The organism is Cupriavidus basilensis (assembly GCF_000876015.1).
Taxonomy (GTDB): Bacteria; Pseudomonadota; Gammaproteobacteria; order Burkholderiales; family Burkholderiaceae; genus Cupriavidus; species Cupriavidus basilensis_B.
The window spans coordinates 224,643-281,408 of record NZ_BBQM01000014.1 but is presented as its reverse complement, the minus strand read 5'-3'; the positions used below and the strand labels follow the sequence as shown (position 1 = coordinate 281,408).

General features: G+C 71.1%; 49 protein-coding genes and 1 pseudogene (2 of these 50 running past the window's edge). 15 read left to right on the top strand and 35 right to left on the bottom strand.

From position 1 onward, the window contains the following. The 3 genes from KF708C_RS13865 to KF708C_RS13855 form a co-directional block, all read left to right on the top strand. Positions 1 to 474: the end of a CaiB/BaiF CoA transferase family protein gene (locus KF708C_RS13865; RefSeq protein WP_059412261.1), read on the top strand. The gene continues 690 nt to the left of window position 1, outside the view; only the last 474 of its 1,164 coding nucleotides appear in the window; its start codon lies off the left edge, out of view; it ends in the stop codon at positions 472 to 474. A gap of 102 nt (positions 475 to 576) precedes the next feature. Next, a complete protein-coding gene (locus KF708C_RS13860) occupies positions 577 to 1,545 on the top strand; it encodes a Bug family tripartite tricarboxylate transporter substrate binding protein (RefSeq protein ID WP_059412258.1) in 969 nt (322 codons plus the stop codon). A gap of 9 nt (positions 1,546 to 1,554) precedes the next feature. Further along, a complete protein-coding gene (locus KF708C_RS13855; protein WP_059412256.1) occupies positions 1,555 to 2,343 on the top strand; it encodes an enoyl-CoA hydratase in 789 nt (262 codons plus the stop codon). A 77-nt stretch (positions 2,344 to 2,420) separates the two neighbouring features. Here the strand turns inward: KF708C_RS13855 and KF708C_RS13850 are convergent, their stop codons facing one another. Beyond that, positions 2,421 to 3,941: a glucan biosynthesis protein G gene (locus tag KF708C_RS13850; RefSeq protein ID WP_020205065.1), complete on the bottom strand. Its 1,521-nt coding sequence runs from the start codon at positions 3,939 to 3,941 to the stop codon at positions 2,421 to 2,423. A 283-nt stretch (positions 3,942 to 4,224) separates the two neighbouring features. Here KF708C_RS13850 and bglX point away from each other — a divergent pair, with 283 nt between their 5' ends. After that, a complete protein-coding gene (gene bglX, locus KF708C_RS13845) occupies positions 4,225 to 6,513 on the top strand; it encodes a beta-glucosidase BglX (RefSeq protein WP_156173826.1) in 2,289 nt (762 codons plus the stop codon). Positions 6,514 to 6,526: 13 nt separating this feature from the next. On the opposite strand, the gene KF708C_RS13840 is transcribed toward bglX, so the two are convergent. The 10 genes from KF708C_RS13840 to KF708C_RS13795 form a co-directional block, all read right to left on the bottom strand. Further along, positions 6,527 to 7,609, bottom strand: coding sequence for an FUSC family protein (locus KF708C_RS13840; protein WP_059412252.1), 1,083 nt, complete (start codon positions 7,607 to 7,609; stop codon positions 6,527 to 6,529). A gap of 179 nt (positions 7,610 to 7,788) precedes the next feature. Continuing rightward, the gene (locus KF708C_RS13835; RefSeq protein WP_059412250.1) at positions 7,789 to 9,933 is read right to left on the bottom strand and encodes a 3-hydroxyacyl-CoA dehydrogenase NAD-binding domain-containing protein; all 2,145 of its coding nucleotides are present in this window, start codon (positions 9,931 to 9,933) and stop codon (positions 7,789 to 7,791) included. A gap of 28 nt (positions 9,934 to 9,961) precedes the next feature. Beyond that, positions 9,962 to 11,131 carry a thiolase gene (locus KF708C_RS13830; protein ID WP_059412249.1) on the bottom strand — a complete coding sequence of 390 codons (1,170 nt, stop codon included), beginning with the start codon at positions 11,129 to 11,131 and terminating at the stop codon, positions 9,962 to 9,964. Continuing rightward, entirely contained in the window at positions 11,128 to 11,529 is a 402-nt protein-coding gene (locus tag KF708C_RS13825; RefSeq protein ID WP_059412247.1) for a Zn-ribbon domain-containing OB-fold protein, read from the bottom strand. The genes KF708C_RS13830 and KF708C_RS13825 overlap by 4 nt, the downstream gene beginning before the upstream one ends. Before the next feature lie 50 nt (positions 11,530 to 11,579). Beyond that, positions 11,580 to 12,584 carry a tripartite tricarboxylate transporter substrate binding protein gene (locus KF708C_RS13820; RefSeq protein WP_020205059.1) on the bottom strand — a complete coding sequence of 335 codons (1,005 nt, stop codon included), beginning with the start codon at positions 12,582 to 12,584 and terminating at the stop codon, positions 11,580 to 11,582. A gap of 232 nt (positions 12,585 to 12,816) precedes the next feature. Further along, a complete protein-coding gene (locus tag KF708C_RS13815) occupies positions 12,817 to 13,221 on the bottom strand; it encodes a CzcE family metal-binding protein (protein WP_059412243.1) in 405 nt (134 codons plus the stop codon). A gap of 109 nt (positions 13,222 to 13,330) precedes the next feature. After that, positions 13,331 to 14,266 carry a LysR family transcriptional regulator gene (locus KF708C_RS13810; protein WP_059412302.1) on the bottom strand — a complete coding sequence of 312 codons (936 nt, stop codon included), beginning with the start codon at positions 14,264 to 14,266 and terminating at the stop codon, positions 13,331 to 13,333. A 127-nt stretch (positions 14,267 to 14,393) separates the two neighbouring features. Continuing rightward, on the bottom strand, positions 14,394 to 14,819 hold the full coding sequence (locus KF708C_RS13805) for an organic hydroperoxide resistance protein (protein ID WP_059412241.1): 426 nt from the start codon (positions 14,817 to 14,819) through the stop codon (positions 14,394 to 14,396). Between the two features lie 234 nt (positions 14,820 to 15,053). Continuing rightward, positions 15,054 to 15,548: a MarR family winged helix-turn-helix transcriptional regulator gene (locus tag KF708C_RS13800; RefSeq protein WP_020205055.1), complete on the bottom strand. Its 495-nt coding sequence runs from the start codon at positions 15,546 to 15,548 to the stop codon at positions 15,054 to 15,056. Positions 15,549 to 15,632: 84 nt separating this feature from the next. Beyond that, a complete protein-coding gene (locus tag KF708C_RS13795) occupies positions 15,633 to 16,565 on the bottom strand; it encodes a hypothetical protein (protein ID WP_059412239.1) in 933 nt (310 codons plus the stop codon). A 163-nt stretch (positions 16,566 to 16,728) separates the two neighbouring features. Here KF708C_RS13795 and KF708C_RS13790 point away from each other — a divergent pair, with 163 nt between their 5' ends. Then, positions 16,729 to 17,313, top strand: a complete 585-nt coding sequence (locus tag KF708C_RS13790; protein ID WP_059412237.1) for a gamma carbonic anhydrase family protein — start codon at positions 16,729 to 16,731, stop codon at positions 17,311 to 17,313. Between the two features lie 10 nt (positions 17,314 to 17,323). On the opposite strand, the gene KF708C_RS13785 is transcribed toward KF708C_RS13790, so the two are convergent. From KF708C_RS13785 to KF708C_RS13775, 3 genes are all read right to left on the bottom strand, one after another. After that, on the bottom strand, positions 17,324 to 18,688 hold the full coding sequence (locus tag KF708C_RS13785; protein WP_059412236.1) for a DUF1501 domain-containing protein: 1,365 nt from the start codon (positions 18,686 to 18,688) through the stop codon (positions 17,324 to 17,326). 20 nt (positions 18,689 to 18,708) lie between these two features. Continuing rightward, the gene (locus tag KF708C_RS13780) at positions 18,709 to 20,286 is read right to left on the bottom strand and encodes a DUF1800 domain-containing protein (RefSeq protein WP_059412234.1); all 1,578 of its coding nucleotides are present in this window, start codon (positions 20,284 to 20,286) and stop codon (positions 18,709 to 18,711) included. A 180-nt stretch (positions 20,287 to 20,466) separates the two neighbouring features. Then, positions 20,467 to 21,702 (bottom strand): MFS transporter, encoded by a 1,236-nt coding sequence (locus KF708C_RS13775; protein WP_020205050.1) that lies wholly within the window; start codon positions 21,700 to 21,702, stop codon positions 20,467 to 20,469. 280 nt (positions 21,703 to 21,982) lie between these two features. Between KF708C_RS13775 and KF708C_RS13770 the strand changes: the two genes are divergently transcribed. The 6 genes from KF708C_RS13770 to KF708C_RS13745 all read left to right on the top strand — a co-directional run bounded on the left by KF708C_RS13770 (position 21,983) and on the right by KF708C_RS13745 (position 27,337). After that, positions 21,983 to 22,294 carry an ArsR/SmtB family transcription factor gene (locus tag KF708C_RS13770; RefSeq protein ID WP_020205049.1) on the top strand — a complete coding sequence of 104 codons (312 nt, stop codon included), beginning with the start codon at positions 21,983 to 21,985 and terminating at the stop codon, positions 22,292 to 22,294. An 84-nt stretch (positions 22,295 to 22,378) separates the two neighbouring features. After that, a complete protein-coding gene (locus KF708C_RS13765) occupies positions 22,379 to 23,434 on the top strand; it encodes an alkene reductase (RefSeq protein WP_020205048.1) in 1,056 nt (351 codons plus the stop codon). 481 nt (positions 23,435 to 23,915) lie between these two features. Beyond that, the gene (locus KF708C_RS13760) at positions 23,916 to 24,656 is read left to right on the top strand and encodes an SDR family oxidoreductase (RefSeq protein ID WP_020205047.1); all 741 of its coding nucleotides are present in this window, start codon (positions 23,916 to 23,918) and stop codon (positions 24,654 to 24,656) included. A 17-nt stretch (positions 24,657 to 24,673) separates the two neighbouring features. Beyond that, a complete protein-coding gene (locus tag KF708C_RS13755; protein WP_082079548.1) occupies positions 24,674 to 25,234 on the top strand; it encodes a hypothetical protein in 561 nt (186 codons plus the stop codon). 137 nt (positions 25,235 to 25,371) lie between these two features. Then, positions 25,372 to 26,271, top strand: a complete 900-nt coding sequence (locus tag KF708C_RS13750; RefSeq protein ID WP_020205045.1) for an SDR family oxidoreductase — start codon at positions 25,372 to 25,374, stop codon at positions 26,269 to 26,271. Positions 26,272 to 26,521: 250 nt separating this feature from the next. After that, a complete protein-coding gene (locus KF708C_RS13745) occupies positions 26,522 to 27,337 on the top strand; it encodes a class II aldolase/adducin family protein (protein WP_059412232.1) in 816 nt (271 codons plus the stop codon). A 127-nt stretch (positions 27,338 to 27,464) separates the two neighbouring features. On the opposite strand, the gene KF708C_RS13740 is transcribed toward KF708C_RS13745, so the two are convergent. The 14 genes and pseudogenes from KF708C_RS13740 to KF708C_RS13675 form a co-directional block, all read right to left on the bottom strand. Further along, entirely contained in the window at positions 27,465 to 28,121 is a 657-nt protein-coding gene (locus KF708C_RS13740) for a methionine ABC transporter permease (protein ID WP_029044034.1), read from the bottom strand. Further along, positions 28,102 to 29,019 carry a methionine ABC transporter ATP-binding protein gene (locus KF708C_RS13735; RefSeq protein WP_059412230.1) on the bottom strand — a complete coding sequence of 306 codons (918 nt, stop codon included), beginning with the start codon at positions 29,017 to 29,019 and terminating at the stop codon, positions 28,102 to 28,104. Before KF708C_RS13735 ends, KF708C_RS13740 begins: the two co-directional genes overlap by 20 nt. Positions 29,020 to 29,063: 44 nt before the next feature. After that, a complete protein-coding gene (locus tag KF708C_RS13730; RefSeq protein ID WP_020205041.1) occupies positions 29,064 to 29,876 on the bottom strand; it encodes a MetQ/NlpA family ABC transporter substrate-binding protein in 813 nt (270 codons plus the stop codon). 198 nt (positions 29,877 to 30,074) lie between these two features. Beyond that, positions 30,075 to 32,069: a hypothetical protein gene (locus KF708C_RS36675; RefSeq protein ID WP_231586480.1), complete on the bottom strand. Its 1,995-nt coding sequence runs from the start codon at positions 32,067 to 32,069 to the stop codon at positions 30,075 to 30,077. Between the two features lie 259 nt (positions 32,070 to 32,328). After that, a complete protein-coding gene (locus KF708C_RS36670; RefSeq protein WP_231586478.1) occupies positions 32,329 to 34,338 on the bottom strand; it encodes a hypothetical protein in 2,010 nt (669 codons plus the stop codon). A gap of 257 nt (positions 34,339 to 34,595) precedes the next feature. Then, complete coding sequence (locus KF708C_RS13715; protein WP_082079547.1) at positions 34,596 to 35,267, bottom strand: MlaC/ttg2D family ABC transporter substrate-binding protein; 672 nt, start codon at positions 35,265 to 35,267, stop codon at positions 34,596 to 34,598. Positions 35,268 to 35,413: 146 nt separating this feature from the next. Continuing rightward, positions 35,414 to 36,478 (bottom strand): 2-aminoethylphosphonate aminotransferase, encoded by a 1,065-nt coding sequence (locus KF708C_RS13710; RefSeq protein ID WP_059412224.1) that lies wholly within the window; start codon positions 36,476 to 36,478, stop codon positions 35,414 to 35,416. Next, positions 36,479 to 37,679 (bottom strand): annotated as a pseudogene (aepY, locus tag KF708C_RS13705) (phosphonopyruvate decarboxylase). Then, positions 37,676 to 39,382, bottom strand: coding sequence for a phosphoenolpyruvate mutase (gene aepX / locus KF708C_RS36900; protein WP_020202800.1), 1,707 nt, complete (start codon positions 39,380 to 39,382; stop codon positions 37,676 to 37,678). The pseudogene aepY and the gene aepX overlap by 4 nt, the downstream one beginning before the upstream one ends. Next, entirely contained in the window at positions 39,379 to 40,143 is a 765-nt protein-coding gene (locus KF708C_RS13695) for a phosphocholine cytidylyltransferase family protein (protein WP_029043562.1), read from the bottom strand. Before KF708C_RS13695 ends, aepX begins: the two co-directional genes overlap by 4 nt. A gap of 31 nt (positions 40,144 to 40,174) precedes the next feature. Further along, a complete protein-coding gene (locus KF708C_RS13690) occupies positions 40,175 to 41,200 on the bottom strand; it encodes an HpnL family protein (RefSeq protein ID WP_020202798.1) in 1,026 nt (341 codons plus the stop codon). Beyond that, entirely contained in the window at positions 41,197 to 42,027 is an 831-nt protein-coding gene (locus KF708C_RS13685; protein WP_020202797.1) for a HalD/BesD family halogenase, read from the bottom strand. The genes KF708C_RS13690 and KF708C_RS13685 overlap by 4 nt, the downstream gene beginning before the upstream one ends. Beyond that, positions 42,024 to 42,698, bottom strand: coding sequence for a CDP-alcohol phosphatidyltransferase family protein (locus KF708C_RS13680; RefSeq protein WP_029043561.1), 675 nt, complete (start codon positions 42,696 to 42,698; stop codon positions 42,024 to 42,026). The genes KF708C_RS13685 and KF708C_RS13680 overlap by 4 nt, the downstream gene beginning before the upstream one ends. Positions 42,699 to 43,039: 341 nt before the next feature. Continuing rightward, positions 43,040 to 43,933, bottom strand: coding sequence for a LysR family transcriptional regulator (locus KF708C_RS13675; RefSeq protein ID WP_020202795.1), 894 nt, complete (start codon positions 43,931 to 43,933; stop codon positions 43,040 to 43,042). Positions 43,934 to 44,073: 140 nt separating this feature from the next. On the opposite strand from KF708C_RS13675, the gene KF708C_RS13670 reads away from it, so the two are divergent. Next, the gene (locus KF708C_RS13670) at positions 44,074 to 44,967 is read left to right on the top strand and encodes an alpha/beta fold hydrolase (protein WP_059412222.1); all 894 of its coding nucleotides are present in this window, start codon (positions 44,074 to 44,076) and stop codon (positions 44,965 to 44,967) included. A 235-nt stretch (positions 44,968 to 45,202) separates the two neighbouring features. Here the strand turns inward: KF708C_RS13670 and KF708C_RS13665 are convergent, their stop codons facing one another. From KF708C_RS13665 to KF708C_RS13650, 4 genes are all read right to left on the bottom strand, one after another. After that, positions 45,203 to 47,647, bottom strand: coding sequence for a penicillin-binding protein 1A (locus tag KF708C_RS13665; RefSeq protein ID WP_059412220.1), 2,445 nt, complete (start codon positions 47,645 to 47,647; stop codon positions 45,203 to 45,205). A 114-nt stretch (positions 47,648 to 47,761) separates the two neighbouring features. Next, positions 47,762 to 49,066 carry a S1 family peptidase gene (locus tag KF708C_RS13660; protein WP_020202790.1) on the bottom strand — a complete coding sequence of 435 codons (1,305 nt, stop codon included), beginning with the start codon at positions 49,064 to 49,066 and terminating at the stop codon, positions 47,762 to 47,764. A gap of 53 nt (positions 49,067 to 49,119) precedes the next feature. Then, entirely contained in the window at positions 49,120 to 49,809 is a 690-nt protein-coding gene (locus KF708C_RS36405) for a DUF2846 domain-containing protein (protein WP_196812867.1), read from the bottom strand. Positions 49,810 to 49,912: 103 nt separating this feature from the next. Beyond that, entirely contained in the window at positions 49,913 to 50,542 is a 630-nt protein-coding gene (locus tag KF708C_RS13650) for a DUF2239 family protein (protein WP_059412218.1), read from the bottom strand. A 272-nt stretch (positions 50,543 to 50,814) separates the two neighbouring features. Here KF708C_RS13650 and KF708C_RS13645 point away from each other — a divergent pair, with 272 nt between their 5' ends. Next, the gene (locus tag KF708C_RS13645) at positions 50,815 to 51,435 is read left to right on the top strand and encodes a flavodoxin family protein (protein WP_020202787.1); all 621 of its coding nucleotides are present in this window, start codon (positions 50,815 to 50,817) and stop codon (positions 51,433 to 51,435) included. Between the two features lie 111 nt (positions 51,436 to 51,546). Here KF708C_RS13645 and KF708C_RS13640 read toward each other — a convergent pair whose 3' ends face one another. Beyond that, positions 51,547 to 53,166, bottom strand: coding sequence for an inorganic phosphate transporter (locus KF708C_RS13640; RefSeq protein ID WP_059412216.1), 1,620 nt, complete (start codon positions 53,164 to 53,166; stop codon positions 51,547 to 51,549). Positions 53,167 to 53,322: 156 nt separating this feature from the next. Further along, positions 53,323 to 53,724: a winged helix-turn-helix domain-containing protein gene (locus tag KF708C_RS13635; RefSeq protein WP_231586475.1), complete on the bottom strand. Its 402-nt coding sequence runs from the start codon at positions 53,722 to 53,724 to the stop codon at positions 53,323 to 53,325. A gap of 193 nt (positions 53,725 to 53,917) precedes the next feature. On the opposite strand from KF708C_RS13635, the gene KF708C_RS34530 reads away from it, so the two are divergent. Further along, a complete protein-coding gene (locus tag KF708C_RS34530) occupies positions 53,918 to 54,919 on the top strand; it encodes a molybdopterin-dependent oxidoreductase (protein WP_059412213.1) in 1,002 nt (333 codons plus the stop codon). Between the two features lie 13 nt (positions 54,920 to 54,932). Here KF708C_RS34530 and KF708C_RS13625 read toward each other — a convergent pair whose 3' ends face one another. Beyond that, complete coding sequence (locus KF708C_RS13625) at positions 54,933 to 55,361, bottom strand: TOBE domain-containing protein (protein WP_020202783.1); 429 nt, start codon at positions 55,359 to 55,361, stop codon at positions 54,933 to 54,935. Between the two features lie 261 nt (positions 55,362 to 55,622). On the opposite strand from KF708C_RS13625, the gene KF708C_RS13620 reads away from it, so the two are divergent. Next, positions 55,623 to 56,766 carry the 5' portion of a DUF2325 domain-containing protein gene (locus KF708C_RS13620; protein WP_059412204.1) on the top strand. It continues 203 nt past the right edge of the window, so 1,144 of the gene's 1,347 nt are visible here — the first part of the coding sequence; it begins with the start codon at positions 55,623 to 55,625; its stop codon lies off the right edge, out of view.

The window sequence follows — 56,766 nt, the reverse complement described above, 5'->3', positions numbered from 1 at the left end:
CGCGCGCCGCAGCGCAGCGGCAACGCCCATCCCAACTGCGCGCCCTACGAAGTGTTCCGCTGCGCCGACGGCCACCTGATCCTGGCCATCGGCAACGACGCGCAGTTCGCCCGCTTCTGCGAAGTGGCCGGCCTCGCCGCGCTGGCAACGGACGCGCGCTACGCCACCAACTCGGCGCGCATCGACAACCTGCCGGCGCTGCGCGCGCTCCTCGCCGAGGTGTTCCCCACGCGCGCGCGGCAGGCATGGACCGACGCCTTCGACGCGGCCGGCGTGCCGTGGGGGCCGATCAACTCGATGGACGAAGTCTTCGCCCATCCGCAGGTGCGGCACCGCCAACTCGTGCAGAGCGCCGAGCATCCCACGCTCGGGCGCGTGCCGATGATCCGCAACCCGATGCTGGCCGCCGCCGGCGCGCCGCCGTGCGCCGCGCCGCCGCTGCTGGGCGAGCACGACGCGCCGGCGCGCGCCTGACGCCGGCGCCCGGCCGACCTGACGGCGCGCGCGGCATCGCGCATGCCGGCGCGCACGACATCGCGCGCAACACGAAAACACATCCATCACCGGAGACACCGCTTGCACAACCGCATCCTCGCCATCCCCCTTCTCGCCGGCCTCGGTCTTTGCGCCGGCGCCCACGCCGCCTACCCCGACAAGCCGGTCAAGCTGATCGTGCCCTACGCCGCGGGCGGCACCACCGACATCATCGCGCGCATCGTCGGCACGCGCCTGGGCGCCGTGCTCAGGCAGCCGGTGGTGGTGGAGAACCGCCCCGGCGCCGGCGGCGCGGTCGGCAGCGCCTATGCCGCCAAGCAGCCCGCGGACGGCTACACGCTGGTGATGGAGGTGGAAAGCTCGCACGCGGTCAATCCCAACGTGTACGCCAAGACCGCCTACGACCCGGTCAAGGACTTCGACCCCATCAGCAACCTGGCCGACGTGCCCAACGTGCTGGTGGTCAACCCGGCCTTCCCGGCCTCCGACCTGCCCGCCTTCATCAAGCTGCTCAAGGCCGAGCCCGGCAAGTATTCGTTCGGCTCGTCCGGCAACGGCGGCCTGAGCCACATGAACGGCGAGCTGTTCATGAGCGAGACCGGCACGAAGATGCTGCACGTGCCCTACAAGGGCCTGGGCCCGGCGCTGAACGACGCGGTGGCGGGACAGATCCAGGTGGTGTTCGACAACATCCCGTCGTCTTCCGGCCTGATCCAGGGCGGGCGCCTGCGCCCGCTCGCGGTGGCGGCCAGGCAGCGCCTCAAGGTGCTGCCCAACGTGCCCACCTACGCCGAGGCCGGCCTGCCGGCGATGAACAATCCTTCGTGGTTCGGCCTCGGCGCGCCCGCCGGCACGCCGGCCGCCATCCTCGACCAGCTCAACGACGCGGTGCGCCGCGTGCTGGCCGAGCCCGAGGTGGTGGCCGCCATCGAGAAGCAGGGCGCCATTCCCAGCCCGATGTCGCGCAAGGCCTTCGCCGACCTGATCCGCGGCCAGAACGCGCACTGGAAGCAGGTCGTCGAAGACATCCATTTCACCAGACTGCAGTAAGGCGCGACCATGACACCGACAGACACCACGCCGAACCACGCCGGCGTCGAGATCGACGGGCGCGGCGTCGCCACGCTCACCATCCGCGAGGCCGGCTCGCTCAACATCCTCGGCACGCCGGTGATCGCCGCGCTCACCGCGGCCGTGCGGGAGCTGGCCGGGCGCGACGGCGTGCGCGTGCTGATCGTGCGCGGCGCCGGCGAGAAGGGTTTCGTCGGCGGCGCCGACATCAAGGAAATGGCCGCGCTGACGCGCGCCAGCGGCGAAGCGTTCATCAGCGGCCTGCGCGGCCTGTGCGACGCGCTGCGGCACTTCCCCGCGCCGGTGATCGCGCGCATGCCGGGCTGGTGCCTCGGCGGCGGGCTGGAGCTGGCGCTGGCCTGCGACATCCGCATCGCCGCCGACAACGCCCAGCTCGGCATGCCCGAAGTGAAGGTCGGCATTCCCTCGGTGATCCACGCCGCGCTGATGCCGCGCCTGGTCGGCAACGCGCGCGCCACGTGGATGCTGCTGACCGGCGAGCTCGCCGACGCGCGCGAAGCGCTGGCATGGGGCCTGGTCAGCAAGGTGGTGCCGCTGGCCGGGCTCGACGCCGAGGTGGAGCGCGTCGCCGCCCTGCTGGCGGGCTTCGGCCCGGCCGTGGTGCGCCAGCAGAAGCGCCTGCTGCGCGAGTGGGAAGACGCGCCGCTGGACGTGTCCATCGCCAACAGCGTGAAGGAATTCGGCAGCGCCTTCGAGACCGGCGAGCCGCAGCGCTACATGAGCGAGTTCCTGCGGCGCAAGCGGCAGGAACGGTAGAAGCGGCCGGGGCGGCCGGGGCCGCCGCCGACGCGGCGATCCGGCCCCGCCGCTCCGTCCCGCAGGTCTTCAATGCCTCAGCCGCCCACCGAGCGCGGCGGCAACTGGTAGCTCCACGTCTCGCTCAGCGGCTTGCCGCCGGCCACCAGCGCCGCGCGCATCTCCACCACCTTGCCGGGGTCCTTGACCTTGACGCGCAGGCTCAGGCGCCAGCCCCCGGTGACGGGGTTGGGCTCCAGCACCTTGTCCAGGATCTCCGCGTTGTCGCTCACGCTGACCTGCGAGCCGACCTGCGTGCCGGCGGGCAGACTGGCCAGCACCGGGCCTTCGAAATCGACCAGCAGCCCGGTGCTGCCGTCGAGATGGCGGATCAGGTTGGCCTGGGTGATTTCCCCGGCCGAGCGCAGCGTCTGCTTGACCCAGGCCACGTCCTTGCCGAGCAGCGCGCTCTCGTTCATGGTCCAGTGCATGGTGTAGTCGGCGCGCAGCGGCTGGCCTCGCGGCGGCAGCACGTCCGGCTTCCAGAACGCGACGATGTTGTCGTTGGTCTCGTCGGGCGTGGGGATCTCCACCAGTTGCACGTGGCCCTTGCCCCAGTCGCCCTGCGGCTCGATCCACGCGCTCGGGCGCAGGTCGTAGCGGTCCTTGAGGTCTTCGTAGGCGGAGAACTCGCGCCCGCGCTGGAGCAGCCCGAAGCCGCGCGGGTTGGTGACTTCGAAGCTGCTGATGGCGAGATCGCGCGGGTTGTTCAGCGGCCGCCACAGCCATTCGCCGTTGCCGGCATGGATGGCGAGGCCGTTGGAGTCGTGCAGCGCGGGGCGGAAGTTGTACTGGTCGCGCTGCTGGTTCGGCCCGAACAGGAACATGCTGGTCAGCGGCGCCACGCCGAGGTTGAGCGCCTTGCCGCGCAGGAACACGCGCGCCTGCACCTTGAGCACGGTGTCCTCGCCGGGGTAGAGGTCGAAGCGGTAGGCGCCGGTGGCGCGCTGCGAATCGAGCAGCGCGTAGAACACCACGTGCTTGTCGCCGGGCGCGGGCCGCGCGATCCAGAATTCGCGGAAGGCCGGGAATTCCTCGGCCACCGGCAGCCCGGTGTCGATGGCCAGGCCGCGGCTGGACAGGCCGTAGACCTGGTTCTTGCCGATCACGCGGAAATAGCTGGCGCCGAGCACGCTCATGACCTCGTCGAGCTTGTCGGCGCGGTTGATCGGGTAGAGTACGCGGAAACCGGCATAACCGAGCTTGCTGGTCGCGTCCTTGTCGAGCTTGAGGTCGCCGAAGTCGAAGCGCGCCGGGTCGTACCTGACCTCGCTGACCGCGTTGCCGACGATCTCGTTGATGCGCACCGGCGCGCTGAACTGCATGCCCTGGTGGTAGAAGCCGAGGCGGAACGGCGTGTCCTGGTCTTTCCATTCCAGCTGGTCGCGGCGCGGCTGGATCTTGATGTAGTCGGCGAACTGCATCTGGCTGAACGCGGGCGGCAGGTTGCTGGCCGGCGCGGCATACGGCTTGTCCGCCAGGGCCTTGGCGCGGGCGGTCACGTCGTCCAGCGAGAAGGCCCAGGCCGGGGCGCCGCACAGCAAGGTCAGGGTGGCCATGAGCGCCGGCGCGGCGGCTCGCATCTTGGGACGTAACGACGCGGCAATGACTGCGAAAAACACGAATCTCTCCAGGAAAGGCACGTTGGAACAGGCTGGCGCGGTATGCGCGCGGCGAAAGTTGCTAGTGTAGTGGCGGTAAACTGCGGGCGCAGCGCAAAAAGACAACGAATTTTGCCTCGTGTGCCTGTTCTGGCACGCGCGGACAGCCGGCAGGACGGCCAGCGCGCACTATCGCGGTGCGCCGGACCTGCCGCGCCACTTGGATGACAATCAGATGAGAATGCTTGTTTCGCTGGCCCTGTCGGCCAGTCTTGTTTGCTCGCCGGTGCTTGCCGGTCCCGCCCCCGGCCACGCCGGCGACAAGAACGCATTCATCGCGGACCTGATGAAACGCATGACGCTGGACGAGAAGATCGGCCAGCTGCGCCTGATCAGCATCGGCGCGGACATGCCCCAGCCGCGGCTGCTCGAGGAGATCGCCGCGGGCCGCGTGGGCGGCACCTTCAATTCGGTGACGCCCGCGGAGAACCGGCCGCTGCAGGACGCCGCGGTCCGGCGCAGCCGCCTGAAGATTCCCATCTTCTTCGCCTACGACGTGGTGCACGGCCACCGCACCATCTTCCCGATCAGCCTCGGGCTCGCCTCGAGCTGGGACCTCGCCACGGTGACGCAGAGCGCGCGCATCGCCGCCATCGAGGCCAGCGCCGACGGCCTCGACGCGACCTTCGCGCCGATGGTCGACATCGCCCGCGATCCGCGCTGGGGGCGCACCTCGGAGGGCTTCGGCGAAGACCCCTACCTGGTCTCGCAGTACGCGCGCGCCAGCGTCAAGGGGTTCCAGGGCGGCTCGCCGGCCGGCGCCGACAGCGTGATGGCCTTCGTCAAGCACTTCGCGCTGTACGGCGCGGTCGAAGGCGGGCGCGACTACAACACGGTCGACATGAGCCCGCTGCGCATGTACCAGGACTACCTGCCGCCGTACCGCGCCGGCGTCGACGCGGGCGCCGGCGGCGTCATGATCGCGCTGAACTCGGTCAACGGCGTGCCGGCCACCTCCAACACCTGGCTGCTGCGCGACCTGCTGCGCAAGAGCTGGGGCTTCAAGGGCGTCACGGTGAGCGACCACGGCGCCATCGACGAGCTGACCAAGCACGGCGTGGCGAAGGACGGGCGCGAGGCGGCGCGGCTGGCGATCCGCGCCGGCGTGGACATGAGCATGCACGACTCGGCCTACCTGGCCTACCTGCCCGGGCTGGTGAAGGCGGGCGAGGTGCCCATGCGCGACATCGACGGCGCGGTGCGCGAGGTGCTCGGCGCCAAGTACGACATGGGGCTGTTCCAGGACCCGTACCGGCGCATCGGCAAGGCCGAGCAGGACCCGCCCGACATCGACGCGGAAAGCCGCCTGCACCGCGCGGCGGCGCGCGAGGCCGCGCGCCGCGCGCTGGTGCTGCTGGAAAACCGCGCGCGGACGCTGCCGCTGAAGAAGGCCGGCACCATCGCCGTGATCGGCCCGCTGGCCGACGCGCCCATCGACATCATGGGCAGCTGGTCGGCCGCCGGCAAGTCCGGGCAGTCGGTCACGCTGCTGCAGGGCGTGCGCGACGCGCTCGGCGCCAGTGGCCGCGTGGTCTACGCGCGCGGCGCCAACGTGACCGACGACGCCGGCGTGGTCGGCTACCTGAACTTCATGAACTGGGACAAGCCGGAGATCGTGCAGGACAAGCGCGCCCCGGACGAGATGCTGGCCGAGGCCGTGGCGGCGGCGCGCGGCGCCGACACCATCGTGGTCGCGGTGGGCGAGTCGCGCGGCATGTCGCACGAGGCGTCGAGCCGCACCAGCCTGTCGCTGCCGGGCAGCCAGGACGCGCTGCTGCGCGCGCTCAAGGCCACCGGCAAGCCGCTGGTGGTGGTGCTGATGAACGGCCGCCCGCTCACGCTCGGCTGGGAGAAGGAACACGCCGACGCGCTGCTCGAGACCTGGTACGCCGGCACCGAGGGCGGCCACGCCATCGCCGACGTGCTGTTCGGCGACTACAACCCCGCCGGCAAGCTGCCGATCTCCTTTCCGCGCTCGCTCGGCCAGATCCCGACCTACTACAACCACCCGCGCATCGGCCGCCCGTACCGGCCGGGCGAGCCGCCCAACTACACCTCGCAATACTTCGAGGAGCAGCCCGGCCCGCTCTACCCGTTCGGCTACGGCCTGAGCTACACGGACTTCAGCGTGTCCGAGGTGGCGCTGTCGAGCCCGGCGATGGCGCGCGGCGGCCGCATCGAGGCCAGCGTGACGGTGAAGAACACCGGTCCGCGCGACGGCGAGACCGTGGTCCAGCTTTACCTGCGCGACGTCGCCGCCTCGGTGGTGCGGCCCGTGAAGGAACTCAAGGGCTTCCGCAAGCTCATGCTCAAGGCGGGCGAGGCGCGCGAGGTGCGCTTCGCCATCGACGAGGACATGCTGAAGTTCTTCAACGCGCAGCTCGACTACGTTGCCGAGCCGGGCGACTTCACGGTGCAGATCGGGCTCGACTCGCAGGCGGTGCGGGAGCGCGGCTTCGTGCTGCGCTAGCGCCGCGCCGGCATCAGAGGTTCCACTGCCCGGCGGTGGCGGCCAGCGCCTCGCGCACCTGCGCGAACTCGCACTCCAGCCGCTGCGTGAGCGACAGGTAGCCCGCCCACGGCCCTGACAGCGCCGGCATCGCGGGCACGGCGCCGCCGCGCGCGGCCAGCCGCGCCGGCACGCCGTGGACCAGCGCGCGCGCCATGCCGATCAGCATCGACTGCATGCGCCGCGCCGTCGCCACCAGCTGGGCGCGCACGGCGGCGCCGTCTTCCGCGCCGTCTTCCGCACCTTCCTGCCGCGGCCGCACCGCGGCCAGCACCTCCAGCAGGCTGATGCAGACGCGCAGCCCGTGCTGGATCGACTCCAGCTGCGCCATCGGGATGTTGGTCTCCTTGGCCACCGACGGCATCAGCCCGCGCAGCGCCACCAGCAGGCTGCCCTGCAGCGTCATCGCGCGCTGCAGGGCGGCGGCGTCGAGGTCCGCGTCGAGCGCGATGGCGGTCTGCATGCGCGCGCAGCTGCGCAGCGCCTCGGCCAGCTTGTGGCGCCAGGTGTAGGTGGCATGCAGCGGCAGCGCGAACGAGAACAGCAGCGCCACCGCGATGCCGATCAGCACGTCGGCCGTGCGCCACAGGCCGTCGGCGATGGCGTTCTCGCCGTGGCCGGCGACGATGAAGATGGTGATGGCCGACAGCAGCGCGATGTAGCCGCCCTTGCCGATCGCGTGATACGCGCACACGGCGCAGGCGACCGCGATCAGCGCATAGCTGAGCAGCGGCGCCTGCAGCCACGACTGCTGCAGGATGATCGCCAGCCCCGCGCCCGCGCCGATCAGCGTGCCGAGCGCGCGCTCGGCCGCCTTGCGGCGGATGTTGCCCTGGTGCTGCAGGCCGCCGACCACCACCAGCAGCGTGATCGAGGCCCATTCGCCGTGCGGGATGTCCATGCCGGTGGTCAGCGCGATCGAGGCCAGCAGCCCGAGCGCCACGCGCACCGAGTGGATCAGCCGCGCGTGCCGGTAGCGGCGCGCCGGGTCGAGCAGCGGACGCAGCAGCGGGCGCAGCCACGGCGGCAGGCGCAGCAGGAGCGGCCGCGCCGTCATGCCGGCGTCGCCGCGCGGCGGCCGGGGCGGGGGTTCGTCCGGCGCGAACCGGCGGCGGAAGGCGCGTGCACGCTCGACTCCATGATGGCTGGTAAAGCCCGGAGCATAGCAGGCCGGCACGCGCCATGCGCGCGGCGGCGGCGGTGGCGGCGGCGGCGAAGCGCCGCTCGTCCCGCCCCTCAGTCCACGTCGAACGCGGCGCGCCCCTCGGCCACCAGCCGCACCAGCAGCGGCGCGGGCGCCCAGTGCCCGCCGTGCGCGGCTTCGAGCGCGCGGATGCGCTCCAGCACCCGCGCCAGGCCCAGGCGCCGCGCGTGGAACATCGGCCCGCCGCGCCACGCCGGGAAGCCGTAGCCATGCACGTACACCACGTCGATGTCCGAGGCGCGCCGCGCGATGCCCTCTTCCAGGATGCGCGCGCCTTCGTTGACCAGCGCCAGCATGCAGCGCTCGACGATTTCCGCGTCGTCCACCGCGCGGCGCGCGATGCCGGCCTCGGCCGCGCAGGCGCGGATGATCTCGTCGACCAGCGGGTCCGGCAGCGGCGCGCGGCTGCCGGCTTCGTAGCGGTAGTAGCCGGCCGCGGTCTTCTGGCCGAAGCGGCCCAGCTCGCAGATGCGGTCGGCCACCTTCGAGTAGCGCAGGTGGGCCGGCCGCGTCGGCGCCAGCCGCTTGCGCGTGGCCCAGTTGATGTCCATGCCGGCGAGGTCGGCCATCGCCAGCGGGCCCATCGCCATGCCGAAGCCGGTCAGCGCGCCGTCCACCTGCCGCGGCGAGGCGCCCTCCTCCAGCAGGAAGCCGGCCTCGCGCCAGTAGGGCGTGAGCATGCGGTTGCCGACGAAGCCTTCGCACACGCCCACCAGCACCGGGATCTTGCCGATGTCCCGGGCCAGCTTCATGCAGGCCGCGACCACCGCCGGCGCGGTCTGCCGGCCGCGCACCACTTCCAGCAGCTTCATCACGTTGGCGGGGCTGAAGAAGTGCAGCCCGATCACGTCGCGCGGGCGCGAGGTCGCCGCCGCGATGACGTCGACGTCCAGCCGCGAGGTATTGGTGGCGAGCATCGCGCCCGCCTTGCAGATCGCGTCGAGCCGGGCGAACACGGCCTGCTTGACGGCCATGTCCTCGAACACCGCCTCGATCACGAGGTCGGCCCGCGCCAGCTCCGTGTCGGCGAGCGTGGGCGTGATGCGCGCCATGCGCTGCGCGACGTCCCGCGGCGTGAGCTTGCCCTTGGCCGCGGTGATCTCGTAGTTGCGGCGGATCTGCGCCATGCCGCGCGCCAGCGCGTCCTCGCGCTGCTCGCACAGCGTCACCGGGATGCCGGCGTTGGCGAACGCCATCGCGATGCCCGCGCCCATCGTGCCGGCGCCGAGGATGCCCACGCGCGCCACCTCGTTCGCCACCTCGCGCGGCGCCTCGCCCGCCGGCGCGGCGGCGACCTTGGGCGCCTCGCGCTCGGCGAAGAACAGGTGGCGCAGCGCCCGAGATTCCGGGCCGGCCACGAGCTCATCGAAATGCGCGCGCTCGGCATCGAGCCCCGCCTCCAGCGGCAGGCGCGTCGCCGCCTCCACGCAGGCGATCGCGGCGCGCTGCGCCAGCGCGTTGCGGGCGCGCGCGCCGACCGCGGCCACGCGCGCGGCGAAGTCCACGCCCGCGCCGTCGGCGCATGGCCGGCGCGCGATCACCGGATGCGCGCCCGGCAGGTCCGCCACGCGCCGCGCGAAAGCCAGCGCGGCGGCGAGCGGCTCGCCCTCGATCAGCGCATCGGTCATGCCCAGCGCCAGCGCGCGCTCGCCGCGCACCGGCCGGCCGGACTGGATCAGGTCCAGCGCCGCCGCCACGCCGATCAGGCGCGGCAGCCGCTGCGTGCCGCCGCCGCCCGGCACCAGGCCGAGGTTGACCTCGGGCAGGCCCAGGCTGGCATCGGCGCTGGCGATGCGGTAGTGGCAGCCGAGCGCCAGCTCCATGCCGCCGCCCAGCGCCACGCCGTGGATGGCCGCCACCACCGGCCTGGCGGACTGTTCGATGCGCGCGATCACCTCGCGCAGCGTGGGCCGCGCGCTGGCCGCCGGCGTATTGAACTGGCGGATGTCGGCGCCGCCGCAGAACGCCTTGCCGGCGCCGAGGATGGCCACGGCGGCGACGGTGTCGTCGCGCGCCGCCGCGGCCAGTCCTTCGTACAGGCCCAGGCGCACGGTGTCGCCGAGGCCGTTGACCGGCGGGTTGTCGATCAGCAGCACGGCCACGCGGCCGTGGCGCTGGTAGCGCACGGTCGGGCTCAGGGCGATGTTGTCCGGGATGCTGGCGGAAGGCAGTGTCATGGCAGGCTCGCGAAGATGCGGTGAAGGTTCAGACTGCGGTGGACAGGATGGCCGTGGCCTGGCTCGACAGCACGCCGCCATTGCCGTGCACCAGCGCCACCTGCGCGCCCGGCACCTGGCGCGCGCCGGCCTCGCGGCGCAGCTGCGCGACCGCCTCGATCACCAGGAAGATGCTGTACATGCCCGGGTGCGTGCACGACAGCCCGCCGCCGTTGGTGTTCATCGGGAACGCGCCGCCGGGCTCGATGCGCCCGCCCGAGACGAAGGCGCCGCCCTCGCCCTTGGCGCAGAAGCCGAGGTCCTCCAGGAACAGGATCGGGTTGATGGTGAAGGCGTCGTACAGCTCCACCACGTCGATGTCGGCCGGCGTCAGGCCGGCTTCGGCGAAGACCTTGCGGCCCGACTCCACGGCCGGGGTCACGGTCACGTCGTCCATGCACGAGATCTGCCGGTGCCAGTGCGCGTGCCCGCAGCCGAGCACGTAGACGGGGCTGGCGTGCAGGCCGCGCGCGCGGTCGGCGCGCGTGACCACGAAGGCGCCGGCGCCGTCCGTCACCAGGCAGCAGTCGCGCACCGTGAGCGGATCGGAAATCATCTTCGCGCCGAGCACGTCGTCCACGCTCAGCGGGCCGCGCGCAAACGCATCGGGGTTGCGCTGCGCCCACTTGCGCGCGGCCACCGCCACCTCGGCCAGCTGCGTGCGCGTGGTGCCGTACTGGTGCATGTGGCGCGCCGCCGCCAGCGCGTAGCTGCTGGGCGGGTTGAACGGCTTGTACGGATGCTCGTAGGGCTGCGGGTCCAGCTCGGCGCGCATCTGGTTCTGGCGCGTACTGCTCGGCGCGCTGCGCGGCGTGGCGCCGTAGCAGACCAGCACGTTGTCGCACTCGCCGGCCTCGATGGCCATCGCCGCGATCTTGAGGTCGGCGATGAAGGACGAGCCGCCGAACATGGTGCTGTCGGAAAAGCGCGGCCGGATGCCGAGGTACTCGGCCATGCGCATCACCCACCAGGGCGAGGTGAGGCTGGCGGTGATGATGCCGTCGATGTCGCGCATGCGCAGGCCGCTGGCCCGCACCGCCGCGTGCGCCGCCTGCGCGATGATCTCCTGCTCGGTGCGCCCGCCCGCGTGGCCCAGGCCGGCCAGCCCGGTGCCGAGGATGGCGACGGCGCCGCGCCGCGTGCCGTGCGTGTCGCTCATGGCTGCACCTGCGCGACGACGAATTCCAGCAGCGGCCCGGCCGCCTCCTGCGCGATCCGCGCGCGCACGCGCATGCCGATGCGCACCGCGTCCGGCGCCACGCCCGCGACCCGGCTCATCATGCGCGGGCCTTCGTCGAGGTCGATCAGGCTGACGTTGTAGTCGCCTTCCGGCCGGCGCACCGTGGTGGTGGAATACACCGTGGCGCCGCCCGAGGGCGCCTGCCAGGCCAGCGCGTCGGAGCCGCAGTGCGGGCACAGCACGCGCGGGAAGAAATGCCAGCGCCCGCAGTCCGCACAGCGCGGCATGACGAAGCTGCCCCGCGCCAGGCTGGCGAAATAGAAAGTGTCCGCGCCCCGGGTTTCGCTGTCGGTGGACGCGCCTGTGCTGCCGTGCATGGAAGCCGCTCCGCGATGGGTTGAGTGGGTCGAATGGATTGAGTGGGAATTCACTCGTCCACCTTCACGCCGGTGACCTGCACCGTGCGCTGCCACTTGGCCACCTCGGCCTCCACGTACTGGCGGAACGCCGCCGGGTCGAGCGTGCCGCCGGCCTCGGCGCTCTGCTTGCGCAGCTTCTCGGCCATCGCGGGCGAGCGCATGATGCGGTTGGCCTCGCGGTTCAGGCGCGCCACGATGTCCGGCGCGGTGCCGGCCGGCGCGTACAGGCCGAGCCAGGTGTAGAGGTCGTAGTTCTTGAAGCCGGCCTCGGCGATGGTCGGCAGCTCGGGAAACAGCTTGCTGCGCTCGGCGCTGGTCACGGCGATGGGCCGCAGCTTGCCGGCGGCGATGAAGGCGGACACGCTCATCGAATCCTGGAACACCATCGGGATCTGCCCGGCCACCACGTCGTTGGTGGACGGCGACGCGCCCTTGTACGGCACGTGCACCAGCGGCACGCCGGCCACCTGCCGGAACAGCTCGCCGGCCAGGTGCGTGGAGCCGCCCACGCCGGCCGAGCCGTAGGGCACGCTCGGCTGCGCCTTGGCCCACTTGATGAACTCCGGCAGCGTGTGGGCCGGCACGGACGGGTTCACCACCAGCATGTTGGGCGCCTTGGCGATCAGCGCGATCGGCTCGAAATCCTTCACCGGCTGGTAGCGCACGTTCTTCTGCACCGCCGGGCCGATCACGTGGCCGGTCGCGCTGAGCAGCAGCGTGTAGCCGTCACTGGGCTTGCGCGCCACGTACTCGGTGGCGACCTGCCCGGCCGCGCCGGGACGGTTCTCCACCACGAAGCTCTGCCTGAACGCCTGCGACAGCTCGGCGGCCAGCAGGCGCCCGACGATGTCGGTCATGCCGCCGGGCGCGAACGCCACCACGATGGTCACCGGCTTGGCGGGCCACGCTTCGGCCGCGGCCGGCTGCGCGTGCGCGGCGCCGGCCGCGAGGAAGGTGGAAAAGATGCTGCCGCACAAGGCGAGCAGGCGCAGGCGGGCCTGGAAGGGTTTCACGGCTGTCTCCGGATGAATCGTTCTTGTATGTCGCCGCCGGACCGGCATGGGACGAAGGAGCCGCCTTCCACGGGCCTGGAGCTGGCAGCCAGTATATTTTTTGCGCCCGCCATCGGGCCATCCGAAAAATTCGAACCGGCAGTTCGTGGAATTGGAACGCTCGGCCGGCGGCGCGCCGGCCCGCGCTCACATCTGCCGGGCCGGCAGCGCCGTCAGCCCGCCGCCGCGCGCGTCAGCCGCCGTGGAACACGTCGCTGGCGCCCACGTACACGCGGATGCCCCTGGCCTGCGGCAGGTCCGGCAGGATCAGCGCCATGTCGAACGAGGTGCCGCCGGCGGCCTCGAGGAAGGTCCAGCCCGCGCTCCTGCCGCCGGCGTTGAAGGCCACCGATTCGCCGGAGGCGACGTTGACGTAGTTCATGCCGGGCGCGAGCGTCACGGTGCGCGTGGTGGCGCGCAGGTCGGCGGGGCTGCCGAACAGCGCGGCCACGCGGCTCGCCCTGGTGGCGGGGGCGGAAGGGGAAGTATCGGAGACGGTCGGGGAAGGCGCTTGCGAGGGCGTGCCGGCGCTCCACGCCGGTGACGTGGCGAGCAGGGAGAGTGCCAGCGCGGCGGCCAGCTTTTGCTTTTTGGTCATTGTGTTTTTCCTTGTGCGCACCCCTGTCATCAGGAGTACACGAAGAAAGTGTAATGACCCGCCACGTATTCTTGAAATGATTTAATCAACCGAAACGAAGTCGGTTTATTCATGTCTCCCGGCCCGGCGGCGGGGCGTCTTCCCGCGTGGCCGCCACGCGCGGATCGTCCAGCAGGAACTGCACGAAGGCGGCGGTGAAGGACGGCAGCTTGCGCTCCGCGCGCACGATCAGGTTCAGCTCGCGGCGCGCCCACGGCTCGGCCAGCCGCACGCCGACCACGCGCGCCTCGCGCAGCGCCTGCGCGGCCACGCTGCGCGGCACCAGCGCCACGCCCACGCCGGCCTCCACCAGCGACAGCGCGGCCTCGAAGCTGTGCGCGTGCAGGCGCACGTTGGGGCTCTTGCCGGCGCGCTGCGCCATGTCGCGCAGGAACAGGAAATTGCTGCTGCCGCGGCTCATGCAGACGAAATCGAATTCGAGCGCCGCGCCGAAGCGCAGCTCGGCCTGCCGCGCGAGCGGATGGTCGGGCGGCACGGCGAGGACCAGTTCGTCCACGGCATAGCGCTCGGCGCGCACGCCGCCGGCATCGATGTCGCCGGCGAGGATGCCGATGTCGGCCTCCTGCGCCGCCACCGCGGCGGGAATGGCCTGGCTGGCGCGTTCTTCGAGGTCGATGTTGACGTCCGGGTTGGCCGCCAGGAAGCGGCTCACGCTGGGGATGATGAAGCCGTTGAGCGAGCTGCTGTTGGCCAGCAGGCGGATATGGCCCTTGAGGCCGGCCGAGAAGCGCCCCACCTCGCCGTGCATGCGCTCCACCCCTTGCAGCAGTTCGCGCACGTGCGCGAGCAGGGTCTGGCCGGCGGGCGTGAGCTCCATGCCGCGCGCGTTGCGCACGAACAGCGGCGTGCCCATCGCATGCTCGAGGTTCTTCAGGCGGTAGCTGGCGGCGGATGCCGTGATGTGGATCGCGGAGGCCCCGCTGGACAGGTTCTGCGCTTCGGCAATGGCCTGGAACAGGCGCAGGTCCGTCAGTTCGTAACGCACGGTGTCTCCGTTCTTGTTTTCGTGGCGGCGCAAGGCGTTGCCGGATGGCAAGCCTTGTCCTGCCGCGATTCTAGAGCATGCCGGCGGCCCGTCTCCCCGTGCGGAGGCGGGCCGCCGGCGCGGCGCCTCAGATCAGCGTCAGGCGCACGTCGATGTTGCCGCGCGTGGCGTTCGAGTACGGGCACACGATATGGGCCTTGTCGACCAGCGACTGCGCGACGGCGCGGTCCACGCCGGGCAGCGAGATGTTCAGGTTCACCTCGATGCCGAAGCCGGTGGGAATCGCGCCGATGCCGACCTGGCCGGTGATCGAGGTATCCGCGGGCAGCGCGATCTTCTCGCGGGCCGCGACGAACTTCAGCGCGCCCAGGAAGCAGGCCGAATAGCCCGCGGCGAACAGTTGCTCGGGGTTGGTGCCGACACCGCCCGCGCCGCCCAGCTCGCGCGGGGTGGCCAGCTTGACGTCCAGCACGTTGTCGGAAGACACCGAGCGGCCGTCACGGCCTCCGGTGGCGGTGGCGCTGGCGCGGTAAAGGACTTTTTCGATCGACATGATGAATCTCCGGTTCGTTGACTGAGAGTGACACTGCCGGCTCCGGGGAGCCGAGGGGTTATGGGGTACTGCCTGCTGCGGTACTGCCGTGTGCTGCTGCTACTTACTATCTACTATCTGCCGCGCATCGCCAGTGCCCGGTTGCGGCACTCAACATCGCTAGCGATTAAATCGTGCACTACTTATCTTGCGTTCCGGCGGGGCATTCGCCCGCGCCTTCCTTCAACTGCCCATTCAACTGCCCGCGTCGGCGAAGCGCTCGCGCAGCTTGTCGAGCTCCGCCTTGACCGACGCGATCTTCTCGATGCCGCAATCGGCCGCGCACAGCACCGCGCGCGGCACCGCCTCGGCCTGCTGCCGCAGCGCGCGCCCGTGCGGGGTCAGCGTGACGATGACCTGCCGCTCGTCGGCCGCGGCGCGCTCGCGGCGCAGCAGCGACTGCGCTTCCATGCGCTTGAGCAGCGGCGTCAGCGTGGCCGAGTCCAGGTGCAGGCGCGCGCCGATGTCCGACACCGTCAGGCCATCGGCCTCCCACAGCACCATCATCACGAGGTATTGCGGATAGGTCAGGCCCAGCGGCGCCAGCAACTTGCGGTAAAGCTTGTTCAGGGCCAGCGAAGTGGCATACACGGAAAAGCAGAACTGGTGGTCCAGCAGCAGCACGGAGGCGCTGTCGAGACCGGCGCCGGGCGCTGCCTGCTTGTTCCGGGGAGTGCGTTTCGTGTCCATGAGCCGTAATTTATATCGTGCGCGATTCAATTGCAAGCTATTTTTTTCCGCGCCGCAGATTTTTCCGCGCCGCCGCGCGGGGTCTCACGGCTGGTCGTCTCCCAGCAGGCCCAGCGCGGTGGTGTCGATGGTCTCGACCTTGCCCTTCTGCCGCACCTCCGTGCGCAGCACGAAGGACTCCGTGGGGCAGTACCAGTCGGTGATCTCCATGACCGCGGGTTCGGTCTGAATCACCTCGTCGCCCATCAGCACCGGGCCGAGCGAGTTGCGCTTCTCGTAGGTGATCGGCATGCACTCGCGGCGGCCCAGCGTCGTCTCGATGGCGCGCGCGCGGCCCACGCGCCGCTCGCCGATGGTGACGGAGGCCGACGGCGCGCGGATGGTGGTGACGAAGGCGTCGGTGGCCAGGCTGTGGATCTCCAGGTCGAGGCTGGAGGTGAGCGTCTCGCCGGGCAGCACCGCGCCTTCGCGCACCGCCAGGCCGGCGTAGCTGAGCACGCCGTGGCCCTGGAACGAGGCCTCGCCGAACAGGCGTGTATAGCGCGCCCGCGCATTGATGGTGGCGCGCTGGCTGCTGACCGTGCCGCCGGTGCCGCCGGCCGCGCGGTCGAAATTCATGTGGTGTACCTGGTCCATCACCACCGGCGGCCCCATCATCGCCGCCAGCGCGGACTTGGAATGGATCGTCAGCCAGGCGCTGCAGCCGGTCTCGGTGCGCACCGGATGGCGGATCGTCATGGTGATCGACATCGGCATGTCGCCGTCGGCTTCCATCTGCGTGCGGGCGCCGGAGCGGAACCAGCCGGTGTCGCAGATGGTGCCCGGCGCGGCTGGCGGCGACTCCGCCAATGCGGCGGACACGGCAGCGGCGGCGTTGTCTGTGGACGCGGGCGCGGCCGGCTGCGCCCGCGCGGCGCCGAGGACGCCGCACAGCAACAGCAGCAGCGCCGGCAGGCGGAGCCGCGCGGGCGCGCCCGGTTTTGCGCGGGCGTCGGTCCGGCAAGGAGGAACTGTCATGTGGTATCCCAGGCTGGGCCGCGGCGGCACCGGCCGCCGTCATGCAGCGAAGGTAGCATCGCCGCCGCCGCGGCACAATCCGCAGCCGGCGGCCGGCGCGTACAATCGGCCGGAGCCAGCCATCACGACACCATCGCGGCATCATCACAACCAGGAGACGACAATGGCAGTGATCGGACCCGACGTGCGCATCCACCCGAGCGCCTACGTGCATGAATCGGCCTACCTCTACGGCAAGGTCACGGTGCACGAGCACGCGTCGATCTGGATCAACGCGGCCGCGCGCGCCGAGCACACGGAAATCGTGATCGGCGCGTACACCAACATCCAGGACTTCGCCATGCTGCACGTGGGCGACCGCACGCCCACCCTCATCGGCAGCCATTGCTCGATCACCCATCACTGCACCATCCACGGCTGCACCATCGGCGACAACTGCCTGATCGGCATCAACGCCACCATCATGGACGCCTGCGTGATCGGCGACAACAGCATCGTGGCCGGCCATGCCTTCCTCAAGGAAGGCACCGTGATCCCGCCCAATTCCATCGTGATGGGCAGCCCCGGCAAGGTCACGCGCACGCACAACAGCTACGTGCGCAACCGGCTCAATGCCTTCCTCTACTACAAGAACGCGCTGGCCTACGCGCAGCAGCACTACCGCGCCTGGGAAGGCCCCGCGTTCACGGCGGAGGTGATGCAGGAAATGGCGAAGCTGCAGGCGGAACTGAAGGCGCTGGCCGGCTGAGTCCGCGCTGTCAGACCAGCCCGAGGTCCACGGCGCGCGCGCCGGGAAACACCTGCGCCAGGCGCGCGTCGTCCAGCCCGTAGAGGCGCCGGAAGAGGCCGCCCAGCAGCGCGCGGTATTCGTTGAGCACGGGCCAGTCGCGGTTCTGGTTGAGCGTGCGCTGCTCCACCGCCACCTGCTCGCCGGCGATGCGCCCGCCGCGCACCGCGCCGCCGGCCACCCAGTACACCGTGCCGTGGCCGTGGTCGGTGCCGCGCGTGCCGTTCTCGCGGAAGGTGCGGCCGAACTCGGACACCACCACCAGCGTGGTCTGGTTCCACGCGGGGCCGATCTCCTCGGCGAAGCCGGCAATGCCGCGCCCGAGGTTGTCGAGCAGGCTGGCCAGCTGCCCCTGCGCGCCGCCCTGGTTGACGTGCGTGTCCCAGCCGCCCACGTCGATGAAGCCGAGGTTGAAGCGCTCGCGCATCAGGCCGGCCATGCGGCGCGCCTCGAGCTCGAAGCCGCGGGCGCTGAGCGCGCGCCGGTTGGCCGCCTGCATCTCCTGCATGCGGCCGGCCATCGCGGCGTCGCCCTCGCCCTGTCCTCCTTGCCCGCCCTGCGCCAGCATGGCGTTGCGGCGCTGCATGGCCTCGGCCTCCTGCGCCACGGTCTGGCGCAGCTCGAAGCCTTCGTCGATCAGCGACTCGAAGCGCGTGCCGCGGTACATCTGCGCCAGCACGCGCGTCTGGCGCTCGTCGAATGGCGTGCGCCCGGTGCCCTTGAGCGAGACGTTGGGCACGTTGAGCGGCCCGCTCAGCACCACCGGCAGGCCGTCGGTGAAGGCCACCGGCGCGGCGCGCCCGCCCATGACGCCGGCCAGCCGGTTGAGAAAGCCGGTGCCGCGCAGCGACGCCACGCTGCGCGCGCCGCTGGCGCCGGCCAGCGGCAGGCCCGCCTCCACGCCGTCCTGCGTCTCGAAGTGGCTGCGCGACAGGTCCTCGGTGCCGGCGAACGGCACGAAGGCAAGCTGCCGCTTCCGCCACAGCGGCAGCATGCTGTCCCTGAGCGCGGGATGCAGCGCCCAGTCGCCGATGCCGCGGTCGGCGCCGCCGTCGGAAGCCGCCGCGAGCGAGAGCGCCGCGCGCGGGTCGGCCGGCGTATCGGACGCGGCGGGCGCGACAGGCCGCGCGATGGCGATCGTGGGCCGCGCGGCGTAGTAGAAATCGCTGCCCGCCGGCACCAGCACGTTGGTGGCATCGTAGCCGCCGCGCAGGAACACCAGCAGGAAGCGCGCGTCGGCCTGCTGCGGCAGCGCATAGGCGCGCGCGACGATGCCGGGCGCCAGCGTGGCCAGTCCGGCCATGCCGGCGCGTTTGAGCCATTCACGTCGTTGCATGAGATGCTCCCGTGTCGTGTCTAGTCCTGCATCCACTCGGGCGAGGACAGCAGTATCGTGTTCCATTCCGCCTGCGACGCCGCCTGCGTCATGGCCGTGCGCGTGGCGGGGCCGAGCGTGGCTTCGATGCTGTCGAAGAAGACGCGGTTGCCCGGCTGCGGGAAACCCGTGCGCTCGGCCGGCTTGCCGTCGTCCTTCGAGAACAGGCCGGCCTGCCCGGAGCCGATCGCGCGCGCGATCTCGAAGCGCTTGACCATCTGGCCCGAGCTGGCCCACGCGCTTTCCGCGGCGGGGTAGCCGTCGGGCGTGACGCGGCCGTAGAGCGGCTCGCCGAGCTGGTTGAGCCAGCCGATGGCCGGGCGCAGGTTGGCCACCATGCGGCCGTCGTAGGCCAGCCGCAGCGACGACGCCACGAACTGCATCGGGTCCTTGAAGCGGCGCGTGCCGGAGGCCAGCGTGGCATCGAACTCGGGCGACAGGAACAGCGTGCGCAGCACGGTGGCGATGTCGCCGTCGCTCCTGGTGAACGCCGCCGCCATGCGCTCGACCAGCGCCGGCGGCGGCGCGTCGCCGACGAAGTGCGCGGCGATCCTGGCCGAGATGAAGCGCGCCGTGGCCGGATCGCGGCTGAGGATGTCGACGGCCTGCTCCACCTCGTGAAAACCGGACGGCTCGATGCGGTGGCCGAGCAGGGTCTTGGCGCCGAAGTCGTGGCGGTTCGGATTGAACTCGAACACGCCATCGGCGCGGTACAGCGCCTGCTTCTGCGGCGGCAGCTTCGGCGGCTCGCCGCTGGCGTTGATGCCCAGGCCGGTCAGCACGCGCGCCAGCTCCTGCACGTCCTGCTGCGTGTAGCGCGAGCCGCTGGCGCCGCCCGACACGCCGAGCGTGTGCAGCTCCATCAGCTCGCGCGCGTAGTTCTCGTTGATGCGGTTGGCGGCGCTCTGCGCGTTGTCCAGGTACTCCAGCATGGCGGGCGCGGTCACGGTGGCCATCAGCAGGTCGCGGAACCGGCCGAGCGCGCGCGGCCGGATGGCGCGGTCCTCGTAGTCGGCCAGCACCCAGCGCACCGAACCCTTGCCCGAGTACACGCTGAAATGGTTCATCCAGAACCACGTCATCTGCTCGCGCAGTTGCGCCGGCGAGTAGAGCGCGCGCAGCAGGTGGCGGCGGCTGGTGTCGAGCAGCACCTCGCTGCCGGCGCGGTTGAGCGCCTCGCGCGCCTTCTGCTTTTCGTCTTCGTCGGCGAGCGCGTTGATGCGCCGCTGCTCGGCGCGCACGCCGCTCAGGCGCTGCGCGCCGCTTTGCTGCGCGATGCTCAGCGCGCCGATGGCGGCGGCGAGCTCGCCGCCGTCCTGCGCCGGCGCCGCGATCTGCTCGTCGAGATAGCGCGCGCGGCCCAGCCTGCGCAGCCGCTCGATGCCGGCCTGGTCGGCGCCGAAGGTCACGCTGTTGAGCCAGTGCAGGTCGGCCGGCCCGAGCGCGGCGGCGGACGCGCCGCCGTCCCGCGGGCCGCCGCCCTGCGCGCAGGCGGCCAGCAGCGCGACGGCCACGGCCAGGTACAACGTTGTCGTCAGACGTGGAAAGCGAAGAGGCATGGCGGTCCTGTCTCGGCTCGCGCGAGCGCGTGGGTGACACCGCTCTGACGCGGACGGACGCGGTTCGGTTGACGCGAACGTGCCGTGATTTACCCGGACTTTACGCCCGGAAACGGATCCCGCTCCGCAAGGAAAACGAAAGCCCCGGCCGCCATCCGCGCTCCCCTGGCCGCCGCCAGCTCAGGGCTGGCCTGCCTGCGCGGGCATGGCGCGCAGCGTGAGCGCCCAGAAGACCAGCGCCGCCAGGCTGATGACCGCGCCCAGCACGCACACGCCGCTCCAGCCGGCCCGCGCGTAGACGTGGGTCGACGCGATGGCGCCGGCGCCGCTGCCCAGTGCGTAGAAGAGCATGTAGCAGCCCACCAGGCGACCGTGCGCCTCGGGCCGCACGCGGAACACCAGACTCTGGTTGGTGACGTGGATGGCCTGCCCGGCGAGGTCGAGCACCAGCACGCCGGCCACCAGCAGCCACAGCGACTGCGGCGCCAGCGCCAGGGGCAGCCAGCAGGCGAGCAGCAGCACCAGCGCCACGCCGGTGGTGCGCTGGCCCAGGCCACGGTCGGCCAGCCGGCCGGTGCGCGCCGCGGCCAGCGCGCCGGCCGCGCCCACCAGGCCGAAGGCGCCGATGGCGGTGTGCGACATGGCATGCGGCGGCGCGCTCAGCGGCAGCACCAGCGTGGTCCAGAACGCGCTGAACGCGGCGAACATCAGCATGGCGAGCACGCCGCGGATCTGCAGCGTGCGCTCGCCGAGCAGCAGCACGAACATCGAGCCGAGCAGGCGCGCGTAACCCAGGCGCGCCGGCGCGATGGCCTGGCGCGGCAGGCGGCGCGCCAGCACCGCGAACAGCAGCAGCGCCAGCACGCCCGAGGTGGCGTACACCGCGCGCCAGCCGGCCAGGTCGGCCAGCACGCCCGCCAGCGCACGCGCCGCCAGCAGCCCCGTCACCACGCCGCCCTGCGCGGCGCCCACCACGCGCCCGCGCTCGTCGGGCGCCGCCAGCGTGGCGGCGAACGCGATCAGCCCCTGCGTCATGGCCGTGCCGAGCAGGCCCACGGCCAGCATGCCGGCCAGCAGCGCGGCGCGCGTGCCGGCCAGGCTGACCGCGCCGAGCGCCACCGCCAGCAGCAGCAGTTGCGCCAGGATCAGCCGGCGCCGGTCCATCAGGTCGCCCACCGGCACCAGCAGCAGCAGCGCCAGCGCGCAGCCGGCCTGGGTCGCCGTCACCACGATGCCCACGGCGCTCTCGGCGAAGCCGAACTCGCGCGCCACGGCGTCGAGCAGCGGCTGCGCGTAATAGACGTTGGCCACGCTGAGCCCGCAGGCCAGCGCGAACAGCCACACCAGCGCGGGGGCCATGCGGGCCGGCGCCGCGGCGGGAGCGCGCGCGCACGGCGCGGCGGCGTTCATGGTCATGGAGACTCCATCTGGTTGCGTCAGAAAACCAGATGGAGTCTAGCCAACATGGTTTCCTTAAGCAACCAGATGATGCGCGATACACACGGCGGCGCGGAAAGTGAGGCAGAAAGCAAGGCAAGCAGCGGCGCAAGAAGCGAAGCGAAAAGCGGCGCGGGAGACTCCCCAGCAAGGTTGCGATGTATATCGTATAGTTGCGATATTAATTTTGAGAGAAGCGGATATATGTTTCGGCAAAAGACGAAACAGGCCGTTTCCTCCACCAGCCAACCCGCCCCCAATGGACTCCGACGCCATCGACATCGACGCCATCCTCAAGGCCCTCGCCAACCCGCTGCGGCGCAACATCCTGTACTGGCTGAAAGACCCGGAAGCGAACTTCGCCATGCAGGACCACCCGCTCGACATCGGCGTGTGCGCGGGCCTGATCGATGCGCGCACCGGGCTGTCGCAGTCCACGGTCTCGGCGCACCTCGCCACGCTGCAGCGCGCGGGGCTGGTGACGTCGAAGCGGGTCGGCCAGTGGATCTTCTTCAAGCGCGACGAGCAGACCATCCAGGCTTTCCTGGCACGGATGCACCGCGATCTCTGAACCCCGGCGGCGCGCGAGCGCCGCAGTTTTTCCGCACCGATGGTGCCTGTCTACCCTGCTGTCTATCCTGATACCGGACCAATCATGACTACCCTTTTCGACCCGATCCGCATTGGCGACCTCGACCTGCCCAACCGCGTCATCATGGCGCCGCTGACGCGCTCGCGCGCGGTGGGCGGCGGCCGCGTGCCCAACGCGCTGATGGCGCAGTACTACGTGCAGCGCGCCTCGGCCGGCCTGATCCTGAGCGAGGCCACCGCCGTCACCCCGCAAGGCGTGGGCTACGCCGACACCCCGGGCATCTGGTCCGACGAGCAGGTGGCCGGCTGGAAGGTCGTCACCGATGCCGTGCACGCCGCCGGCGGCCGCATCTTCCTGCAGCTCTGGCACGTGGGCCGCATCTCCGACCCGATCTTCCTCGACGGCGAGCTGCCGGTGGCGCCGAGCGCCATCGCCGCCCAGGGCCACGTCAGCCTGGTGCGCCCGCAGCGCCCCTACGTCACGCCGCGCGCGCTGGAAACCGATGAGATCCCCGGCATCGTCGCCGCCTACCGCCACGGCGCCGAGAACGCCAAGGCCGCCGGCTTCGACGGCGTGGAAGTGCACGGCGCCAACGGCTACCTGCTCGACCAGTTCCTGCAGGACAGCACCAACAAGCGCACCGACGCCTACGGCGGCTCCATCGAGAACCGCGCGCGCCTGCTGCTGGAAGTGACCGACGCCTGCATCGAGGTATGGGGCGCGTCGCGCGTGGGCATGCACCTGGCGCCGCGCGGCGACGCGCACACGATGGGCGACTCCGACCCGGCCGCCACCTTCGGCTACGTGGCGCGCGAGCTCGGCAAGCGCAAGATCGCCTTCATCTGCGCGCGCGAGGCGCTCGGCGACAACCGCCTGGGCCCGGCCTTGAAGCAGGCCTTCGGCGGCGTCTACATCGCCAACGAGCGCATGACCAAGGCCACGGCGCAGCACGTGCTGGAAGCCGGCGAAGCCGACGCGGTGGCCTTCGGCCAGTTGTTCATCGCCAACCCGGACCTGCCGCGCCGCCTGCAGACCGACGCGCCGCTCAACGCGCCGCAGCCGGAAACCTTCTACCACTCGGGCGCGGAAGGCTACATCGACTACCCCGCGCTCGCCTGAGCGCGGCGGGACTGGCGCCGCCCGGGCCTTGCCGGGCGGCGCCCGCCGGCCGCCGCTTCGCCATGCTCCGGCGGACTTCGCCGGGGCCGGCGCCACTGCGAGCCGGCAGCGGCATGCGGCCCGTCCCGGACAGGGGCGGGCCGCATGCCGTGATTCACCGATAGCCCCCTCCTCCCGGGCATGGCGTTGCCAGACGCCGCCCCGTCGGCCTTCCCGATATCTTCCGGCAACACGCATGGCACGCCGCCGCGCGTGACACATCGGGGCCGATCTTTCCCGACCAGGGGAAACACCCCCGCGCGCCGCCATGTGCGCCAAACCCCCCGCCTGTTCCGAAACCAGTCCGTCACGCCCTCCACATCCCGCATTGTTAATGCAGATGGAACACTAATAATCATTGCCAGACAATTATTTTCCCCAAGGCAACCAATATCATGATCTCCGTAGTGCATCCCCCCTGAACGAAAAGGAGCAAGAAACCATGTCCGACAAACAGAACGGTATCGCCCTGGTGACGGGCGCCTCGCGCGGCATCGGCGCCGCCATCGCCCGCCGCCTGGCCGCCGATGGCTTCTCGGTTGCCGTGAACTATGTGTCCAACCCCGGTGAGGCCGACAAGCTCGTCGCCGAACTGGCGCAGACCGGTGTCAAGGCCGTCGCCGTGCAGGCCGACGTGTCCAAGGTCGACCACGTGCGCCGCATGTTCGACGAGGTCGAGAGCAAGCTCGGCAAGATCGACGTGCTGGTCAACAACGCCGGCATCCTCAAGACCATGCCGTTCGCGCAGACCACCGACGAGGTGTTCGCCCAGACCTTCAGCATCAACGTGACCGGCGTGTTCAACACGCTGCGCGAGGCGACCGCGCGCCTGAACGACGGCGGCCGCATCATCAACCTGTCGAGCACGACGCTGGCGCTGAACCTGCCGGGCTACGCGATCTACAACGGCACCAAGGCCGCGGTGGAAGCGTTCTCGCGCGTGCTGGTCAAGGAACTGCGCGGGCGCCGCATCACGGTGAACTGCGTGGCGCCGGGCCCGGTGGCCACCGAGCTGTTCCTCAACGGCAAGACCGAAGAACAGATCCAGACCTTCTCCAAGATGCCCCCGCTGGAGCGCCTGGGCCAGCCCGAGGACATTGCCAGCGCGGTGGCCTTCCTGGCCGGCCCGGACGGTGCCTGGGTCAACGGCCAGGTGCTGCGCGCCAACGGCGGCCTGGCCTGAGCACGGCTGCGCGCCCCATGCCGGCAACCCGACACAACGGCGCACAGGCGAAGCCGTGGCGGCCGCGCCTGCGCGCCGCCGCCGCGGTACTGGCATCCGTGCTGTCGCTCGCGGCCTGCAGCCGCGCGCGCATTGCCGATGCGGAGAACAACATGACCATGCGCCCATCCGTTACCTACCTGCACCTGCTGCGGCACACGCCGTTCTTTACTTCGCTGTCGACCGACCAGTTGCAGTGGGTCATCGACCACTCGCGCGAGTGGGAGGTCGATGCCGGCGCCGTGCTGTCCAGGCGCGGCCCGCAAGGCCCGACGGATACCGACTACTGGATCCTGCTCGACGGCGGATGGCGCGTCGAGCACGACGGCAAGTCGTTCCCGAGCGGGCACGCGGACCCGGGCAAGTGGTTCAACACCCGCCAGACGCAGGACAAGCCCGGCGCCCTGGTCGCCACGGAGCATGGCTACGTCATGCGCATTCCCGAGGGCGAGATGCAGGTCATGCTCGACCGGGGCTTCGCCTTCGATGCCCATCTGGAACAGGGGCGGGCGTACTACCAGAAGATCTTCCGGCAGTAAGGCCGCCGCCGTTCCGAGCGGTCCCGCCCGGAACGGCGGCGGGCACGCGGAAGCCGTCTCTCCGGAGACGCGCCGGGAACGCGCCCGCGGCAACGGATAGTCCACTTTCCTGAATTTCCACTCCTAGGGAGACCCACATGTCGCAAATCATCCTCGTCACCGGCGCCTCGTCCGGCTTCGGCCTGATGACCGCCAGGGAGCTGGCGCAAGCCGGCCACATCGTCTACGCCTCGATGCGCGAGACCCAGGGCCGCAACGCCCCGCGCGTGGCGGAGATCGCCCAATGGTCCAGGGACAACAAGGCCGACCTGCGCACCGTCGAGCTGGACGTGCAGTCCGACACCTCGCCCGCGGCGGCGGTCGCCCACATCCTGCAGGACGCCGGCCGCCTGGACGTGATCGTGCACAACGCCGGCCACATGGTGTTCGGCCCGGCCGAGGCCTTCACGCCGGCACAACTGATGCAGCAGTACGACGTCAACGTGCTCGGCACGCAGCGCGTGAACCGCGCGGCCCTGCCGCACCTGCGCAAGCAGGGCAAGGGGCTGCTGGTGTGGGTGGGTTCGTCGTCCACGCGCGGCGGCACGCCGCCGTTCCTGGCGCCGTACTTCGCCGCCAAGGCCGCGATGGACGCGCTGGCCGTGTCGTATTCCACCGAACTGGCGCGCTGGGGCATCGAGACCACCATCATGGTGCCGGGCGCCTTCACCAAGGGCACCAACCACTTCGCGCATTCGGGCAAGCCGGCCGATACCGCGGTGGCCGCCGAATACGAGCAGGGGCCCTACGCCGACGTGCCCGGCAAGGCGCTCGAAGGCCTGAAGAACCTGGAACCCGAGGACGCCGACCCCGCCGAAGTGGCGCGCGAGATCGTCCGCGTGGTGGGCCTGCCGTTCGGCAGGCGCCCGTTCCGCGTGCACGTCGATCCGTCGCAGGACGGCGCGGAAGTGGTCAACGCCGTGGCCGACCGCATGCGCCGCGAGATGTACCTCGCGATCGGCCTGCGGGACCTGCTCTCGCCCGCGGTCAAGGGCTAGCGAGCATGGCATGATGGCGCGCCGCCGTCGGCCAGCGGCACGATGGCATGCGCGGGCGGGCGGGTCGGGAATAGCGCTGGCGGAGAAACAGCGCTCACTGCCAGCAGGCGCCGGGCCGGAGGGAGCCGGACCCGGAGCCGGAGTACGGCACGCCGGCGCCCGCATTTCCATATGTGCTTCGCTGCGTTGGCGCGTCGGCCCGGGCCGCCGTATGATGTGCGGCACCCACCCCCACAACATGGAGCGCCGCATGAACGCCGTCACCGAGCCGCTGCTGGCTTTGCAGGATCTCGAGCTTCCCTCGCTGCATTTCCCCGCCGTGCAGGCCGAAGTCTCGCCGCAGGAATGGGCGGTGCGCGTCGAGCTGGCCGCGGCCTACCGGCTCGCCGCGCAGTTCCGCTGGACCGACCACATCTACACGCACTTCTCCGCGCGCGTGCCCGGCCCCGACGAGCATTTCCTGATCAACGCCTACGGCCTGACCTTCGACGAGATCGGCGCGTCCAACCTGGTCAAGGTCGACATCGACGGCGAGATCGTGCGCGACGATACCGGCCTGGGCATCAACCCGGCCGGCTATACCATCCACAGCGCGCTGCACGGCGCGCGCCACGACGTGGGCTGCGTGCTGCATACCCACACCGCGGCCGGCATCGGCGTGTCGGCGCAGCGCGACGGGCTGCTGATGATCTCGCAACACGCCATGCGCTTCTTCGGGCGGGTCGCGTACCACGACTACGAAGGCATCGCGCTCGACCTCGACGAGCGCGTGCGCCTGGTGGCGGACCTCGGCGACAAGAACGTCTTCATCCTGCGCAACCACGGCCTGCTGACCTGCGCGCCGACCATCGCGCAGGCGTTCCAGGAACTGCACGTGCTGGAACGCGCGTGCGCGGCGCAGCTCGCCGCGCAGTCCGGCGGCGCGGCGCTGATCATCGCGCCGGACGCGGTGGCCCGCAAGGTGGCCGACGTGGCGATCCGCAACACCGGCGGCGCGGTCACGCGCAAGCACTGGGCCGCGCTGCTGCGCCAGCTCGACCGCAGCGATCCGTCGTACCGTCAGTAGAAAAAAACTTGCCAAGAGACGCTATCAAGATGAAGCGAAGCGGCTCCGGCCAGGCGCGCGGCCGCGGACGGTACAAGTAGTACGGCAAGGCCGCGCAACGACGCCGGAATCATTTTGATGGCGTCTCTCAGCGCCGGTGGTCGAACCGGCGCGCGAGCCGCTCGCCGCCGAACTGCACCAGCGTCACCAGCGCGATCAGGATGGCGATGACGTTGAACATCACGGCGGTCTCGTAGCGCTCGTAGCCGTAGCGGATGGCGAGGTCGCCGAGGCCGCCGGCGCCGACCGCGCCGGCCATCGCCGACGAGCCGATCATGGCGATCACGCTGACCGTGGCGCCGCCCACGATGCCCGGCAGCGCCTCGGGCAGCAGCACGTGGCGCACGATGTGCCAGCGCCGGCAGCCCATCGCGCGCGCGGCCTCGACCAGCCCCGGGTCGATCTCGTTGAGGCTGACCTGGGCGATGCGCGCGAAGAACGGGATCAGATGCACGCTCAGCGGCACCACCGCCGCCCAGGTGCCCATCGTGGTGCCCACGATCAGCCGCGTGACCGGCAGCATGGCCACCAGCAGGATGATGAAGGGAATCGAGCGGAAGGTATTGACCAGCACCGACAGCACGCGGTGCAGGCGCGGCCGCGGGCTCAGCCCGCCCGGCGCGCTCAGCGTCAGCACGATCGCCAGCGCCATGCCGCACACGAACACCACCAGGCAGGCGGAGCTGGTCATCAGCAGGGTCTCGCCCAGCGCCTTCACATACTTGTCAGCCAATGGCGGGAACATGGTCCGCTGCCTCCTCGTGACTGGCGCGCGCGCCGGCGCCGACCTCATTGGCCGCGGGCACCGCGCCGCCGATGCCCGCCACGCTTGCCACGCTTGCCACGCTCGCCACGCCGCTGGCCAGCCGCAGCGGACGCAGCAGCGCCAGCGTGGCGGCGGCCCGCGGCTGGGCGAACACCTGCTCCACGGTGCCGAGCTCCACCACGTGGCCGTGGTCGAGCACCAGCACGCGGTCGCAGGCCTGGCGGATCACCGCCATGTCGTGCGTGATCAGCACCACGGTCAGGCCAAGGCGGCGGTTGATGTCGCGCAGCAGCGCCAGGATCGATTCGGTGGTCTCCGGGTCCAGCGCCGAGGTGGCCTCGTCGCACAGCAGGATCTCGGGGCGCTGCACCAGCGCGCGCGCAATGCCCACGCGCTGCTTCTGCCCGCCGGACAGCATGGCCGGATAGACCTGCGCCTTGCCGGCCAGACCCACCAGCTCGAGCAGCTCCGTCACGCGCGGCGCGATCTGCGCGCGCGGCACGCCGGCCACGCGCAGCGGCAGCGCCACGTTCTCGAACACGGTCTTGGCCGAGAGCAGGTTGAAATGCTGGAAGATCATGCCCACGCGCCGGCGCAGCGCCACCAGGCCGTCCTCGTCGAGCGTGCCCACGTCCACGCCGTCCACGCGCACGTGGCCGCCGCTCGGGCGCTCCAGCATGTTGATGGTGCGCAGCAGCGTGGACTTGCCGGCGCCGCTGCGGCCGATGATGCCGAAGATCTCGCCGCGCGCCACGGTGAACGACACCGCGGACAGCGCGGCGGACGGCGCGCCGGGATACTGCTTGCCGAGCTGCTCGAACACGATGTGCGGCGGCGCGGACGATTCTGGGGAAGGCTGCGGGGGCGCCTGCGACACGGTGGATCCTCCTGGAACGGCAACGGCGGCGAGAGACCGCGGCGTCAGAACGCCGGGATCACCGAGCCCTGGTACTTGCTCAGGATGAACTTGCGCACGTCTTCCGACTGGTAGGCCTTGACCAGCGGCGCCACCCACGGCGCGGCCTTGTCGCGCTCGCGCACGGCGATCACGTTGACGTAGGGGTTGTGCTCCTTCTTCTCCACGGCGATGCCGTCGCGCGTGGCGATCAGGCCGGCCTGATAGGCGAAGGTGTTGATCACCGCGGCGGCGTCCACGTCCGGCAGCGAGCGCGCCAGCACCACCGAGGCGCTTTCCACCAGGTCCAGCTTCTTCGGGTTGGCGGTCACGTCGGCCAGCGTGGCGGTGCCGGTAAACGGATCGAAGCCGTCGCGCAGCTTGATCAGGCCGTGGTCGCGCAGGATCACCAGCGCGCGGGTCTGGTTGCTCGGGTCGTTGGGAATGCCGATGCGCGCGCCGGCCGGCAGCGCCTCGAGCGACTTGTACTTCTTCGAGTAGAAGGCGATCGGCGAGATCAGCGTATCGGCCACCGCCACGATCTTGTAGCCGCGCTGCGTGACCTGGTCGCGCAGGAACGGCTTGTGCTGGAATGCGTTGGCGTCGAGGTCGCCGTTGTTGAGCGCCTCGTTGGGGCTGGCGGTGCCGGTGATGACGATGGGCTGCACGTTGAGGCCCTGCTTCCTGGCCACCTGCGTGACGACTTCCCAGATTTCTTCGTCGACACCGCCGCGCACGCCGACCTTGATGGTCTTGTCGGCGGCCAGCGCCGGCGCCGCGCCGATGGCGAATGCCGCCGAGGCGGCCAGGAGCGTGGAAAGGATCTTGCGCAGGGTCATGAGCGGTCTGCCTGGGTGCGGTTCGTGGGTGGCGGCGGCGCGCGCATGGCGCCGCGCGATGCCAGGGGATGCAGTCTAGGCAGCCGCCCGCACCCCGGTCCACGAATATTTCCGCACTAGCAAATCAGGAATTCACGCCCCTGCGCGGGTGCGGCCCATCGCGCCGGTGGCAGCGCGCGGACCGCGATCGTTCCCGCGTCAGGGCTGATCGTAGACCCACACCGAGCCGTCCGCGAGGCGCACGGCGACGCGCAGCTTGCCGTTCGCATCGACAGCGCTCGCGAAATCCGCCCCGGTGCCGTTGCCCGGCAGCGCGAGCGTCGCCAGCGTAATGCTGTCCGTGTTGAGGACAGCCAGCGAAGACGCCGCGAGACCCGTCACGAAATGCGGGATGGCGCTCAGTTTGAGCAGTGGCGTCACCCCACCGGACACAGTCGCATAAGGGGTATTCGGTCCGGATGTGACAACGATGCCAGTGCCGCTCACGTAGCCGTAGATCGGCGCGTTTTCGTTGGTCGCGTCACCGGAGACAGCGCCAAGGCCAAGGGACGCCTGGGCGCCAAACCACAGGGTCTCGCCGCCACCTGGCGACATTGTGTTGCGCGATCCATTCGCCTGAATCGCCAGGCCGCCACCTGTGGAATACGGCCGCGCGTCCAGGACTGGCGCGTTCCTGAAACTATTCACTGTCGCGCCTCCCCCCACGGGTTGCCACCACCACACCCCTGACGTGACACACCAGCCCGTCGCAACGATGCCGGTGCCGCCGGTTGCCTTCACGAAAGCGCGCCCGGCCGTTGTACTGGCCGCATACTGCACGCAACCCGGCAACGAGAAATCCGTACGCGCTCCGGCGAGCTCCGCATCGACGCTGCCGAACGGCACGCTCGCGCCATCGGTGCCCAGTTGCACCACCACCGCCGAATTCGCCGGGTCCGTGTCCGCCGCCAGCCACACACCTTGCGCCGCCGCCGGCAGCGCCGCGGCGGGCTCGATCGGCCCTTCGCCGGCCACGCCGAAACGCTCCAGCCGCGCCGGCTGGATGCCGTCCGCGCTCAGCCGCCACACGCGCGTGCCGTCGATCGCCAGGCTGACGATCGAGGGATTGGCAACGGGCGCGTCCGGCAGGCGGCTCCACACGCCCGGGAACGTCAGCGGCAGCGTGCTGCTGTTGGTGCGGCCATCCGGATAGGTCGCGGTCAGCGTCAGCGTGGCGGCATAGGCGCCGGTCTGCGCGGCGTCGAGGCCGAGCGTCACGCTGGTGCTAGTGGGCATGCTGACGATGGATGCGGCCGTGCCGCTTTGCTGAATCGACCACGCCAGCGTGGCCCGGCTGGCGAGGTCCGCGCCCGGCCCGTCGGTCAGCGTCGCCGTCACGGTGCCGGTGCGGCCCGGCTTCATGTTCAGCGACGGCACCGAGAACGCGATCGACGGCAGCGCCACCAGCGGCCGCGCCAGCGCCGCGTTGGCGCACAGGCGGTCGCCCGCCGGCGTGCTCGCGCACGCGGTGAGCTGCCCCGTGCCCGCCAGCGTGCCCGTGGTGGAAACCTGCGCCGAATGGCTGTCCGCCGCCGGCGCGGCGGCGAACGTGGCGTTGTCGACCGCCCACGACCAGTTCGTGAGATCGGCCACGCCATCGACGCCGTCCGAGCGCCGCACCACCGCGGTGACGACTTGTGGCGCCGCGCCGTAGTTGACCGTCAGCGTGGACGGCGACAGCGTCAGCGCATAAGTCTTCGCGGGCGCGGCCTGCACCGTCAGGTGCGTAGCGCTGGTGGCCTGGCTGCCGTCGGGCAGCGTCGCCGTGGCGACGATGTCGACCTGACCGGGCGCCAGCATGCGCACCGACGCATAGGTGCCCACCGGCTGCATCATGCTGGCAGCCGCCGGCGCCTGGTCGGAAGCCGACACGACCACCGCGACCGCTTCGTTGGAAGACGACCACGCGAACTTTGCGCCCTTGACCTCGAGGCCATCGGCGCCGAGCAAAGTCGCCTTCAGCGTCAGCGTGCCGCCCTGCGCGGGCGCGGCCGTGCCGGTGTCGACGACGAGCCGGCTGGCGGGCGCCTGCGTGGCGGGGGAAGAAGATGGCGCGTCGTCGCTGCCGCAGGCGGACAGCAAGCCCGCGGCGAGGACAAGCGAGAGCAGACCGGCCGCGCGAGACCGCGCGCCGGCATGAAGACCGTGGAACATGTGACCTGACCCGTTTTTATTTGTTGGCAAGTGCGCGCCACCGGCGTGCCCGGGCGACTCTAGCAGCAGGCTTCCCCCCGCCTCCATACCCCTTCGGGGCTATCAAGTTTGACGGCATGCGCTACTAATCACAACGCAGACCAGAATCCGATGGGCAGGCCGGGCTCCCTTTCACCGCGCCAGAACAGACCCGCGCCCGGACACCGCCCGATGCCATCGGCCGAGCCGTCTTGCGAACGGCTGGCGGCCTCTGGCGGATTCAAGGCTGGTCGTAGACCCACACCGAGCCGTCCGCGAGGCGCACGGCGATGCGCAGCTTGCCGTTGGCGTCGACGGCGCCCGCGAAATCCAGCCCGAGTGCATTGCCGGGCAGCGCGACCGTCGTCGGCGCGCTGCCGTCCGTATTGACGACGTAGATGACGGACCAGGGCGCCGGCAGGCCCAGCACGAAATGCGGGATGGCGCTCAGCTTGATCAAGGGCGGCACCGAGGGCACCCGCGTGACATAAGGCAGGAACGTGTCGGAACTGACAACGATGCCATTGCCGCCCACGTAGCCATAGATCGGCGCATGTTCATCAGTGGCGTCAGGAGAGACAGCGCCTTGGGCAAGGGGTGCCAGGGCGACACCAGACCAGATCTCGCTATTCAGCTGCATTGCGTCGCGTGATCCATCTGCTGCGATCGCCAAGCCGCCACCGCCAGGAAACGGATGCGCGTCAAGGACTGGCGCTCCCGAGAAACCTCTCCCGGCGGTGGCACCGCCTCCCACCGGCTGCCACCACCACGTTCCGGAAGTGACACACCAGCCCGTCGATACGATGCCGGTGCCGCCGCTTGCCTTCACGAAGGCGCGTCCCGCTGTCGTGCTCGCCGCATACTGCGCGCAACCGGCCAGCGAGAAGTCCGCGCGCGGATTGGCGAAGGCCGCGTCGAAGCTGCCGAACGGCACGCTCGCGCCATCGGTGCCCAGTTGCACCACCACCGCCGGATCGGCCGGGTTCACCGCACTCGTATCCGCCGCCAGCCACATGCCTTGCGTCACCGCCGGCAGCGCCGTGGCGGGCTCGACCGGCCCTTCGCCGGCAGCACCGAAGCGCTCCAGCCGCGCCGGCTGGCTGCCGTTGGCGCTCAGCCGCCACACGCGCGTGCCGTCGATGGCCAGGCTGACGATCGACGGGCTGGCGATGGGCGCGTCCGGCAGGCGGCTCCACATGCCCGGGAACGTCAGCGGCAGCGTGCTGCTGTTGGTGCGGCCATCCGGGTAGGTCGCGGTCAGCGTCAGCGTCGCGGCATAGGTGCCGGTCTGCGCGGCATCGAGGCCGATCGTCACGCTGGTGCTGGTGGGCATGCTGACGATGGAGGCGGCCGTGCCGCTTTGCTGGATCGACCACGCCAGCGTCGCCCGGCCGGCGAGGTCCGCGCCCGGCGCGTCGGTCAGCGTCGCCGTCACGGTGCCGGTGCGGCCCGGCTTCACGTACAGCGACGGCACCGAGAACGCGATCGACGGCAGTGCCACCAGCGGCCGCGCCAGCGCCGCGTTGGCGCACAGGCGGTCGCCCGCCGGCGTGCTCGCGCATGCGGTGAGCTGCCCCGTGCCCGCCAGCGTGCCCGTGGTGGAAACCTGCGCCGAATGGCTGTCCGCCGCCGGCGCGGCGGCGAACGTGGCGTTGTCGACCGCCCACGACCAGTCCGTGAGATCGGCCGCGCCATCCACGCCGTCCGAGCGCCGCACCACCGCGGTGACAACTTGTGGCGTCGCACCGTAGTTGACCGTCAGCGTGGAGGGCGACAACGTCAGCGCATAAGTCTTCGCGGGCGCGGCCTGCACCGTCAGGTGCGTGGTGCTGGTGGCCTGAGTACCGTCGGGCAGCGTCGCCGTGGCGACGATGTCGACCTCGCCCGGCGCCAGCATGCGCACCGACGCATAGGTGCCCACCGGCTGCATCACGCTGGCCGCCGCCGGCGCCTGGTCGGAAGCCGACGCCACCACCGCGACTGCTTCGTTCGACGACGACCACGCGAACTTTGCGCCCTTGACCTCGAGACCGTCGGCGCCGAGCAAAGTCGCCTTCAGCGTCAGCGTGCTACCCTGCGCGGGCGCGGCCGTGCCGGTGTCGACGATGAGGCGGCTGCTGGGCGCCTGCGTGGTGGCGGGAGAAGAGGGGGCGTCGTCGCTGCCGCAGGCGGACAGCAAGCCCGCGGCGAGGACAAGCGAGAGCAGACCGGCCGCGCGAGACCGCGCGCCGGCATGAAGACCGTGGAACATGTGACCTGACCCGTTTTTATTTGTTGGCAAGCGCACGCCGCCGGCATGCCAGGGTCTGGTTCGGATTGCGGATGCGGCCCGGGCGCGAAGGGTATGCGCGGGCGACTGTAACAGCGGATTTTTGCCCTGTTCAATACCCCTTCGGGGCTATCAAGTTTTGGCATGTGCCGCATACCCGACGACGGCCCGCCCGCGACGGGGCAAGGCAGGCGCCTGTCATGAACCTGCGGCAGCCCGCGGCAACTCGCGGCAAGCGGCTAGACCGCGTTGTGGGTGGTCAGGTATTTCACCAGCCCGTCGATGCCGCCCTTGGCCACGATGTCGGCGAACTGGCGCCGGTACACCTCGATCAGCCAGGCACCGCTCATGTTGATGTCGTAGATGGCCCAGCCGGCCGGCCCGCGCTGGAGGCGGTAGTCGATCTGCACCTCGTCGCCCTTGTTGATGACGCTGGTCTCGATCACGGCATCGTTGCCGCTGGTGCGCGGCGGCTTGTAGCGGAACTTCAGGGCCTGGTCGCGCACCTGCGACAGCGACAGCGCGTAGCTGCGCACCAGCAGGGTCTGGAACTGCTCGTACAACTGTTTCTGCTGTTCCGGCGTCGCGGTGCGCCAGGCCGCGCCGACGGCCAGGCGCGTGGTGTGCTCGAAGTCCGTGTAGGGCAGGAACTGGCGCCGCACGACGGCGGTGATCTTGTCGAGATCGCCGTTGCGGGTGTCGGGATTGGCCTGGATGGTGGCCAGCACGCCTTCCACGGCGGCGCGCACCATGCGGTCCGGCGCGGAGCGGTCGACGGCCGGCGCGACGATGTCGGCGGCGGTGGCGGCCGGCGGCAGCCCCGCGGCCAGCGCAAGCGCGACGCAGGCCGCGAGGGCGGCGGCGGGGAGGCCGGCGGCGGCAAGACCGCGGCGGCGAAGACGGCGATGCATCGCGAGTACCTCCCGATGTACGACCATGAACGGAGCGGCCGCGCCCGTCTCCCGGAGACGGGCCGCGACCGATATCTAATGCTAGTGCCTCGGGCACAAAAACCAAATGGCGCCGGCCGCGCGGTCCGGCGGCGCCATTGTCACTCTTACCGCGTCAGTTCCCGGAAGCCCTGCAGCAGGCGGTCGATGTCGTCCGGCCCGATGTTCCCCATCGTGGAGATGCGGAACAGTTCCGCGGACAAGCCGCCCTGGCCGGCGTAGATGACGAAGCCGCGCGCCTTCAGGCCGTCGTGCAGCTGCGCGTACGAAAGCCCGGCGGGCAGGTGGTAGGCGCGCAGCACCACCGACGATTGCGCGGCCGGCCACAGCGCCGGTATGCCCAGCGCCTCGAGCCCGGCGCGGGCGCGTTCGGCCAGCCCGGCGTAGCGGGCGTGGCGCGCGCGCCAGCCGCCTTCGTCGGCCAGTTCGCGCAGCGCTTCCACCAGCGCGTAGTACACGTGCACGGCGGGCGTAAACGGCGTGTTGCGCTGGTCCTGCAGGCGCGCCAGGCGGCCCAGGTCGAGGTAGTAGGTGCGGCTCGCGGCCTGCGCCAGCGCGCTGCGCCGCACCATGACGAACGACACGCCGGGCACGCCGTGCAGGCACTTGTTGGCGGTGGCGGCCACGGCGTCGACGTTGCCGCCGAAGTCGATGGCCTCGGCGCCGAAGCTGCTGACGCCGTCCACCAGCAGCCGCACGCCGCGCGCGCGGCACAGCGCGTCGAGCGCCGGCAGGTCGTTGAGGCGGCCGGTGGTGGTCTCGTGGTGGATCACGGCCACGTGCGTGATGGCGGGATCGGCCTCGAGCGCGGCGGCGACGCGGTCCAGGTCGGGCGCCTGCTTCCAGTCGTGCGCCACCACCTCATGGGCGATGCGGTATTGCGCGGCGATCTGCGCGATGCGCTCGCCGTAGACGCCGTTCTGCACCACCAGCAGCTTGCCGTTCGCGGGCACCAGCGCGGCGGTCATGCTTTCCATCGCGGCGGTGCCGGAGCCGGTCATCAGCACCGCGGTCCAGGCGGCGGGGTCGAGCCCGTACACGTCGGGCAGCCGCGCGCGCGCTTCGTCCTGCAGGTCGAAGAACTCGCTTTCGCGGTGGCACAGGTCGGGCTGCAGCAGGCTGCGGCGCACGCGCTCGCTCAGCGTGACGGGGCCGGGGTTGAGTAGCAGCATTTACTTGGCTCCTTGTGCGGCGGCGGTGTCGAGATCGGCGCCGATGTCCGCGCCGATATGGCGCGCCAGGCGGGTCCTGACCTCGACCGGGGTCACGGTCGGGCGCGGCAGGCCGTCCGGCGTGCCGGCGCTGATCGACAGCGCCACCAGGCGCGGGCCGGCGCCGGCGGCCGGCCGCGCCAGCACGTCTTCCAGCACGGCGAGGTCGTCGCCTTCGACGGCCTCGGCATAACCGCACGCGGCGGCCACGCCGGCGAACGAGACGTTGTGCGAGACGGTCGCCTGGCCGCCGGTGGAGTCGTGCGCGCCGTTGTCCAGCAGCACGTGGGTCAGGTTGGGCGGGCCGTAGGCGCCGAGCGTGGCGAACACGCCCATGCGCATCAGCGCCGCGCCGTCGCCGTCCACGGCGATCACGTCCAGGTCCGGGCGCGCCAGCGCCAGGCCGAGCGCGAACGGCGTCAGGCAGCCCATCGAGCCGACCATGTAGAGCTGGTTGGCGCGGTCATCGAGCGCGTACAGCTCGCGCCCGCAGAAGCCGGTGGAGGCCAGCACCACGGTCTTGCCCGGCGGCGAATGCGCGATCACGCGCTGCAGCGCCTCGCGGCGCGTGGGCAGCGTCGGCGCGCCGGCCAGCGCGGCGCGCGGCACGGCCTTCGGGCGCGGCGCGGGGCGCGCCTGTTCCTTGAGCGCGTAGGGCGCCACGCTGCCCTTCTGCATCACCAGCGCGTAGGGCCGGCCGGTGGCGTCCATGTGGGCCACCGCGCGGTCCAGCGCCGGGCCGATCTCGGCCGGGTCGGTCGGGAAGGTCTCCCAGGGGATCTCCATCGTCTCCAGCATGGCCGGCGTGACCGGGCCCATCAGCGCGTGCTGCGGCTCGTCGGCCACGCCCGGCTGGCCGCGCCAGGTGACGATCAGCAACTGCGGCAGGCGGAAGGTCCAGGTCAGCGAGGTCAGCGGGCTGACCGCGTTGCCCAGGCCCGAGTTCTGCATCATGGTGATGCCGCGGCGGCCGCCGCGCGCGCCCAGCGTGACGCCCGCGATCAGCGCCACCGCGTCGCCTTCGTTGGCGGCCGAGACGTAGTGCAGCGTGGGGTCCTGCAGCACGTAGTTGATGAACGGCGTCAGGTAGGAACACGGCACGCCGGCATACCAGTCGAAACCGCGCGCGCGCGGCCTCGACGAACTGTGCCGCCTCGATCATCGGGCTTCCTCGCCGTCCGTGGTGCCGGCCGCGAACTGCGTCTGCGTGTGGGCGAAATCGCCCGCGCGGCGGAAGTCTTCCAGGTCGTTCACGCCGCGCCAGTGGCCGTGCACGTACTTGACCTCGATTTCCTCGCCGGCGGCCACCAGCGCGTTGAGCAGCGCGGGCAGGTCCAGCGTGTCGAAGTCGTCGCGCGCGCGCAGCTCGCCGATCAGCTTCTGCAGGCGCGCGCGCCCTTCGCCGCGCACGTTGAGCAGGCCGATCCAGCGGCCGTTGGCCGGCTGCGCGGGCGCAGCGCCGGCCTGCTCGGCCTTGCTCGACACATGGCGCAGCAGAATCTTCTGGCCGAACAGGTCGCGGTCGTCGGGCGCCGAGCACCAGGCGAAGTCGTGCACGCTCTGGTTGGCCGGCGCGTTCTGCGAGGAGTCCACCACCACGCTGAACGGCGCGTCGCTTTCCAGCAGGTCGCGCAGGATGTAGCTGCGGAACAGCAGGTCGCCGTAGGCGATCACGGTGTCGGTCTGCAGGCCGTCCACCGCGCACGCCAGCGAGGCCAGCTCGCCGGTCTGGGCGTGGCGCTCGTTGACCACCAGCTTGATGCCGGCGGTGTCGATGGCGCCGGCCTGGTAGCCGCCGACCACGGTGATGTCGTTGATCGACTGCTTCTTGAACGCGTCCACCAGCCAGCGCAGCAGCGGCTTGCCGGCCACCGGCAGCATGATCTTGGGCTTGTCCTCGGTCAGCGCTTCCAGGCCCTTGCCGCGGCCGGCGGCCAGCACCACCGCCGCGCCCGGCACCTGCGCGCCGGACAGGTAGATCTTCTCGGCGGCCGAGTATTCGTCGGCGTCCTGCAGGCGGAAGATCTCGTTGACGGTGGCGATGCGGTCTTCCACGTTGACCAGCGTCTCGCTGTCGTGGATTTCCTTTGCCACGGCCTGCATCGACGAGGCCGCCACGCGGATCAGGTGGTTGGCCCAGATCACCAGGCTGATGCCGGCCTTGCGATACGCTTCGGTCGGCGTGCTGTAGTACTTGGTCGGCACGATCACCAGCGGGCCGCGGCCGGCCCACTCGCGCGCGAACGTGAGGATCTCGTCGGGCCTGGACAGCTTGCTGTGGATCAGGATGGCGTCGGCGCCGGCCTGGCGGTAGGCCTCGGCGCGGCGCAGCGCTTCATCCATGCCCCAGCCGGCGATCAGCGCTTCGACGCGGGCCACGATGGAGAAGTCGTCGTCGGCCTGCGAGTCCTTGCCGGCCTTGATCTTGCCGCAGAACTCGTCGATCTCGGCCAGCGGCTGACGCTCGCCGTCGATGAAGCTGTTGGTCTTGGGGAACTGCTTGTCCTCGATGCACACGCCGGCGATGCCGCGCTGCTCGAGCTTGCGCACCAGGCGGCGCATGTTGTTGAAGTTGCCGTAGCCGGTGTCGCCGTCGAGCAGGATCGGCAGGTCGCTGGCGTCGGCCATGAACTCGAGGTTGTCGACCACCTGGGTCCAGCTCGCCTCGTTGTTGTCGCGCACGCCGAACTGCGCGGAGATCGCCAGGCCCGAGGCCCAGATGCCCTTGAAGCCGGCCTCGCGCACGATGCGCGCGGACAGGCCGTTGTGGGCTTCCATGATGAATTCGAGCTCTTTGCCGACCAGCATCTGGCGCAGGCGGGCGGCGCGCGTGGCGCGCGGGAAAATCGGGTCGATTGCGTTCATTGTGCTGCTCCCACGAGGCGCTGTAGTTCGGGCAGGACTTCGTCGCGCGCGCGCGCGACGTCGCCAGGAAAATCGATTTCGATCCAGGGCGCGCCGCTCACGTCGGCGGTGTCGAAGACGTGGCCGCCTTCGAGCAGCAGGTCGCGCACCGCTTCTTCGTGCGGCATGTTGGCGCGGCCGCCGTCCACGTAGCCCTTGACGATCTCGGCCAGGCGGCGCGCGGTCTGCTCCTGGAAGCGGAAGAAGCCGACGGACTCGCCGATGGTGTCGTACTCCAGGCCCACCGCGAGCTGCTTGCGCAGCTCGACCGGCACGCCGTCCTTCAGGCACAGCTTGACGGGCTCGTCGCCGGCTTCGAAATCGCGGTCGATCAGCAGGCGGTTGGTGGTCTCGCCGGCCACCAGCGCGCGCAGGATGCGCTCGTCGTAGAGCACGTCGGCGTCCATCAGCAGCACGTCGCCGCCGCGGGTGAGCGCGTCGGCCACGGTATGCACGGTCAGCACGCTGCCCAGGTCGTAGCGCGGGTTCAGCACGATCTCCGGATACGGATCGCGGCCCAGGCGCCGCAGTTCGGCCTCCACCTGCTCGGGCTGGAAGCCGAGCGCCAGCACGATCTCGTCGACACCCGCCGCATCCAGCATGCGCAGGTGGCGCTCCAGCAGGGTCATCCCCTCAAAACGCAACAGGCACTTCGGGTATTGCTCCCCGGGCTGTTGCTGCAGTCGCAGGCCTAGGCCCGCAGCAAGAATGATTGCTCGCATTCTTTCTCCGCGCTCATCCAAATAGGTTCGATCAATCGGTAGTGGCCCGCACACTGGCCGCACTGGTGGTGCTGGCCGTGGCACGCCGTCGCTGGAAACGTCTTTCACTCAAATGCAGGTACAGCAGCCCCGGCGCGCCGAGGCCGATCTCGCGCGCGCGCTTGGCCAGCGAAAGCGCCAGCGCCGCGTCCGGCGGCAGTCCCACGATGGGCGCCAGCAGCAGGTAGCCGCCTTCCTGCGCGCCCAGCGAGCCGGGAATCGCGAAGGCCGCGCCGCGGATGGCCTGCCCCACGCTTTCCAGCAGCAGGGCATCGAGCCAGCTCACCGGGTGGCCGAGGAAATGCAGCGCCAGCCAGACTTCGCCGGTGCCGACCACCCAGCCGGCCAGGCTCAGCGCGAAGGTCCTGGCGACCCTGGCGCGGTCGCGGTACAGCTCGTGCACGGCGGCGTCCACGGCGTCGGCACGCGTGGTCAGGCCGCTCCAGTCGCGCTTGCCGAACAGCTTCGACAGCACGCGCAGCACGCGCCCGAACAGGCCGCGCTTCTGCACGTAATAGAACCCCACGATGCACAGCCCCAGCACCGCGGTGACGATCAGCGTGGGCGCGCGCAGGTCGGACAGCGCCTCGTGTCCGCCATACAGGCCGAACAGCGCCAGGCCGGCGAAGGCGAACACCATCTGCGCCAGCGCCTGCATGGTGGTGCACACGGTGATGGCGGCCGCGGCGTCGCGCATGCGCACGCCGCGCTGCGACAGGAAGCGCACCATCAGCACCGGCCCGCCGATCTGGCCCGCCGGCAGCAGGCTGTTGACGGACTCGCCGGCCCAGCGCGCCAGCAGCGTGTCGCGCAGCGAGCAATGGCCGTCGCGGCCGAACAGCACGCGGATCGCGGCCGCGTCCACCGCCAGCGGCAGCAGGTGGAACGCGGCCACCGCCACCAGGCCCCAGCCCGCCGACATGAACGTCGACGCGACCGAGCCGAAGCCCTGCCATGCCAGCAGCGCGACGAACAGCGCCACGCCGACCGACAGCAGGATCATGGCGGCACGGGTCATGCGCGAGGCTTCTTCTTGCCGGACGTCAGGTTCTTGAACACCTGGCGGAAACCGAAATAGGCCACCGCGTCCTTCATGTTGGAGATGAAGCGCAGCCACGGGCGCATGCCCGGATCGGTGACGTACTCGAACGTCAGCGACACGCGGAACTCGTCCTCGCCGGCGGGCGTGACGCGATGGCGCAGCTTGTCGCCGTCGAAGAACACCAGCCCGCCCGGCCCGATCCGCACCGAGCCCGCCTCGTCGGGCACGTCGGGGTTGCGCGTGTGCAGCTCGTAGTCGAGCAGGCAGGTCGACTCGTCGATCACGCCGAGCAGCAGCGTGTAGCGGCGGCCGTCGTAGTAGGAGGTGTCGTAGTGCCAGCCGATGTGGTCGCCCGGGCGCGTGTAGTAGTACAGCGCGTAGGCGTGCGGATCGCTTTGCGGCGACAGCAGCAGCTTGTCGCCGCTGATGCGCTCCAGCCACGAGATCAGCGCGCGCGAGCGGTACAGCTCGGCGATGAACGGCGCCTTCTCGTCGATGGTGTGGCGGCTGACGCTGCCGCCGGCCTTGTGGCCGGGCAGGTAGTTGCGGTTGATGTCCGGCACCAGCGCGCGGGCCGCGGCGATCAGTTGCGCGGTGACTTCCGGCGCGAGGAATTCCTGCAGGTTCAGGAAGGCGTCCTGGCGCTCGAAGTCGGCGCGCAGCTTCGCGCTGTCGAGCCCGGCGATGCGCCCGGCGACGCTGGCGTCCGGGTCGGGCCGCGCGGGCTGGCCCTGGCGCGGCGCGGAAGCGGGCGCCGCCTGCGGCGGCGCGTCCAGGGTGATGTCGTTGGCTGGTTCGCTCATCGTGTTCCTTGGATATTGGCGCGGGCCGTGCGCACCTTGCGCATCACGCGCCAGTAGTCGATCGCCACCAGCACCGCGAACAGCGGCGCGCCGATCGCGGCGGCGGTCAGGAACGGCGCGATGCCGTTGCTCAGCGTGACGATCGGCAGCAGGTACAGCACGTCCTCGGTCTCGAAGCCGGCGGCGGCGGCCTGTCTGGTGCCGCTCTTGCCCACCGCCGATTCGATGCGCATGCGCAAAAAGAAGATCAGCGCCACCGCCAGCCCGGCCAGCGTGCCCTGCAGCACCGGCGAAAAGCTGCCGGCCGCGGCCTGGCCCGCGATCGCCACGCCCATGCCGACGAACAGCAGCACGGTGATGAGCGCATCGCTGGCAAGATCGTAGAAATGGCCGATCTTGCTGGTCTTGCCGCTGATCCGCGCCAGTTCGCCGTCGGTATGGTCGACGAAGTTGGACAGCACGATCAGGAACGCGCCGTAGTTGGTCCAGCCGTAGCCGCCCTGCATCAGGCAGGCGACGCCGGCCAGGCCGATCAGCAGCCGCACGGTGGTGAGATGGTTGGGAGTGACCCACGAGTCCTTCAGCGGGCGCACCAGCGCACGCGCGAGGCGGGCATCCCAGGTGCGTGGCGGGGGCGGCTCGCCGTGGGATTTCGTTGGAATGTCGTTCATCTGAAATAGATACAGGGCAAGCTACAGGGCAGCTACGGGCGGCGGCGGGACCCCGGGACGGCTGCCGCGGCGCAGCCGCAAGGCCCGCATACTAGCGCCAGTCCGCGCGCCCTGCATTGCGGGAACGCAACCCGGTGGGGCGGCGCAGCCACGTCAGGTCGATGCGGATGCCGCCGGCCAAACCGATATGGTAAGCGATGTGACCCGCATCGGCACAATCGCCCCGCCGGCGGAAGGCCGGACGGGCGCCCGGGAGAGGCGAGCACCACAATAGTGCGTGCCGGGGGCATGACCCCGAAGCAACGCCCCGCGGAGTGCGGCCGCCGCCGGCCCGGCGCCGCTCACCAGGCCCGGGTCTCGCCGAAGCGGTGCTGGCGGCCGGCTTCGCGCACCGCGTCCGTCAGCACCTGGGCGGCCGGCGCCCCTTCACGCACGAAGGCGTAGAAGCGCGCCTTGGGCAGGGCCGGCATGCGGTCGCGGCCATCCAGCACGCGCAGGCCCTCGCGCACCTGGCTGCGCGCCACCGGCGTGACCGCGAAGCCGGCGCGCGCCGCGGACAGGCAGCCGGCCATGCTGCTGCTCTCGAACACCAGCCGCCAGGGCCGCCCGACGCGCGCCAGCGCCGCCACCGCCGACTCCCGGTACACGCACGGCTCGGGAAACGCCGCCAGCTGGACCTCGGCCTCGGGATCGAACGGCGCGTCGGCGGCGTGGACCCACACCAGTTCCTCCTCCCACAGCAGCTCGCCGCCCGTCGCGCGGGAGCACTGCTTGCCGAACACGATGTCGAAGCGCCCGCGCTCCTGCTGGCGCAGCAGGTCCGCCGAAGCGCCGACCTTCAGCTCGACCGACACGTCCGGATGCCAGCGCCGGAACGCCTGCAGCATGCGCGGCAGCCAGGTGCCGGCGAAGTCCTCCGAGCTGCCGACGCGCAGGCGCCCGCGCACGGGCGCGCCGCGCAGCCGCGCGCGCAGCTCGCGCTCCAGCGCGACGATGTTGCGCGCATACGCATACAGCAGCTCGCCGTCCGGCGTCAGCGTGAAACTGCGCGTGGTGCGCTCCAGCAGCACCGCGCCGGCACCCTGCTCCAGCCGCTTGACATGGCCGCTGATGGCCGACGGCGTCAGGCTGAGCGACTCGGCCGCCAGCGCGAAGCCGCCGCAATCCACCACGGCGAGGAACGTGCGCAGCAGGCCGATGTCGAGCGTGGCCGCCGAGGCCGGCATCGCATCCATGTCATGCCCTCCAGATTGATTTCGTAATCTTCACAATCATAGCCAATTCATCACGAATCGGAAATCGCGCGGGTGCTATCGTTTCAAGCTGACCAGGCCGGTCCCCCACTCAACCTGTTACCCACGAGGAGCGCCGCGCGATGACGGCATACCACTTTGCCAGTACCAGCGTGCTGGACATCGGCTACCTGGAATGGAACCCGCGCGGCGCGCGCACCGCGGTGCTCGTGCACGGCTGGCCGGACAGCCCGGAAAGCTGGCGCGGCGTGGCCGCGCCACTGGCCGGGGCCGGCTTCCGCGTGCTCTGCCCGGCGCTGCGCGGCTTCGGCCCGACGCGGTTCCGCGACGGCGCCACCATGCGCAGCGGCCAGCTCGCGGCGCTCGGGCGCGACCTGCTCGCCTTCCTCGACGCGCTGGCGCTGCGCGACCCGCTGCTGGTCGGCCACGACTGGGGCGCGCGCGCCGCCGCCAACGCCTTCGGGCTGCGGCCGCGCGCCGGCTCGCACCTGGTGATGCTGTCGGTCGGCTACGGCACCAACGACCCGCGCCAGGCCATCCCGCTGCAGCAGGCGCGCAACTACTGGTATCACTGGTACATGGCCACGCCGCGCGGCGAGCGCACCGTGGCGCAAGACCGGCGCGCCTTCGCGCGCCAGATGTGGGACACGTGGTCGCCGCTGGGCTGGTACGCGGAACAGGATTTCGACGAAGCCGCCGCGGCCTTCGACAACCCCGACTGGGCCGCCGTGGTGCTGCATTCGTACCGGCACCGCTGGGGCTTCGCCGAAGGCGATCCCGCCTACGCCGCCGACGAGCGCGCGCTGTGCCCGGCGCCGGTGCTGGCCGCGCCCACGCTGGTCCTGCACGGCGGGCGCGACACGTGCAACCAGCCGGCCAGTTCCGAGGGCAAGGAAGGCTTTTTCTCCGGGCGCTACGCGCGCCAGGTGCTCGACGGCGTGGGCCACTTCCCGCAGCGCGAGGCGCCCGAGGCCGTGGCCGCCGCCATCCTGCGCTTCTGCGCCCAGCCGGGCTGACCGCATGGCGGGTGCCGCCGCGGGATGTCGGCGAGTACCGCATCATCTGCGCGGTAGCCGGCTAAGCACTCGCTGACGTGATGGTCATCGGCAAGCGCAACGACGATGACGTGTGCAAGCTCCGGGAGCGCATGAAGTAGCACCCACGCAAAGCCCGCAGGGCTTCTTGTCGTGCCCCCGCACTCTGCTCCAGAGCGGATCGTCCGATTGATCCCGGGGTCACAGACGCCGGCCGCTACTGCGCCTGCGCCGCGCCGCCCTCGCTGACGCCGCCGTCATTCTGCGCCGGCGCGGGCACGGCGGGCGGCAAACCCGAGGCTGGCGCGCCCGCCTGCGGCGATGCGCCGGCCGGCGCGGGCACCGCGGCCGATGCCGGGGCATCACCAGGGTACGGCGCGCCGCTGTCGCTGGCGGGCGGCGCCGGAGCAACCGCGCTGGCCTCGCTGGCGGCCGGCGCGCTGCTTTCGGTGGCGGCGGGCCGCGGCGCGCGCCGGGGCTGCGGCGGCGGCGCCTCCGGCTTCGGCGCGCTGCCGAACAGGCGCTGGTACCAGCCGCGCACGGTGCCGGCGATGGTGTCCCAGAAGCCGCTGTCTTCCTGCTCGGCGAAGCGGACATTGGCGTCGATCAGCCGCGTGCGCAGCGCGCGCTGGAAGACGTCGCCCACCATCGGCAGCGCGCTGTGCGCGCCCTGGCCCCAGTAGTCGCTGCGCAGCGTGATGCGGCTGTCGTTGAAGCCGACCCAGGCGCCGGCCACCAGTTGCGGGTGCATCAGGATGAACCAGCCGTCGGCGTTGTCCTGCGTGGTGCCGGTCTTGCCGGCGACGTCGGCGCGGATGCCGAAGCGGCTGCGGATGCTGCTGCCGGTGCCGCGGTCCACCACGCCGCGCATGACGTCGAGCAGCGTCTGCGCGGTGGCCACCGGCAGCGCCCGTTCGGGCGAGGCGTGGCGGAAGGTCTCCAGCACCTCGCCGTTGCGGTCTTCGATGCGCGTGACCATCACCGGCTCCAGGTAGGCGCCCTGGTTGGCGATGGTGCCGTAGGCCGTGACCATTTCCTTGAGCGTGACCGGGCTGGTGCCGAGCGCCAGCGACGGCACGATCTCGAGCTTGCTTTGCCGCACGCCCATGACCCGCGCCAGCCGGGCCACCTTGTCGGGCCCGACGGTCTGCATCAGTTGCGCGGTGATGGTGTTCTTGGAATACACCAGGCCGTCGCGCAGGCTCATGGCGCGCCCGCTGGGCGGGCCGTCGTCCGAGGGCCGCCACACTTCGCCGCCGGCCAGCGGGATTTCCACGGGCTGGTCGATGAAGGTGTCGTCGGGGCTGGCGCCCTGCTCGAAGGCCGCGCCGTAGACGAAGGGCTTGAAGGTGGAGCCGGGCTGGCGCTGGGCCTGCTGCACGTGGTCGAAGGCGTCCTGGGTGAAATCGCGGCTGCCGACCCAGGCCTTGATCTCGCCATTGCGCGGGTCGAGCGCGAGGAAACCGGCCTGGATGCGCGTCTTGGACTGGCGCAGCGCCTGCATGAAGGCGCGGTCCGCCAGCAGCGTCCTGAGGGCGTCCTCGGGCGCCTGCCCGGCCTCGCGCGCGGCGCGGAACTCCGGCGTCTCGCGCACGAAGGCCCGCACCAGGTCGCTGCCGGCCGACCAGCCCGAACGCTGCGACCACGCCGAGTCGGCGATGCCCTGGAGCTGGTTGCCCTGGCGCGCCACGGCCTGCGTGGCCAGCGCCTGCAGGCGCGAATCGATGGTGGTGCGCACCACCAGCCCGTCGGTGTAGATGTTGTAGTCGTTGCGGTCGGCCCAGTTGATCAGCCACTTGCGCAGCTGCTGCGCGAAGTGCGGCGCCGGGCCGGGCGGCTCGGTCTGGCGCTCGAAATCGATGCGCAGCGGCCGCTTCTTCAGTTGCTCGAACCGGGCCGGCGCCAGCTTCTCGTACTTGACCATCTGCGCCAGCACGAGGTTGCGCCGCTGCAGCGCGCGCTCCGGGTTGATGACCGGGTTGTAGTAGCTGTTGCCCTTGAGCATGCCGATCAGCGTGGCGCTTTCCAGCACGTCGAGCTGGTCGGCGGACTTGTCGAAATACGTGCGCGCCGCCATCTCGATGCCGTAGGCGTTGTAGAGGAACGGCACCGTGTTGAGATAGGTCTCGAGGATCTCGTCCTTGGTGTAGAGCGCCTCGATCTTCAGCGCGGTGATCGCTTCCTTGAGCTTGCGCGTGAGCGTGGGCGCGCGGCCGATCTCGTCGGGGTAGAGATTGCGCGCGAGCTGCTGCGTGATGGTGGAGCCGCCCTGGCGGTCGCCCGAGAAGGTGCGCAGCGCGGCCGAGCCGAGCCGGCGCCAGTCCAGCCCGAAGTGCTGGTAGAAGCGGTGGTCCTCGGTGGCGATCAGCGCGGCGGTGACGTTGGGCGAGATGTCCGCCAGCCGGACCCATTCGCGGTTGGCCCACTTGTACACGGCCAGTTCCTTGCCGTCGGCCGAGAGCACCTGCGCGGGCTGGTCGGACTTGGCCTTGCGGATGTCGCGGATGCCCGGGGTGAACGGCACCAGCACCACCACGTACAGCAGGAACAGCAGCGGCACGGCGGCCACCGCCCTGAGCACGCCGCGGCGCGTGGGGCGCCGCAGGCGGGAGAGGAAGGCAAGGCGGCCGGCGGCGAAGGTCTTGATCTGTTCCAGATTCATGAAGCGAGCGGCGGACGGCGGCGCGGCCCGGCGCGCGGCCGTCCAGCCGTCAATGGAAAGGCCTGCATCCTACCAAAAACGCACCGCGGCGCAGCGGGGTGGCGCCGGCGCCGCCTAATCGAAGCGATGCTCCACCAGCATCAAGCTTTCGTCCGTCTTTTCCCAGCGCGTGGCATAGGTGGCATCGAAGCGCACCACGCGCCGCAGCTCGGGCGCGTACCACGCCACCGCCGTGTAGAGCACGGAACTCTGCGCGCCGCCGGAGGAAAAGCCGTAGAAGGGCCGCATCACATAACCCTTGTAGCTGATGCGCAGCACGCGAAAGCTGCCCGCCGGCACGGTGATGGTGGACTCGCCGGTGGCCTCGCCGCTGAGTTCGGTGCTCAGCTCGGAGCCGGGCTGCTTGTAGCTGTACTTCCAGCGCTGGCCCGGCTTGACGTTGTCGGGCACCCAGCCGTGCGGCGGCGAGGCGGCATCGAACTCGCCGCCGCTGGGCGTGACGAGCCGCTCCAGGCGGCCATCGCGGCTCTCGATGCGCGCGCCCTGGTTGAAGGTCACGCGCTCGCCGTCGATCCTGTCGACGCGGTAGACCACCTCGCGCCGCTTGCGGGTGAGCTTGTCGAGCAGGTCGTAGCGCCAGACCTCGCCCACCGCCGGCGACTGCTTGCCGGCCACGACGGCGCCCGCTTCGTCGACCGCCGCTGCCGCCGCCGGTCCCGGCGAAGCGGCGGGAGCGGCGGGCGGAGGCGACTGCCGGTAGCTGGCCATCGCCGCCACGCCGCGCTCCCTGGCCGCCGCGATCCAGCCCGCGGGCACGGCCTTGAGCAGCTTGTCGCCCGCATCGGCGCGCCCCGCGATCACGCCCACCAGCCGGCCGCTGTCGTCGAACACGCCGCCGCCGGACGAGGCCGGCATCTGCGCCGTGACCTCGATGCGGTCCAGCTTGCCGTCCGCGCCGGCATGCAGGCCCGCCACGCTGCCTTCCTGCAGCGCGACGCCCGCGGCGTCCGGGCTCGCGGCCGCCACCACCTTCTGGCCGAAGGACGGCGCCGCCGCCGTGGAGACGGCCACCGCCGGCGCGCTGAAATTGGCCACGCGCAGCAGGCACAGATCGCGCTCGACGTCGGGCGCTTCCAGCGTGGCGTCATAGCTCACGTTGTCGCGGCGCACGGCGATGCCGCGCGCGCCGGCCAGCACGTGGCAGGACGTGACGAGCTGCCCGGCCCCGATCACCACGGCCGAGCCCGAGGACAGCGGCGCGTTGTTCTGGCCCGTGGTGCGCACCCCGTAGACGCTGGGGGCGAGCCTGACGAGCAGTTGCGCGCTGTCGAGCGCGTGGGCGCTGGCGGCGGCAAGCAGGAGCGCCGCGGGCGCGAGGGACAGCGCGGCGCGGCGCGGGGTGCGGGTCGTGATGGTCATGGGCGGGGAAAGAGAAAACCGTGGTCCCTGGATGGGAGAAGCAAAGCGCCGCCTCATCGGGCCGGCATCAGGTAGCGCAGGTCGTCCATGCGCACCGTGCCGGCGTCCGCCGGCGCGGAGGGCGCCGAGCGCGCGGGAACGACAGCGGCGGCAACCGGCGCCGGGACAGGCGCGCGGACAGGCGCCGGAATAGGCACCGAGACAGGCACAGAGACAGGCACCGGAACAGGCGCAGCGGGAACCGCAGCGGCAACGCCGGCCCCGGCCGTGCCGGCCGGCGCGGAGCCGGTGGCTGACATCGACACAGGCAGATCGCCCGTGTAAGCCAGGCTGGCCAGTTCCGCGCGCGCGCCGTCGGGATATTCTTCCCGCAGCACCACGTGGCCGGCGAACAGGCCAAAGTCGATCGAGGTGCGCAGATATTTGGTCTCGCCCGCGGCCAGCCGGAAAGACAATGTGGTTTCGACCTCGGTCGTGGCCGAAGCGACGAAGCTGCCGGGCTTGCGGTCGACGAAGAAGAAGCCGCCGGGACGGCTGCGCCCCACGACCTCTTCGTCGATGCGCAACTCCGGCTGGATGGCGGCGCCCATCATCGACGCGGAGCGCAGGAAGAAGATCCGGCCTTCGCCCGCGCGCAGGGGCGGCATGGCCTGTTGCACGTCCTGGAAAGACGGCCCCGAGGCGCAGCCCGACACCAGCCATGCAGCCGTGCCGGCCGCCAGCAATACCCCTTTGATACCCATGTCCCGATACCCGCCCGTCTGGTCTGGTTCTGCGTTTTTCGTTGTGGCCGTATTCTGCAGCGGCCATGCGGATTGGACAAGGGCGCGGCCGGCCGCGGCAGCCTCACTCCCCGGCGAAGGCGGCCTCGGCACGCTGCGCGAGATAGCCGCGCAGGTCGGCCGGCCACGGCGCGAGCATCTGGTCGAAGCGCGCGCGGTCTCCCGCGAACAGGGCGCGCGCCACTTCCTCGAAATTGGCCTCGCCGCCGGCGGCCGCGGCCATGAAGCGATAGCCGGCCTCCTGGGCGTGGCGGATGCGGTCCTTGCCCGCGCCGGCGCGGCGCGCCTCGTCCACCAGCTTGCGCAGCACCACCGAAGCGCCGCCCGGCTGCGCGCCGAGCCATTCCCAATGGCGCGGCAGCAGCGTGACCTCGCGCGCCACCACGCCCAGCCGGGGACGGCCGGGGCCGCGCGGCGCGCCGGCTTCGTCCGCCGGCGCGACGGCAGTAACGGTGGTGGCGACAGCGGACGCGGCCTGCTCCGCGGCGGCGATGCGCGCGGCCACCTCGGCGGCGCTGCCGCGGAAATCGACTTCCGCCTGCTGGCAGTCGTCGTCGCAAAAGATCAGCACGCCGGCGACCGGCTGGTCCGCGAAACGTTGCCTGACCTGCCGCGCCACTTGCGCGAGCGGGCCCGCGGCGATGCGCCGGCTGCCTTCGAAGGCGGTGTACTGGACTGGCTGGTTCTCACTCATGACGGACTGGCGTTGCCGCGGAAGATGGATGATGGCGCCAATATTACCCGGGTAAAATTGGATCGTCAATATTACCCGGGTAAAAATAGAGGGACGGCACGGGTACGCCAGGCCGCACAGGCGGCCACATTCAAATTACCTCAATGACTTGTTGATATTTCCGTCACGCACGCCCGCGCCACCTGCCTAAACTTGCTTTCACCGGCGGGCAACACAGCCAGCCGAAGCCAGATCCCGCAGTTCAAAATTTCGCAATCATCGAGGACATCGCCATGAGCGCCATCGCCACCAAGATCGCCATCGTCTACCACAGCGGCTACGGCCACACCGCCAGGCAAGCCCAGGCCGTCGCCCGCGGCGCCGCCGGCGTGGACGGCGTGGAAAGCCTGCTGATCAGCATCGACGACATCGACCAGCACTGGGACACGCTGGAAAACGTGGACGGCATCATCTTCGGCGCCCCGACCTACATGGGCAGCGCGTCGGCGCAGTTCAAGGGCTTCATGGACGCCACCTCGCGCAACGTCTTCGCCAAGGGCGGCAAGTGGGCCAACAAGGTGTCGGCGGGCTTCACCAACTCGGCCTCGCGCTCGGGCGACAAGCTGGCCACGCTGCAGCAGTTGTCCATCTTCGCCGCGCAGCACGGCATGCACTGGGTCAACCTGGGCCTGCCCCCGGGCCACAACAACTCCAAGTCGACCGAGGACACGCTGAACCGCCACGGCTTCTTCCTCGGCGCCGCGGCGCAGTCGAACGCGGACGAGAGCGCGGACGTGGTGCCGCCGCTGGCCGACCTGCGCACCGCCGAACACCTGGGCGCGCGCGTGGCGGAAGTCGCGCGGCAACTGGCCGTCGGCCGGCGCGCGCTGGCGGCGGTCAAGCAGGCTGCCTGAACCTGACGCACGGGCACCCGCGGGCACGCCACGGGCGCCGCCGCCGCGCATGGCGGCGGTGAGGGCAGGGGCCGGGCACCGGACAATACCGGTGCCCGGCCCCTTGTCCGTTCAGAACAGTTTCGAGAACAGCCAGAACAGGCAGCCCGACAGCAGGATCGCCGCCGGCAGCGTCAGCACCCAGGCCATCATCAGGTTGCGGATGGTGGACATCTGCAGGCCCGAGCGGTTGGCCGCCATCGTGCCGGCCACGCCCGACGACAGCACGTGGGTGGTGGATACCGGCAGGCCGAAGGCATCGGCCGCGCCGATGGTGGCCATCGCCACCAGTTCGGCGGACGCGCCCTGCGCGTAGGTCAGGTGAGTCTTGCCGATCTTCTCGCCCACGGTGACGACGATGCGTTTCCAGCCAACCATCGTGCCGAGGCCGAGCGCGATGGCGACGGCCACCTTGACCCATAGCGGGATGAACTTGGTCGCGGCGTCGATCTCCTGCTTGAACGCGGCCAGGTTTTCCCTGGTGGTGGCATCGAACTTGACGGTGCTTTCCTTCTCCAGCAGGCGGATGGCCTCGGAGGCGAGATACATCTCGTTGCGCACGTTGGCCACCGCGGCGGCCGGCACGCCCGCCAGGCTGTCATGCGCGCGCACCTGGTCGCCGATCCCGCCGGCGACGACGGCCAGCGCCGGCACCACGCCGGCGTTGAACTCGTGGGTGCGCAGGTAGGTGGACAACACGCCGCGCGGATCGGACGGCGCCGCCGCCGGCGCGGGCACACTGTGCCGCAGGGCTTCGCTGGTGACCTGGGCCACGGCGGCGAAACGGGTCGTCTCGTCGACCGGCATGGCGCGGTTGAGCGCATACGACAGCGGCACGGTGCCGACCAGGATCAGCATGATGAGGCCCATGCCCTTCTGCCCGTCGTTGGAGCCGTGCGCGAACGACACGCCGGTGCAGGTGAGCACCAGCAGGCCGCGGATCCACAGCGGCGGCGCCTTGTTGGCGACCGGCTCGGCATACAGCTCGGGGCGCCGGACCAGCGCGCGCAGCAGCAACAGCAGGATGGCCGCGCAGCCGAAGCCGACCAGCGGCGAGAGCAGCAGCGAGTAGCCGACCTTGATCGCCTGCGGCCAGTCCACGCCGCTGGTGCCGTCGCGCCCGTGCATCAGCGCATTGGCCACGCCCACGCCGATGATCGAGCCGATCAGCGTGTGCGACGACGACGCCGGCAGCCCGAGCCACCACGTGCCGAGGTTCCAGATGATGGCGGCGATCAGCAGCGCGAACACCATCGCGAAGCCGGCCGCGGAACCCACCTGCAGGATCAGCTCCACCGGCAGCAGCGAGATCACGCCGAACGCCACCGCGCCGCTCGACACCAGCACGCCGAGGAAGTTGAACACGCCCGACCACATCACCGCGAACTGCGGCGGCAGCGAGTTGGTGTAGATCACCGTGGCCACGGCGTTGGCGGTATCGTGAAAGCCGTTGACGAACTCGAAACCCAGCGCGATCAGCAGGGCAACGCCGAGCAGCAGGAAGGGCAGCCACGTGGTCGGCATCGACGCCGCCGAGGACAGGTCGTGGACCAGGCTCATGCCGGTGTAGGCCACGCCCGCGGCGACCAGCAGCAGGAAAGCCAGGCCGGTGAGCTTGCCGGGCCGGTGGTCCAGGTTGGGGCGCATGCGCCCCGCATCGGCGATGGGCGCCGTTTCGATCGTGTTGCTCATGTTCCGCTCCCCCTTGCGCAAAGATGAAGCGCCATCCTCCTGCCGGAGCATGACACTCCCATGACGCGCGTCTCATGCGCATCACAAAGGGGGCGGACTATTTCCAGGCGGAACCGGGTGCGCGGCCGGCCTGCGGCCGGCATTTCCGCGGCGGTTTCAGGGCGTGGGCCCGGGGCGGGCCAGCAGGCGGATCAGCCCGTCGATCTCGCCCGCGCAGGCCTTGGCGGCGCGCGCCTCGGCGGCGCGGTAGAGGCGGATCACTTCCTCGCCGACGGGCGTGAGCACCGTGCCGCCGCCCTGCGAGCCGCCGTGCTCGGAATCGACCGCCGGCAGGGCCAGCGAGCGGTTGATCTCGTTGAGCAGGTCCCACGCCCGCTTGTAGGACATGTCGAGGCGCTTGGCCGCGGCCGAGATGGAGCCGCAGGCGCGGATGGCTTCGAGCAGGGCGATCTTGCCGGGGCCGATGGCGATGGTGTCGCCGAGCATGATGCGCATGCGCAGGAGCGCCTGCGGTGCGTCCGGGCTGACGGTGGTACGGGAGCGGGCTAGTTTGACCATGACGCGATGGTAACTCGGCGCGGCCCCGCGGCGGTATCGATGCGCACCCGGAACGCGCCCGCCGCCGTCCCGATATGTGCGCCGGGCGCTATGTTAGAGTCGACATAACGCCGGCCGCGCCCCCGCGAGCGCCGCGCCGGCAGCCGGGAACGCCGCCACGCGGCGCGCCCGCGGAACCACGGGAGGAATCCAGATGCGCAAGCCGAACGGTCCGCTGTCCGCATTGTTGTGCGCCGCCCTCGTGCCGCTGCTGCTGTCGGCATGCGGCGGCCCCAACATCCCCGGCGGCGCGGTGGCGCCACCGGCCCCGGCCGATGGCCAGTTGCAGGTGGCCGGAGCGCTCGACCGCCCGGCAACGCTCACGCTGCCCCGACTCCACGCGCTGCCCGCCGTCACCCAGACCGTCAGCTTCGCCAGCAGCCGCGGCACGCAGACCCATACCTACGTGGGCACGCCGCTGTGGAACCTGCTCGACGGCATGGGCATCCAGGCGGACCCGGCAGCCAGGAACGACGCGCTGGCGCGCTATGTGCTGGCCACCGGCGCGGACGGCTACCGGGTGGTCTTTTCCCTCGCGGAACTGAAGCCGGACTTCGGCAACCGCGCCAGCCTGGTGGCCTATGGCGAGGCCGTGGACGGCGCGGCGGCGCCGCTGGCCGCCGGCGGCCCGCTGCGCGTGACCGCGCCCGGCGACGGCGAGGGCGGGCGCTACGTGGCCGGCCTGCGGCGGCTGGAAGTGCGCGCGTCCGGCTCCACGGTGGCCGCGGCGGACGGCGCCCCCTCGACCCGGATCGCGGTGAGCGGGGCGGTCAGGCAGCCCGGCAGCTTCGACCTCGCCGCGCTCAAGGCACTCCCGGCGGTGACGCGCACGGTCGGCGCCCACACCTATACCGGCGCGAGCTTGTGGGACCTGCTCGATGCCCGGGCCGGCCTGGCGCCCGGCGCCGCGAAGAACGGCATGCTGGCGATGTACGTGGTGGCCACCGGCAGCGACGGCTACAAGGCGCTGGTGGCGCTGGGCGAGATCGCGCCCGGCTTCGGCAACCAGCCGGACCTGATCGCCTACGAGATGGACGGCGCGCCGCTGGGCGCCGGCGGCTTTGCCCGGCTGGTGATTCCGGGCGACGGCAAGCCCGGCCGCCACGTCTCCAGGCTGGTCAGCCTGGAGGTGTTCGCGGCGCCGCCCGCCCGCTGAGCCCGCGCCGGGCTCAGGCGCGCACGGCCAGCAGCACGCTGGAGGCCTTGAAGATGGCGACGGCCGCGCCGCCCTGCTTCAGGCCGAGGCCGCCGACGCTCTCGTTGGTGATGATGGCCACGATCTCGCCGCCCTGCGGCAGGCCGATGGCGACCTCCGAATTGACGGCGCCGGTCTTGATGCCCGACACCGTGCCCACGAGCTGGTTGCGGGCCGACAGCAGCGTGCCCGGATCGGGCACGCCGACGATCACCGACGAGGCCTTGATCAGGGCGGTGGCGTCCTTGCCCACGGCCAGCCCCAGCCGCCTGGTGCTCTCGCCGGTGATGCTGGCGACGATGCGCACGCCGCCGGCAATCTCCAGGTCGATCTCGTCGTTGACCGCGCCCTGGCGGATGGCGCTTACCTTGCCGTCGAGCTTGTTTCTTGCGCTGATATTCATCTTCCCCTCGATTGGTCGATTGATCGATTGGTCGTTTCGGCGGCCATCGCTCTGGCCGCAAGGACGCCGGCGCGCGCGCCGGCGGTGAGCCGGGCACCCAGCCAGCAAATATTACCGCCTTTGCGCGCGGCTTCCGCCGGTCCGGCGCGGCTCCGCACATCCGTTATATTCAATGGTATATTTCGCCGAGACGGCGGGACCCCGCGCCTGGCTGCCACGCGGCGCGGTGCCGGGCCTGCCCTTTTCCACGCGAGGTATCGCATGCACGCTCCACCGTTTCGCCTGGCCCGCGCCAACGGCATCGAGACGGCGCTCGGCAACCAGCCGGCGCCCCTGGCCTGCTGCGCGCCGGCGGCGCCGCAGGCACGCCCCGCGCGGCGCCGCGCGCGCCTGGCCGAGCTGGACTCGCACCTGCACTGCTCGATCATCGGCACGTGCATGACCACCGGCGAGCTGCGCAAGCTGGTGCCGCGCTTCGTGGCGCTGGACCGGCAGCGCGCCACCGACCTGGAAATCCACCACGAGGCGGTCAAGCTCGCCGGCGCGGGCGGCGACGGCTGCAAGGCCCTGCAGAAAGCGCTCGACGAGCGCTATGCGCAGGCCCTGCGCCACTTCAACGCGGCGCGCGACGCCGACGCCGTGCTCAAGCTCTGGCAGGAAGCGGTGGCCAGCGGCGACATCCCGCCGGCCTACTGGGCCGTGATGACCCATCCGGAAGCGAGCAGCCCGGTGCGCCAGGCCGCCTTCGGCGAGGTGCACATGCTGTCGCACCTGGTGGGCGCCGCCAACCGCGCCGACATCCGGCGGCTGATGGCGCTGGAGGAAGACAACGCCGCGCTGCGCGCCAAGCTCGAGCGGCAACAGGAACGCCTGCAGGAAATGAGCGCGCGGCATGACGCGCAGGCGCGCGAGCTCGCGGCGCTGGGCGAGCGGCTCGCCCACGCCAGCGCGCGCGCCGGCGCCGAGGGCACGCCGGCGCAGGCGGAGCTGCGCGCGCTGCGCGACGCGCTGGCCGAGCACGAGCGGGCCGCCGCGCTGCACGCGAGCCGCCGCGAGGCCGCGGAGCAGCATGCGCTGCGGGAGCAGGAAGCGGCGCAGGCGCTGCGCGCGCAGCGCGACGACGCGCTGGCGCAACTGGCCGCCAGCCACGCCGAGACGCGCGCGCTGGAACAGGCCGTGCTCGCGGCCGGCGGCCAGGACGGCGAGCCGCGCGGGCGCCATCCGGGGCTGCGCCACCTGGAGGGCAAGCGCATCGTGTACGTGGGCGGCCGCCCCGGCTCCAACAACGCGCTCAAGGCGCTGGTCGAATCGACCGGCGGCCACCTGGTGCTGCACGACGGCGGCATCGAGGACCGCAAGGGCCTGCTGGCCGCGACGGTGGCGCGCGCCGACATGGTGGTCTTCC

Bases quoted from the DNA above. Each gene is read 5' to 3' on its own strand.
- bglX (WP_156173826.1), top strand. From the start codon at position 4,225: ATGCTTGTTTCGCTGGCCCTGTCGGCCAGTCTTGTTTGCTCGCCGGTG.
- KF708C_RS13710 (WP_059412224.1), bottom strand. From the start codon at position 36,478: ATGCTGCTACTCAACCCCGGCCCCGTCACGCTGAGCGAGCGCGTGCGC.
- KF708C_RS36670 (WP_231586478.1), bottom strand. From the start codon at position 34,338: ATGTTCCACGGTCTTCATGCCGGCGCGCGGTCTCGCGCGGCCGGTCTG.
- KF708C_RS13770 (WP_020205049.1), top strand. From the start codon at position 21,983: ATGGACTCCGACGCCATCGACATCGACGCCATCCTCAAGGCCCTCGCC.
- KF708C_RS13740 (WP_029044034.1), bottom strand. From the start codon at position 28,121: ATGTTCCCGCCATTGGCTGACAAGTATGTGAAGGCGCTGGGCGAGACC.
- KF708C_RS34530 (WP_059412213.1), top strand. From the start codon at position 53,918: ATGCGCAAGCCGAACGGTCCGCTGTCCGCATTGTTGTGCGCCGCCCTC.
- KF708C_RS13755 (WP_082079548.1), top strand. From the start codon at position 24,674: ATGCCGGCAACCCGACACAACGGCGCACAGGCGAAGCCGTGGCGGCCG.
- KF708C_RS36675 (WP_231586480.1), bottom strand. From the start codon at position 32,069: ATGTTCCACGGTCTTCATGCCGGCGCGCGGTCTCGCGCGGCCGGTCTG.
- KF708C_RS13750 (WP_020205045.1), top strand. From the start codon at position 25,372: ATGTCGCAAATCATCCTCGTCACCGGCGCCTCGTCCGGCTTCGGCCTG.
- KF708C_RS13850 (WP_020205065.1), bottom strand. From the start codon at position 3,941: ATGGCCACCCTGACCTTGCTGTGCGGCGCCCCGGCCTGGGCCTTCTCG.
- KF708C_RS13745 (WP_059412232.1), top strand. From the start codon at position 26,522: ATGAACGCCGTCACCGAGCCGCTGCTGGCTTTGCAGGATCTCGAGCTT.
- KF708C_RS13685 (WP_020202797.1), bottom strand. From the start codon at position 42,027: ATGAGCGAACCAGCCAACGACATCACCCTGGACGCGCCGCCGCAGGCG.
- KF708C_RS13785 (WP_059412236.1), bottom strand. From the start codon at position 18,688: ATGCAACGACGTGAATGGCTCAAACGCGCCGGCATGGCCGGACTGGCC.
- KF708C_RS13665 (WP_059412220.1), bottom strand. From the start codon at position 47,647: ATGAATCTGGAACAGATCAAGACCTTCGCCGCCGGCCGCCTTGCCTTC.
- KF708C_RS13835 (WP_059412250.1), bottom strand. From the start codon at position 9,933: ATGACACTGCCTTCCGCCAGCATCCCGGACAACATCGCCCTGAGCCCG.
- KF708C_RS13670 (WP_059412222.1), top strand. From the start codon at position 44,074: ATGACGGCATACCACTTTGCCAGTACCAGCGTGCTGGACATCGGCTAC.
- KF708C_RS13790 (WP_059412237.1), top strand. From the start codon at position 16,729: ATGGCAGTGATCGGACCCGACGTGCGCATCCACCCGAGCGCCTACGTG.
- KF708C_RS36405 (WP_196812867.1), bottom strand. From the start codon at position 49,809: ATGGGTATCAAAGGGGTATTGCTGGCGGCCGGCACGGCTGCATGGCTG.
- KF708C_RS13765 (WP_020205048.1), top strand. From the start codon at position 22,379: ATGACTACCCTTTTCGACCCGATCCGCATTGGCGACCTCGACCTGCCC.
- KF708C_RS13675 (WP_020202795.1), bottom strand. From the start codon at position 43,933: ATGGATGCGATGCCGGCCTCGGCGGCCACGCTCGACATCGGCCTGCTG.
- KF708C_RS13840 (WP_059412252.1), bottom strand. From the start codon at position 7,609: ATGACGGCGCGGCCGCTCCTGCTGCGCCTGCCGCCGTGGCTGCGCCCG.
- KF708C_RS13825 (WP_059412247.1), bottom strand. From the start codon at position 11,529: ATGCACGGCAGCACAGGCGCGTCCACCGACAGCGAAACCCGGGGCGCG.
- KF708C_RS13680 (WP_029043561.1), bottom strand. From the start codon at position 42,698: ATGAACGACATTCCAACGAAATCCCACGGCGAGCCGCCCCCGCCACGC.
- KF708C_RS13730 (WP_020205041.1), bottom strand. From the start codon at position 29,876: ATGACCCTGCGCAAGATCCTTTCCACGCTCCTGGCCGCCTCGGCGGCA.
- KF708C_RS13695 (WP_029043562.1), bottom strand. From the start codon at position 40,143: ATGCGAGCAATCATTCTTGCTGCGGGCCTAGGCCTGCGACTGCAGCAA.
- aepX (WP_020202800.1), bottom strand. From the start codon at position 39,382: ATGAACGCAATCGACCCGATTTTCCCGCGCGCCACGCGCGCCGCCCGC.
- KF708C_RS13855 (WP_059412256.1), top strand. From the start codon at position 1,555: ATGACACCGACAGACACCACGCCGAACCACGCCGGCGTCGAGATCGAC.
- KF708C_RS13760 (WP_020205047.1), top strand. From the start codon at position 23,916: ATGTCCGACAAACAGAACGGTATCGCCCTGGTGACGGGCGCCTCGCGC.
- KF708C_RS13780 (WP_059412234.1), bottom strand. From the start codon at position 20,286: ATGCCTCTTCGCTTTCCACGTCTGACGACAACGTTGTACCTGGCCGTG.
- KF708C_RS13690 (WP_020202798.1), bottom strand. From the start codon at position 41,200: ATGACCCGTGCCGCCATGATCCTGCTGTCGGTCGGCGTGGCGCTGTTC.
- KF708C_RS13650 (WP_059412218.1), bottom strand. From the start codon at position 50,542: ATGAGTGAGAACCAGCCAGTCCAGTACACCGCCTTCGAAGGCAGCCGG.
- KF708C_RS13640 (WP_059412216.1), bottom strand. From the start codon at position 53,166: ATGAGCAACACGATCGAAACGGCGCCCATCGCCGATGCGGGGCGCATG.
- KF708C_RS13635 (WP_231586475.1), bottom strand. From the start codon at position 53,724: ATGGTCAAACTAGCCCGCTCCCGTACCACCGTCAGCCCGGACGCACCG.
- KF708C_RS13800 (WP_020205055.1), bottom strand. From the start codon at position 15,548: ATGGACACGAAACGCACTCCCCGGAACAAGCAGGCAGCGCCCGGCGCC.
- KF708C_RS13660 (WP_020202790.1), bottom strand. From the start codon at position 49,066: ATGACCATCACGACCCGCACCCCGCGCCGCGCCGCGCTGTCCCTCGCG.
- KF708C_RS13625 (WP_020202783.1), bottom strand. From the start codon at position 55,361: ATGAATATCAGCGCAAGAAACAAGCTCGACGGCAAGGTAAGCGCCATC.
- KF708C_RS13645 (WP_020202787.1), top strand. From the start codon at position 50,815: ATGAGCGCCATCGCCACCAAGATCGCCATCGTCTACCACAGCGGCTAC.
- KF708C_RS13775 (WP_020205050.1), bottom strand. From the start codon at position 21,702: ATGACCATGAACGCCGCCGCGCCGTGCGCGCGCGCTCCCGCCGCGGCG.
- KF708C_RS13795 (WP_059412239.1), bottom strand. From the start codon at position 16,565: ATGACAGTTCCTCCTTGCCGGACCGACGCCCGCGCAAAACCGGGCGCG.
- KF708C_RS13715 (WP_082079547.1), bottom strand. From the start codon at position 35,267: ATGCATCGCCGTCTTCGCCGCCGCGGTCTTGCCGCCGCCGGCCTCCCC.
- KF708C_RS13815 (WP_059412243.1), bottom strand. From the start codon at position 13,221: ATGACCAAAAAGCAAAAGCTGGCCGCCGCGCTGGCACTCTCCCTGCTC.
- KF708C_RS13805 (WP_059412241.1), bottom strand. From the start codon at position 14,819: ATGTCGATCGAAAAAGTCCTTTACCGCGCCAGCGCCACCGCCACCGGA.
- KF708C_RS13830 (WP_059412249.1), bottom strand. From the start codon at position 11,131: ATGAGCGACACGCACGGCACGCGGCGCGGCGCCGTCGCCATCCTCGGC.